The sequence below is a fragment of the Rhizobium sp. K102 genome (genome assembly GCF_022385315.1).
GTDB classification, from domain to species: domain Bacteria; phylum Pseudomonadota; class Alphaproteobacteria; order Rhizobiales; family Rhizobiaceae; genus Rhizobium; species Rhizobium croatiense.
Genome location: NZ_CP092432.1, coordinates 57,672 through 115,342, shown reverse-complemented (window position 1 = coordinate 115,342; position 57,671 = coordinate 57,672). Strand labels below are relative to the sequence as shown.

The window sequence follows — 57,671 nt, the reverse complement described above, 5'->3', positions numbered from 1 at the left end:
GAAACGCGCCGTCATTTTCAAGATAGTGCTGGAAATGAAGCGCGTCGGAAGCGATAACCAGCAAAGCGCCGCCTGTTGCCACCGTAACAACTTGCAAACCTTTCGAGTGACCGCCAACCAGATGCACCCTGCATCCAGGAACAATTTCCCCATCCCCATCATGGAACCGTACCCGTGACTGAAAAACGAGCCGGACCGCGTCGACGACACCTTCTGTAGCAAAAGGCCGACGCATTCGCTCATGGCACATACACCGCCCCGTTCCATACGCCATCTCCCGATCCTGAATGTGAAAAGTGGCGTTAGGAAAGGCCGGGAGGTTTCCGGCGTGATCGTAGTGCAGGTGTGTCACAACGACATCAGTAATTTCGCTGGATTTGATGCCAAGGCTGCTCAGTGCTGCCACCGGATGGATCAAGAGGGTCCGCCCTCTGGCCGCGCCCTCTCCGGCTTCGAAACCAGTGTCAACAAGAATTAATCGGTCCTCGAGACGGATCAGCCACACGAAGTAGTCGATTTGTGATGGACGATCATGAATGTCATTCGTCTCTAGTATCAGGTCACTTACTGGTCTTTGCGCGGTGCCGTAATGGATGGCGAGCACTGTCCACTCGTTCAAGAGAATTCTCCCCGCCATCAGTCCATCAAGACTAGGTGTCGATTGATCTCGGCCCTGTCAAGACGGTCGAAAACCTCATTGATCTCATCAAGGGGGCCAGTGCTCGACAGCAATTTGTCCACTGGCAGCTTACCTTTGAGGTAAAGGTCGATATAGCGGGGTATGTCGCGCGATGGCACGCAGGAACCCATATAGCTGCCCTTGATCGTTCTCTCCTCTCCGACCAACGGCAAGGGCGAAACCTCGAAACGGGAATTTGCGCTGGCCAGTCCGGCCGTAGCGGTCATCCCTCCGCGCCGGGTAATCTCATATGCAAGCTCGAATGCCTTTTTGGATCCAGCCATCTCTATCGCGTAGTCTACCCCGCCGCTTGTCGCGCCTTTTACTTGGGCAACAATATTCGGCGAGGTGGCCAAAAAAGTCTTCGTCGCTCCCAGCTCCTTGGCAAGATCCAGCTTCGCTTGGATTAGGTCGATCGCCACGATATCGCTTGCACCGCTCGCAACAGCGCCAAGTATCGCCGAAAGGCCTACGCCGCCGAGCCCGATTACCGCCACACTACGGCCTGGGCGGACCCCACACGTGTTCATCACAGCTCCAACGCCGGTCATAACGGCACAGCCGAAGAGAGCAGCTGTCGCCAAATCGATATCTTTGGTCACTTTGACTACCGAGCTCGCCGACACGACAGCATATTCGGAAAACGCAGAAACGCCGCTATGGTGGTTAATTTCGTATCCTCTCAAACGGATGTGCTTGCCGCCGGATAGAAGCGTTCCTGCAGCATTGGCCTGGTAGCCCGGTTCGCAGAGGCTGGCGCGGCCTTCAGCGCAATATGAGCAATGGCCACAAACCGGCAGAAATGACATGACTACATGGTCACCAACCTCAACCTTCTCGACACTCGGTCCGATTGCTGCGACGACGCCAGATGCCTCATGGCCTAGAGCGACTGGAAGCGGACGCGGTCTGTCCCCATTGATTGCGGACAGGTCAGAGTGGCAGACACCGGCAGCCTTGATCTTGACCAACACCTCCATGGGGCCAGGCGGCGTCAGTTCCACAAGCTCAATCTTAAGAGGTTTCGAATTTGAATAGGGCTTCGGCAGACCCGACTCCCTGAGGATTACCGAACGCATCTGCATCTTTGAAATTCCTTATCGATGTGCAAGCAACTGCATTGGAGAGGGGATATAGCGGAATCCGTCTCCGTTTCGCACCACATGCCCGGCACCTGGCCATGCGAAGTGATAGGACATTACCGCAATGCGATCTGTCGCCAGCATATCAAGCACGCGCGTGCGGGATCTAGCTGACAGCTTCGGGTCCGTGTCGTATCGGAATTCCATCATCGGCCTCTCCATCAACAGGATATGATGGTGCGTAAGGTCGCCGAGAAAACAGAGGCGATCGTTTCCCGACTGCAGCATAAAACAATGATGACCGAGCGTGTGGCCGGGGGCCGAAATCGCGTGAACGCCCGGCAAGAACTCCTCGCCGTCTTTGAAAAAGAAGGTCCGATCCTTGTGGGGAAGCAGGTTTCGCCGAGCGTTATCGATTTGAAATTGAAATGAAGAATCGATCGACGACCCGTCCGTCCAGTCCGTGAAGTCTCGCTCACTGATGAAGATGTCGGCGTTCGGGAAATTTAACCTTCCATTGGCATCGCACAGACCGCCGATATGATCGATATGGGCGTGCGACAGAACCACCGCATCGATCTCCGTCGGATCTCGACCTGCCTCTCTCAGGCTGGCTAGGAGTCGACCTGTGGTGGGCCCGAAAGCTTTGGAAGACCCCATCCCGGTATCAAATAGAATTGTTCTTCCATTTATCTCAACAAGCGGCACGTTTTGCTCGAGTACAACTTTGTTCGTTGGCAGGAAATTGTCCTCTAGCATCAGGCTGACCGTGCGTGGCTCTACCCCCAAGAAGTTCAGGCGAGGATCTCCTAGCTCTAACGGCCCGTCGGACAGTACCGTGATTTTTCCATCGCCAAATTCGAACGGATAAAAATACGGAAGCTTGGCCAGGTGATGCATACTAAGAGACACTGATTTTCCTCCCATCAGGTGCTTGGCGACATTTTTGGCAGATTGTATGATAATCTGTCAAATATTTTTGAAGAAAGCCATATCGAGAGCGACTGCCTTGCTTTAGGAGCCGGTGTACCGCGTTTTCCCCGGCCTACCGAATGCCGCGCAGTAGGAGCAGAGCATTCGAGAATGCGGCTCGCGGGGCCGCACAACGCATGGTCGTTGACCCAGCGTTGCCCCCTGTTCCGCGAAAAACCGCAGACATTCAGAGATTGACGAGGCTCAAGTTGAGTTGTCTCACAGCGCGCACCGCATCACCGTCCATCAGACAGGTGACATTTTCCCTTATTCGCGCTCATCATCGCGAAGCGGCGTAACGATCTGAAACGAAGCCGGTGGCGGACGCGCGCACCCAAAGAGCGATCAATTCCATCTTCGGCAGGGCCTTGCTGTAAAAGAAGCCTTGCGCCGAACCGCATCCGTTCGCTGCGAGAAATGCTGCCTGCTCGGCGGTCTCAACACCTTCCGCCACCACGTCCTGCCCAAGACATTGTGCAATGGACAGAATCGCTTTGACCAATTCTTCGTTCCTTTTGTCCGAGCTATTTATGAATGACCGATCGATCTTCAGCGTGTCGATCGGGAAGCGGGCTAGATAGTTGAGCGCCGAGTAACCGGTGCCAAAATCATCGATAGCAATCGAAAATCCCATTTGACGCAGCTTAAGAAGCGTCTGCAGGGTCTCGCCCTTCCGATCGAGAAGCAGACTCTCCGTGATTTCGATTTCGATCCATTCCGCGCGGCAACCGGTTTCACCGAGGATTGCAGCGATCTCGTTTACCAACCGTGAGCATTGGAATTGCTTACCCGAAAGGTTGACTGCAATCTTGTGCAGGTGGTGGCAATCGGCGTTCAGCTCCTTCGCCGTCTTGCACGCTTCACGCAGCACCCATCGCCCGAGTTCAACGATCAGCCCGGTATCCTCAGCGACCGGAATGAATCGAACCGGCGGAATCATGCCCATCTCGGGATGAGGCCATCTCAACAACGCTTCCGATCCTATCATTACGCCGCTGTCCAGAAGCACCTTGGGCTGGTAGTGCAGCTCCAATTCTTCGCGCTCGATAGCGCGGCGCAATTCAGATTCCAACTGCATGCGCTCCTCCACGCCCACAGTCAAATCCTTCGAATAAAAGCGAAAACTGTTTCTCCCCGAGCGTTTGGCAAGATACATCGCAGAGTCGGCGTATTTCACCAGATCGTTGACATCTGTGCTGTCGTCGGGCGAGATCGCGATGCCTACACTGCATGACACGTAGACTTCCTTGCCATCCAATAGGAAAGATTCCTTGAATCTCTCGAGGATCGAGCACGCAACCCAATCGAGATCGTCGGTTGTCTGGATTTCCGGCAACAGAATCGCGAACTCGTCGCCGCCGAGACGCGCAACCGTGTCGAGATCGCGGACAGATTTCTTAAGCCGGGTAGCGACCTGGCAGAGTAGTTGATCACCCACAGGGTGACCCATCGTATCGTTCACGACTTTGAAATGGTCGATGTCAATCAGCATTACCCCTGTCCGCCGACGTTGAGACGACGCGTCACTGACGACCTTTTGCAATCGCTCGTTAAACAGCAAGCGGTTCGGCAAAGAAGTCACCGGATCGTAAAAGGCCATTTGCCTGATTTTTTCCCGCGAGGCGTTCAGTTCCGTGACATCGCGAGAGACCCCGAGGACTCCTGTAACCTCTCCCCGGCGCCGAGGACCGCAAGTTTACGTGTTTCGAGAAGAATGGACTGACCGTTCTCCGGGGAAACCACCCAATTCTCGTCGATAAGTATGCCACCGGCTTCGATCGTGGCCTCATCAGATTTTCCGGAAATGTGAGCTCTCTCAGCCCCGAACAATTCAAGGTCCGTTTTTCCAACGACCTCCGCCTCCGATTTCCCGGTCAGCCGCTCAAATGCATGATTGCACAACAGGTGTACGCCATCGACATTCTTTACCCAAACCATGTCAGGAATGGTTTGCAGCACACTTAGCAATTGCGTCCGCACGGAGTTGATGGCGTCTTCCGCCTGCCTTCGTTCCGTGACATCACGCGAAAATGCCAGGAGCGTGGTGGCGGCGTCAGGATCGGCGCTTGGTCGTCTAGCCACCGACAACTCGAACCATCGGGTCTCGCCGTTTGGCAAGGATACGCTAATGCATCGACCGTAGGCAACTCCTTCACTGCTTGCAGTTCGAAGCGCCTCCATTGCAATAGCCGCTTGATCAGGCGCAAGAACTTGGTCGACCGTCCTACCCAGTAGCATTTCCCGCTGCTGGGCTAGTAGTTCGGGATTTCTGGTCCAGACCTGAAGATATCGCCCATCCTCGTCGACCTCAAACAGAACGTCTGGAATAGCGGTGACGATCCCTTGGGCTAGTTCGAGAGCGTTTTTGAGTTCCTGCTCCGCCAACTTGTGTTCGGTTATGTCGATGATAACGCCAATCAGACCCGCGGGCTCGTCGTCGTGACCTCTGAAAACTGCCTTGTTGCAGACAACATCCAGGATGGCGCCGTTTGCGAGAGCGATCTTACGCTCGGAGACTTGGGCTCCACCCCTTTCAAGAAGGCCTTTCTCTTCAATAGAATAAATTTCCGCCAGTTGCGTTGAACTGAGATCAAAATCTGTATTCCCGATGATCTCGTCGCGCGAGCGACCGAGGAGATCTTCGAAAACCTTGTTGCAACCGACATAGCGACCGTGCAGATCTTTGAAGAAAATTGGGAGGGGCAACACGCCGATCAATGCTTCAAGCAGCGCTCCTCGGTCGGCTGAGGTATCATGATGCAGCGCTTCGTCTCTCCGGCGATTGCGCCTTTTCTGAAAAAAGGAGCGTTGCCAAAGCGGTTGTAAAGTCGAATTCATCGTGAAGCTCCTTACCGAGGGCCAAGACAGATGCATCATCCATCCGATCAGGAATTCCGGGAACGCCACCCAAATCATTCGAGCAACAAATTGATGCAGATATGTCAGTAAGGCGTCGAACCGCGCGTCGGCCTGAGCCGGATAGTGCGGTCGGAAATGAACTTTGCTTTCACATTCGAAGCAACAACCTTCGCGGCAGCACGTAGATTGAAAGGCGCAATGAGTATGTTGTCCCGTTTGGCGAGAGGAGGGCCGGAGGAAGAATGCTACCGCGGAGCAAATATGTTCGTTGGAACCGGATCGCTTGTCTCATGTCTCCTGAGGCGACCCGGGCATTTCCCAATTTGAACTGTCATTCCTTAGCGCAGCCTACCTTGCACGAGAGCCGATCATGAAGGCACCGCATTCCACACAGACCCCGCATGCGATCTTCAATCGGCCGGCTTCCAGGAGAGCGGATCCGCTGGGTTATCGAAATATTTAGCAGCAGCGCTGGCAGACCACCAAGCTGTATTCTTCGGCTCGATCCAATCCTCAGAGTTAGGATCGCAATCAGCTGGCAAATCCGCCATTACATCCTCTATGGTACTGGGAATTGCTGGCCGCAGGATTGTCTGAATTTTGGGGCCCTGTCCCTCAAGAGTTCGCATCATTACGTCCCATACGAAACCCGCCTCAGAGCGCGGCGGCCAGAAATGAAAACTCTTGCTTACGAAGTCGGGGTTCCGTCGCCAGTAACAGGCTGCCGAAGCTTCGCCCCCTAGAACGATTGGGATCATGTCGCGCCCGGACTGGCGCACCGCGTTGATAACACCATTCTCAGCTCCCGACTGAACGATAATACCATCAATTCGACCGGGATTCGCTGCAAGGAATTTTTGCACCTCGGCCTGCGCGACCTTGTCTGTCCACTTCCCGTCGACATGACCTACGATCTTTATCTCGGGATAATACTCCAGAGCCTTCTTTGCGCCGACGTCAAAGCTGTCCGAGGAGGCAAAGCCGGAGATCCCCGAAACGAGAAGCACATTGCCACTTCCTTCGATTTCTTCAGCGAGCCACTTCGCCGCCTCAAACCCGCCTTGCATGTTGTTCTCAGTTGCGTTGACGGCGAACGGCGATGTTACGTAACCAGAGTACGAGAACACAGGCACTCCTTTTGAATACGCATACTCTATCGTAGGATTAAGCGCCGTGAGGTTCGAACAGCAGATAATAATTGCATCAACGCCGTCGTCTACCATCTGCCGCATCTGCCTGATCTGGACAGCGTCTTCAAGATTTGACTGGGTGACGATGAACTCGGAGACCAGCCCCGCTTTCTTGAAAGCTGGAACAATCTTGTTTGTGAACTCATCAAGAATACTCGCACGCCAAGAATTGTCAGCATATGTCGATGCGTACCCAATTTTCCACGGCGGTGCTCGCTGTGCCTTAAACGTGCGGAAGACAGATTCACCTGTAGGCAACTTTGGATCGAGCAACTCGTAGGTTTTTCGTTCCTCCCGCGGCAATTCCGTAAGGCCACCGGCGGCCGCTACAGAAGGGATCACCAAGCCGGTGATTAGAATAATGGCTCTTGTAATTTCACGTATGCGCACGGATTTGATACCTCTCGTGTCTCTGAGCATTGCAAAGCAGTTGATCTCTTGAAGGTTGATCGGCTCTAGGTGGGTTTTTTACAGTCAGACGGGCGGCGAAAGGGAGACCAAGAGCCTAAGGCCGGATTTCGCTTCCGTAAGCGGATTTCCCTTCAGTAGAACGCCGCTATCACAGTGGCCATCCGACGCGTGGCAGTCCCGTTCGATGCGTAGCTTACGCCACTAACCTAACCCGACGCGTCGACTTATCTTCGGTCAATTTGAATGAAGCGAGCCGCTCGCTGAGTTCGTTAGTCTGATCCGAGAGAGTCTTTGCCGCGGCATTTGTCTGCTCGGCCATGGCAGCGTTTTGTTGTGTTCCCTGGTCAAGTACATTGACGTTATTGTTGATCTCGGCGAGGGACGCCGCTTGCTCGCGGCTCGAATTGACGATTTGATCAATCCGATCGGAAATCTTCAAGATCGACGCCGTTATGTTGTGTAACGCCTCACCTGCTTTCCCCACGTAATCTGAGCCGATCGCCACCTCCGAAGAGGATTCCGAAATCAGGTGGCGAATCTCGCGGGCTGCAGCTGATGATTTCTGGGCAAGTTCGCGCACTTCCTGGGCTACGACTGCAAAACCCTTTCCGGCATCTCCAGCACGAGCCGCCTCGACACCAGCATTTAGTGCCAAAAGATTTGTCTGGAACGCAATCGTATCGATCAAACCAATGATTTGGCCGATCTTGTGGGACGCGTCTTCTATTCTGCCCATTGCGTTGATCGCATCGGTCACAATGGTTGCCGCACCCTCGGCGTGTTCTTTAACAACGGACACGAAAGCCTGGGTTTCATAGGCATTCTCGGATGATTTTCTGACCGTGACCGTCACCTGTTCGACGGCGGCCGCAGCCTCCTCCAGTGAGGCGGCTTGCAATTCAGTTCGCCGCGACAGATCATCTGAGGCTTTGAAAAGCTCGCTGGTTCCCCATTGAATTTGATTGGTATTCTCGTCGATATGAGACACTGTCTCTCTCAGGATCGAAAGCGAGTGATTGAAATCGCGCCTCAGCGGCTCAAGATTGGGATGGAATTGGCGGTCAATTTCTTGAGAGATGTCGCCACGCGCCAATCGAGATAACGCCTCTCCTAGAATGGTGACGGCAGTTGCGACCTCCTCCTCCATCTGAGCGCGTTCGCGTTCACGATCCATCCGCTCCTGTTCAACGGTTTTCCTATCGGCTTCCGTTCGTGTCTCGATGTCCATCTTCGAGACAGCATTTTCACGGAAAACCTCGAGTGCGCGAGCCATTTCACCTATTTCGTCTCTCCGGTCACGTCCGACAATCTGCGATCGAAGATCGCCCTTTGCCAGCTCTTGCATGCGCTTCGCGATCCGTTCGATCGGGGCGCGAAGTGTCGCCATCAGGCCGGCGCCAGCCGCCAAGGCTACCAAGACGCCGGACACTGTGGCGATAGTTGACAGCAAGCGGGCAAGATTGCTTTCATTGCGAGCATCGTTTTCCTGAGTTGCTGCAAAAGTTACGAGGTTTTTCCAGATCTCCTGACCGGTTTTGTCCGCCTCAGAATATTGCGCTTGGCGGGCTTCCGCTATCTTGACCAGCTTCTCTGTGTTCTCTTGGATAGAATCCACCTGGGCGAATAGATCTTCCTGCATTTTATCGAAGCCAGATATCGAGCTGGCAACGCCTCCAACTGCCACGGTGTCACGCGCCAATTTTGTAAGTTGCTCAACGAGGCGCTGCTGATTCTCTGCGTTGGCTGTACGGAACAGGTTATTGATTTCGATTTCGATCGAATCGGCGTCCTGGCCGATCGTTGTCGCCGTCGCAACAAGCATTTCGGAATCCGTCAACGCTTTATCCAACGCCCGGATCGCATTTGTTCCTTCAATCATGTGCTGGATCGCATCCACTCGCAGGTTCGTCGCAAAGCTCTGTAGGTCAGAGCCGGCAAGCCGTGTGGAAGGGTCGACAAATTCGGGGTTGGCGATTAGCTTGGCGATAGTCCTCTCAATTTTAGTAACGGCCTGCTCGTCAGCAGTCGAGACTACCCGCTTAACTGTTTTTAGCGACTTTTTGATCACAAGCCCTTGCTGGGCGACAGTCGGAGGCTGCTTCGCTCCGTCCGGCAAGCTCACCAAGTCTTCCGCCATGTGTTGCATAACTGATGCCGTATCGAGTGAGCGGGTAGCCTCCCGGAGCATGGTTTTCCCGGAGTTCTCCTGATTGCGTACTTGTGAGCGCACATCAACCGCAGCCAATTTAAGGGCGCCTCCGACCTCCTTGATCTTCGACAAGTTGGAAACAATGTCGCTGCGAACGGATTCCTCGTCATTATGCAAAGACCACATGCGGCCGATGCTGCCCGAGATAACGGACATTGCCGATACACTGTTTTCGAGCGCACCAGTTTCGCTCCCGCTACCTGCCGCCGCTTCCTGGAGCGACTGCATGGTTGCGCTCTGCCCGTTTAAACTTGTCAGCGCCTCATCTCGGTACTCCGTTGAGCTTTGCGCCAAAAAGCGGTTCATGCTTTCCGCGACACTTCGAAACCCGCTCAAGGTCTGAAGAACCTCATTTGAAAGCCGAAGACGAGACTGAAGCAAGCCAGTTGCTTTTAAGCCGACCCCACCAACTGCCGCCAATATCAGGATCAAGGGTACAAGTACCAATAACACCTTTGCTCTTATGGTAAAGGTGGATAACAGGCGATCGACGAACATACTTACCTCCAAAGGGCTCAAACGGTGCTGGGGCCTCGCTTTTGGAATAGTAATGTTTGAGCCTGAACGAACATGGATAAGAGTTTCACTAAAACAATCGAAACTTTTTTACGTGTTGTTAGGATTTGACCTCTTACCCATTGCGTCTTTCGAGAAACTTAACGGAAGGTTAATACCTGCAGATTTGCCGGATCAGAACGTGGGAGTGGATCTATCTGCACCGAGGATCGATCTCCAGCACGTTCCCTGTCAGCTTTCCGGACAGTTCCGAATTCGCCAGGAATTGCACGGCGTGGATCACTGTTCGAAGCACGTCATTTTCGCTTGAAGACGTAGAGTTCACATCGCTGGCGTGTACAGCATTTATCCTCAGCCCGGAACCGAAATATTGCCTAGCAATTGCGGAGGTAGTAGTGCGCAACGCCGCTTGAAGGACGGCTTCTGCTTCCAGCGAGGTCGTCTCTTCGAACCATGCGACGTTCACTACGGCAAGCTCCGCGCCCTGAAGTCGAGAGCTAAAGGCACCTGTAACTCTGATTAGATTGGATACGGCATCAAGCCCCAGATTCGCGCTGGATAGCGATCCCGTTACAGTTTGGGTTGTTTCATTTCTGCGGAAAACTATGTTCACCAGAACGTCGACCCGTCTCCAGCGCAAATACACCTGGTCAGCCATTGAGTTGACGTAAACGTCTCTGTTCGGGTTGACTTTGACCGGTAAAAAATTGTTTCCCTGGCCTTCAGCCAGGGAGGCGAAGTCGGCGGGATTGGCGTCGCCTACGGCGACCCGATAGCCTTTTTCTATAAATGAGCGCGCCAAACAAAGACCAACAGGATTTGACGCGCCTATCAAGACACAGACTTTTTCCCCAGGAGAAATGTTGGCGTCACTGTCACGTTCAACCAGTACCTCGGTCGATGGAGTATGACACGCCTTGTGAGTCAGAGACGCTTGTATCACGCGCCGGTCGCCGCTTCCGGCAGATTAAGAAGGTCGACAATTTGTGCATTTTTGGCCAAGTTTAGCACTTATAACTCCCGGTCCGTCGCTGCGTCTCCCGCGAACAAGCAATGCGCGGGCGATATAGTAAAATTTTTGTCCGACAATCTGTCAATTCCTTTTTTGCGATTTTCGGCGGACACATGTCGAGACCGGCGTCATTTTGAGGCCTCATGCACGCAATGCCGTAAGCATCGGTATTCCGACACCCGGTTGAGTTTGATGTGGTCTTTCCTGTTAGTCTTCTCTCGCCGCCACGTTCCGATTTGATCGCGCTTTTCGCGTTCGCGCGGCACAGACAACAGCACGCCTATGGCAGCACAAGCTGTTTGACCATCATCAGGTTTCGTCCTTAAGCTCTTCTTTTGCCCAATCAGACGCCCGGAGTCCGTACCCGCTAAGAAGAGCGCAAAGTCAACTCAATGCGACGAGGCGCGGCTTACGCATTGATATTTGCCGCGACCGCCTCGCTTAGTAGGCCAAAAGAACTCGTCGACGTCTTTGCGTCTCCGAGTGTTGAGCCTGGAGCGTGCCTCTCTTATACGTCATAACCGAAGTATGCTGATGCGCAGGTTAAGAGGACCAGCGTGTGGCGAAATCGTGGGGCCATCCTACAGCACAATCATTTTTCTCCGTGTCGACTCAACGGCCTCCAAGGTCGGTTGGCGTAGGTTCTCTCCCACTCATAGCACTCCCACCCTTCCCGTGACGGGCTGCGATCGAAAGCAGCCCGTCACCCCTCGCCTTGGGAGGCATCTTTAGATTGATTTGCCGTGCGGGAACTCCACTAGAACCGTGGCAGATTTCCCTGATGCTGCCTTGCCTTTGATCAGGAATAGCATTAACGTATATCAGACAATCTGTCAATCTGTTCGAGGCTTGTGGAAGCCAGTCATCGCATCATTAGAGGCTTCCCAACTGCAGCGCTGAAAAACTAGGAGGCCATCTCGAGCGGGAGAACGTGGATGTCGGTGCTGGTGATGATCCGCCATGACGAAAGCCTAGGGAATGAGAGATTCAACCGGCCTCCACAAAGGTCCGAATCGGTCATGTACGCGATCAAAATCGCTCGCACGCCATCCGGTCTCGAGCTTTGAAGGTTTGGAAAACTAGTCCCGGCATGTGCGAGTTGGTGTTCATAGATAGGTTTATATTGGATGACCGAAAGTTTGTTCAGCAAGCCCGATGAAGGGACCTTAGTGAAAGACAACTTTATCGAGGGCTCCGATCCCGAACGTCTTTTGCCTTTGATATCATCGCCCCTGGCGTCCTCTGACCTTGCTCAACACGACAGTAGATCGCTTAACTCTCGCTGCAGTCGAATTTCCCTTGATGGTTTTGGCGTTGCGGATGCCCATCATGAAGGGGCGTTCTCGGTCATGATAGATTCCCCAGTTGACGTCGTAACGGTCTTCCTGCCGGCGTCCGGGAATGCAGTCTTTCATTGGTCTGGGCAACAGGTAGAGTCGCCGCATGTTGCAAATGCTCCGCTGAATGCCCGACAAGATGGCATAAGATCTCAACTGTCATTGACGATCGATACGCAATCCTTGCGTGACAAGCTTTCTCGCATGCTCGATCGGACGATCAGCGGAAATCTGCAAATTCAGCCGACCCTTGATCTTGCATCGAGCGCGGGAACGCTCATGCGAGAACTAGCCCTGTCTGCCCATCGCGGCCTCAGTGCCGGGGGGCTCTGCGACAATGCCCGTCGGCCTATAGCTCGCTCCTCGACGCGATAGAGTACCTTTTGATCGAAAGCTGTATGCATCGCTATACCGATGAACTTCGTCGTCCGTCTCCGTCTCCCACGCCTCGCCACGTGAAACGGGCAATGGAGTTTATGGAAGAGCATATGGCTCAACCCATTTCCCTTAACGATATCGCCGCTGCGGCCAAGGTCAGCGTGCGGACTTTGCAGCACGGCTTCCGACAATTTCGTAATACCAGCCCCACAATGCACCTCCGAGACTTGCGTATGTGCGCAGCTCGACAGGAACTGCTGCAAAACGGCGCTAAAATCAGCGTTTCGGAAATAGCGCTTAAGTGGGGCTTCACACACCTCGGCCGTTTTGCTGCAGAGTACAAGAGACGTTACGGCGAACTGCCATCTAAAACAGTGCATATGAGCGATGTTCTGCCGCATAGGCGATCTATGTGTGCTTCGCAGGCCTCTCCGCCCGAAAGCTGACCCGGAAATAGCCCTTCGCGATGGCGCTGTGGTTCGCAGCGCTCCACCGGGCTATACCATCGCTGCGCCCTTAATTTTTCGGTCTGTCGCCACAGACGGTCAGCAGCCGAGCGTACAGTGCTTCAAGGTGATTGGTGATTTGGATCATTTGCAGCCGCTCTTGCTCCAGGCGCTGCGACTGTGCATCTTCGTGGCTTTCTAAGTGGGTATCTGTCTTAGCCTGTTGCCCGAAATTGATTGCGATAACTTTGGACATCTTCGAACTCTCGTTGAATTTCGTTAATACTCCGCGTCTTGAAGGAAGACAGTCGCGGAAGGTGAAAAAGCAAAAGTCTGCTAGGCAGCTGCGATGCGTCCTGATTGGTGCCAAACCTTTGCTCAAAACTAAGGAAGCATTCCATCCCTTGTTCAAGCGGAGTGATTCCGTAGCTGAAGGTTGGGTCGAAGTCGCGCCTAAGTCCGAACCGGTTGGATCCGATCGCCGTTGATCGATAGAATGCCAGAGACCTGATCGACGACCGGGCCGATGATACCATCTGCTACCTCAACGACGACAATGGCGCTGTGGCTAGACCGATGGGATTGGTTATCTCGGCAGCAAGCTCTATCACCGGAATGACAGAACCGGCAGATCCCTGAACCGAGAACATGCGTTAGGGGCAGCGGCGTCGCCTCTGCTAACCCCCGGATTTCCGGGATCAACGTCGTCTTCATGCAGAACTGCTGGCTGCCAGATGGAAACCGATAATATCCTGCGGTGAATTATGACATGATTCATTAAAACTCTTCCCATTCCTTAGTCGCGACAGCGGCTGTAGTACGTCCGCCGAAGGCGCCGGCAAGCTTCTGGGAGAGGGCACGCGCTGGCGAGGCGGCCGGCTTACCGTTCTGGTGGGCAACACGCCGTACAACAGTCGAACCGTCGAGCCTGAAGCGCGCAATAAGCCGCGCCAGATTGGAAGCCTCATCCGCCAACCGGTTGGTGGCCGCCGTCGATTCTTCCACCATCGCCGCATTCTGCTGGGTCGTCTGATCCATCTGGTTGACCGCAGTGCTGACTTCCGCCAGCCCGGTCGATTGCTCTCGTGCCGCCGTCGAGATCGTATGAACGTGCTCGTTCACCTTGATCACGTGGCCTCGGATTAGACCAAGGGCATCGCCTGTGGCCGTTACCAGCCTGACCCCAGTTTTGACCTCGTCGCCGGACCGGTTGATCAGCGCCTTGATATCCTTGGCGGCAGTGGCGGAGCGCTGTGCCAGTTCACGCACCTCCTGAGCCACAACGGCGAAACCCTTTCCAGCGTCACCCGCACGCGCCGCCTCGACGCCGGCGTTAAGGGCCAAAAGATTGGTCTGGAAGGCGATCTCGTCAATGACGTTAATGATCTGGCCGATTTCATCCGAGGCCTGCTCGATGCGGCCCATGGCGGCGACCGCGTCTTTGACAACCGCGCTCGACTGCTCGGTGCTTCTGCGTGCCTCATCGACCATATGGCTGGCTTCCGTGGCTCTTTCTGTCGAGCTTTTTACCGCCACCGTGATTTCCTCAAGCGCCGAAGAGGTCTCCTCCAGGGCCGCGGCTTGCTGTTCCGTGCGCTTTGAAAGGTCGCCTGAGGCGATGCGCATCTCGCCGGCTCCGCCGTTGATCGTGTCGACGGCGGAGCGAACCTCGCCTAATACGGATCGAAGGGCTGCCATGGTGGCGTTGACATTACTCTTCAGTTCACCAAAGGCTCCCTGAAACTCGCCGCACATGTTTTCCGTCAGATCCCCATCGGCAAGCGCTGAGATAACTCGGCGAGTTTCGGCGATGCCCCGGTCAACAGAGGTGACCAGCTCGTTGACGCTTCCTGCAAAACGGTCGAGAGCCGCATCGCCGTATTTCTTGGTGATGCGATGGGTGAAGTCACCGGCTACGGCGGCTGACACCACCTCGGCAATGCTCGACTGCAAGTCGGCGCTCTTGGCCTGCAACGCGGCCTCCTGCGCGTTCAGATCGCGGGCCTTGATGCTGTTTTGCTTGAATACCTCAACGGCTCTCGACATCTTGCCGATTTCGTCGGCGCGCATTGCGAAAGGAACCTCAGTGTCGAGATTACCATCTGCCAGTACGCCCATCGTGGTAGTCAACCGCGAGATCGGATCGGTAATCTTCCGGATGCAGTAAAGCAGGGCTATAATGCCCGTCGTAGTTGCCAGCGCCATGGCAAGAATGGTGACCAAAACCGTCGATGAAACGGCGCCCATCGTGTTTCCGACGGCCGCGACTCCACCACGCTTGTTAACTGCGACATCCTGGTCAAGGAGCGCTCCGCTATCATTATACAGTTTCGTCGTGGCGTCACTCGTTAGAAGAGCAAATGCTTCATCCTTCTTGCCTGCCTGCATTAGTTTAACAATCCGCTCGCCATCCTCCTGATATTGCGTCCACAAAGCGGAGAACGCGTCATAGGCCTGACGCTCCTCGCCGGATGTCACCATCGGCTCATATTCACCACGGGCATTCGCGAGATCCTCCATCTTCTGGCGGAAGGTGGTGATATTATGCGCAAGGCTCGTCGAATCTGATGAGTTTGTCACCAGCCTGAACTGCAGGATGCGGTAGTCCCCGGTGATCGTATTGATCCGATTTATCACATCGATCGATGGCAGCCAGTTGCTGGCAACTTCGGATATATTGCTCCTAATGGACAGCAGCTTGACGATACTCACGATGCCCTGGCCCGCCGCGAGAAGAGAGAGCAGAACAAATATCAAAGATAAAGCGAGTCTAATGGACTTGGGCATAAAGGCAAACCTTTTAGGTGAGGTGGACGATCGACTTGTCTACTCAAATCTTCCAATTGCCGTTTCATTCATTCGAACGGCAGATCAATCTTGTGGGTCTGTGACATAGCTGAGAATACCTATTGGTTGCGTTGGTTAATGAAGCCTTTCCTGCCCGTCTCGAATGCAAAAAGACGACGTTTTAAGGATAGTCAGGCGTCCAATGGATCGTCCGCGCTTACAAGGAGGATGCAGCCGGCAAAATTTTATTTGGCGCCGTTCGAAGAGCATCATCGTTTTCAGCAACCGAGTTTCGCCCCGCCACGAGCGACCTAGAGCAAGTCCTGCGATCGATGAATCGATTGTGATGTGACGGCGTCCATCGAAGCTGATTCAACTCCACAGAGAAGAGGTGGATGATGGGACAGGCCCTGAGCGATGATCTTCGAATACGGGTTTTGAAAGCGTCTGCGGCGGGCATGTCGGCTCGACAGGCTGCGGCTCGTTTCGGAGTTGGGATTTCGACGGCGATCCGCTGGATTGCAAGAGCGAAAGAGGGTGAGCTGACTGCTCGGCCACAGGGCTGGAGACGACCTTCGGCAGTGGATGCACACGAGGAATTCGTTGTCGCGTTGATCAACGAGCGTAGGGATGTGACGCTCGATGAGATGGTTGAGCGCTTGTCCGTCGAGCGGCAGGTGAAGATCAGCCGCAGCGCACTTGGCGCTTGGCTTCGAAGCCGTGGGTGGAACCTTTAAAAAAGACCGCACACGCACTGGAGCAGGACCGACCGGACGTCCTGAAGCGCCGGCGCGCCTGGTTCGATGGTCAATTGGACCTCGATCCGGAGAAACTGATCTTCATCGACGAAAGTGTGCTGCAGAGGCACGGAAGGAGTTCAGTGTGAGCTAACCCCGTAACGTGAAGCTGCGTGAATGATGGAGGATGGCCCTCCGGGATCGGCTTTCAGGAGCGGGTCTCAAACCAGTCCGAGCTGCTGCGGTAAAGAGCCGTGGTGGTGAGCGCCGGATGAAAAGTTCGGACGAGATCCGAGCAGGTGCGTGTCCGAAGACGAACGAAAGTGAACCCTCCGAAGACGCGCCGTTATGAATATAAGCGTCGTCGAAACCAGGACTGTTTCGTCATCCTGGGACAAGTCCGCCGGGTGCCTGATGATTGGGCGGGCGGCGACCGGCGTAGAGGGGGCGTGAGTTGGACACAGGCTTTCACCCGGAACTGCAGGAACCAGGCTCCTGATGCCAAGGGAGAAGCCCAAGCGGAGAAACCGTAAGGCGAGAGTACCGATGCAGGAGACTGGGGCGGACCGATCCGTATGAGCGTTGAGGGCCCTGTAATGGGGCCGGAGCAAAGGGATCGGATCAGGTGGTCGTATTGTTTGGAACAACTGGAAACAGGATGACTTCGATAGGTACGACAGACAAGCCGTTTCGGATTGAGAAGCGGCAAGTGTACGAAGCTTACAAAGCGGTCAAAGCCAACCGTGGTGCAGCCGGGTGGACGGTGAGACCCTGGAGATGTTTGACAAAGACCTTGCGAGAAATCTCTACAAGATCTGGAACCGGCGGTCAGTGATCGGATCGCGCAGATGGTGGTCAAGCAGATGATTGATCCGGAATCCGACATCAAAGCTGTTCGACAATCTTCCGCATGATCTCTTGCTGAAGACGGTCAGAAAAGACGTTAAATGCAACTGGGCTCTGCTCTACATCGAAAGATGGTTGACCGCGCCTATGGAAAAGAACGGAGAAGTCATTGAGCGGATGCGTGGTACCCCGCAAGGGGGCGTGGTCAGCCCGATCCTATCGAATCTCTTCCTGCATTACGCGTTTGACGTCTGGATGACCCGGACGCATCCGGATCTACCATAAAGGCCTGGCGCCGGCGAAGATCGGCGGCTACGTCAAACCGACACTGAGGGTGCGGCCGCCGACAACTACACCTTGACGCGTCGCTGGTTGACGCGAATGGCTTTCGCTTGACCCTCCACGCTGGCACGTGCAGCATCGTCGGCCTGATCGATTTCAGGACGAACGCGTGCATCGATCGGGTGGTGATCATGCTCCTGCTCAGGACTCCGATACGTTGAAACGACAACGCCACGGTGCAACAGCTCGTTCATGTCGTGTTACCTCTTCGAAGGCTACAAGCTATCTGGGAAAGACTTACCTTGTAGGGCATTGGCGGAAGGATCGACAATCGAAAAGACAGGCAGAAATCTCGTCTGCAAGGCCGGCCCCAGAAGGGGTCGGAAGGGAAGATCCGTAGGACAGCTCCCGCGAAACCTCTAGAAAAGTCCAGCCTTTTGAGACCTCGCAACCGGCGGAGAGGATGTTGCTGTCCTGCCTCTATTCAACAGACCTCTCCCCCTTTAAGTTCAGTCGGCGAGCGACCCTTGGGCGATCGCTATGCGCCGATCCCGCCCATGCAGACGTATTTCATGGATAAGAAGTCATCCATTCCGTACTTTGAGCCCTCTCGGCCGAAGCCGGATTGCTTGACGCCGCCGAATGGCGCTAATTCGGTGGAAATCAGACCCGTGTTCACGCCAACCATGCCGTATTCCAGCGCCTCTGTGACCTTCCAAACGTTCCTGAGGTCGTTGGCGAAAAAGTAGGCTGCCAAGCCGAATTCCGTATCGTTCGCGAGTTCGATGACTTCCTCGACAGTATCGAACTTGAACACCGGAGCCAGAGGCGCGAAGGTTTCCTCACGCGCAACCTTCATATCCTTTGTGGCACCCGAGAGAAGCGTTGGTTGGACGAACGTGCCTCCGCGAGCATCGCGGTCACCACCAACCACGACAGTCGCACCCTTGGTCACAGCGTCATCGATATGACCATAGAGCTTTGCTACCGCTTCATCGTTGATCAACGGGCCGATCGTCGCCCCGCTCTCAAACCCGTCAAGAACCTGCAAGGCACTCACGCGCATTGCCAGCTTCTCGACGAACCTGTCATGGATCCCGCTCTGTACGTAAATACGGTTCGCGCACACGCAGGTTTGACCCGCGTTACGAAACTTAGAAAGCATAGCCCCCTCGACCGCCTGGTCGAGATCTGCATCGTCGAAAACGATAAACGGCGCATTGCCGCCGAGTTCCAGGCTCAGCTTCATGATCTTCTGGGCGCCTTGCGCCATCAAGATACGGCCAACTTCGGTCGAACCGGTGAAGGTCAGTTTCTTGACGACCGGGTTGGAGCAGACCTCCTCGCCAAACATTCTTGCATTATCCGTCGGGAGGACGCTGAACAAGCCATCGGGTATTCCGGCACGCTCCGCGAGGATCGCCAATGCAAGCGCCGATAACGGAGTCTCGGCAGCAGGCTTGAATACGATCGCGCAGCCGGACGCGAGCGCCGGCGCGATCTTGCGGCACACCATCGCCGACGGAAAGTTCCAAGGAGCGATGGCGGCCACAACGCCAACCGGCTGCTTGATGACAAGCAGTCGCTTGTCGGCCTGGTGACCTGGAATGGTGTCACCATAGACACGCTTGGCTTCCTCACCGAACCATTCGATGTAGGAAGCGCCGTAAGCAATCTCGCCACGCGCTTCCGCCAGTGGCTTGCCCATTTCCGATGTCAGAATTACGGCCAGGTCTTCAGCGTTAGCTACCACCTCTTCGTAGAACTTCCGCATGATCAGCGAGCGTTCCTTCGCCGAAACCTTAGCCCACTTCTTCTGTGCAGCCTTTGCAGCATCGATAGAGGCTCGCACTTCAGCAAGGCCAGCGCTAGGCAAAGAGGCAAGGACGTCCATCGTGGAGGGGTTTAGCACGTTGATGCGTGTGCCGTTTACCCCTTCGCTCGACCACTTTCCTCCAACCAGCATCTGCTCGCGAACGAGAGTCTGGTCCTTTAAACGGCCTAGCAGGGTGCTGGAGATTGCCATGGATCTTCCTTTCTATGCATTGATCATATCTGATTTCGAATGTGTGGTGACCGTGCGTATATCGCGACCATCGGAACGATGAGCAGACCGACGACAGCCTGCTGCGCCGGAAAGTTCAGTCCGAGGCCAACTAGAAGCGAGGTCAGTACAGTCAGGACAAGAACACCGAGCACTGTCGCGCCATAGCCGCCCGCCCCACCAAGAAGCGACGTCCCTCCAATCACCACCGCTGCTACGGTGGTGAAAAGATAAGGGTCGCCCACGCCGACGAAGCCACCACCGGAAAACCCTAGTAGCAGCATGCCCGTGATTGCAGACATGGCACCGCTGACGCTATGGATGACGGTCCAGACCTTGAATTCGGAGATTCCGAGGCGGGCGGCCGCCGTCCGGCTTCCGCCGACGGCGTAAATGCTGCGGCCAAACCAGGTGTTGTACATGAACCATCCAAGCGCGATGGCGACGATAGCCCAGATCACGATGACCGGAGGCAGCGACAGGCCGAAAAACTTTCCGTTGAACGCCGAAATGTTCCTCAGCCATTCGGGTACCGGAGCAAACACTGTACCACCAAACGCCGAGCCGAGTGAGGTGTAGATCTGGACCGCACCGACGGCCGCGAAGCCAACTCCGAGCGACATGATCAGCGCTTGCCCTTGGAGACGGAAGCTCAGGGCGCCATTGGCGGCCCCGACAAGCGCACCGAGGAGCATGACAACCAGCATCGCGAGGGGAGCGGGAATACCTGCGACCATAAGGCTGGGAAGGAGGATGTTCGCGCCTCCAATAATATATGGTATCGAAAGATCGAGCGCACCGACCAGAGCGCACAGGGTCTGGCCAATGGAGGCAAGCCCCAGAAACGCTGCGAGAAGAAGGATTGAACGCGCGTTTTGGGATGATACGAAGCCGGGGACCAGCAATGCACCGAGTGCTAAGAGAGAGGCCAGAAGAACAAAGCCAATGACGATGCTCCGATGAGCCTTGAGCGGGTTAGACTTCTGAGCCGATTTGATTTCGGAATTCATAACTGTCGCGACCATTATCTTGCTCCTTACACAACCGCGCGGCGACTGATGACAAAGACGTTCACGAGAAGTGATCCGACGAGGATTAAGCCGAATGCCATCTGGGTAACGAACCCCGAAACCGTGCCGAAGTTGAAGGTGGAGAGGAGATAGGAGATGAGGAACATGTTGATCGCGCCAAGCGTAGATCCAAGTGCTCCACCACGACCACCGGAGAGGCTCGCACCTCCGAGAACCAGGGCCGTAACAGCCTGAAGGGTGTAGGTGCTGCCCTGCGTCGGATCACCAGAGGAGATCAGCGCCGTGTAGCTGAGGGCGGCAAGTCCAGCGAATGCTCCACCAACAACGTGGGCGATGATGCGGACTGCGTCCACTCGAACGCCGCTCGTATACGCCATGCGCTCATCCGCACCCGTCATGCGAAGGTTGCGGTAAAACATAGTCCCCCTGAGAAGGAGCCATAATGCATACGCTGCAACCAGCAACAGCAAAACAGGTGACATGATGTCGGTCCCCGCCCCCCAGCTAAGCATCCAGTCGGGCGCGACTCCACCCGGTCGGGACATCACCATCAGGTTCAACCCGGAGAGGACAAGAAAACCCGACAGCGTAACGATTATCGGAGCGACACGCACATAAATGATAACCAGCGCCTGGAGTAGCTGGAATGCCGCTCCCAGGCCGACTGCCCATACTATCACTGCGATAGGGTTGGTAATTCCGTTACCCACAAGCCAGGTAATAAGGGTAACGTTGATGAACCCCATCAAGGGGCCAACTGAAAGGTCCACTGCTCCACGACCCGCCATGACAATGGGGGTGAGGGCAAGCGCCGTTAGAATCAAGGGCGTGGCGACAAGGATTGCACCTGCGAGGCCGTTGTTCGTGAATAGCCCGTGTCCGCGTAGGGCAACGGCGACCAAAAGGACAATGAATAGGCCGGCCGGCACGAAGAGGGAACGGTCCTGGGTGATTTGACGGAATGCGATTCCAGACATCATGCAGTCCTTTCCAGATCGAACTCGATGGAGGCGTTTGGCGATTTTCCAAACATTGCGGCCAAGATTGGCTCTTCCGCTATGTCCTCGCCTGCTAGCGACCGGAAAAGCCTTCCAGCAAAGAAGACGTCGACGCGGTCCGCAAAGCCGATGAACTCTTCAATTTCGCTTGATAGATAAATCACGCTGCCACCCTTCTCCGTGAACAGGCGCAGTTCGCGGTAGAGATCGCGCTTCGTTCCGAGGTCGACACCGCGAGCGGGATCGTTAAGGACGATGACGGACGGTTCGTTTGCAAAGGCACGGCCGATCAAAACTTTTTGCTGATTTCCGCCCGACAGTGAGGTGATCTTGTTCGCCGGACTTCCAATCTTAATCCGGAGCCGATCCACCTCGCGTTTGAACATGGGTTTGAGGCCGGCCTTATTGATTATACCAAGAGGACCGAGGTTCTTGCGATAGACGCCGATGGCAAGATTTTCGAAGATGCTCTGCTGAGGGAAGATACCTTCACGCTTGCGGTCGCCGGAAATATACGAGATTCCTGCTTTGGTAGCGTCTTCGAGCGATGCGACCTTTTTCATTCTCTCGGTGCTGGATGACCAGACTTGGACATTACCACCAAAAGGCTGGATGATACCCGCAACGGCGCGTACGAAAGCGTCCTGCCCCTGCCCGTCGAGTCCTGCAACACCGATGATCGCTCCTTTCGGTAGATCGAAATCGAAGGGCGCTGCCGCGCTGTGAGTAACGAGGTCTCTTACCGCTACCACGGCCGGCGCGGCGGCGCCTACTTGCTTTGATTCGTACGCCTTCGCGTCGCTTGCGTTTCGGTCCGCGGGCGTCATCATTGAAAGCAGGTTCTCTTCAGTTATTTCATGCTTCTCGAGCGTACCAATGGTGACGCCGTCGCGAAGGATCGTGGCTCGATCGGCGATGCGGACAAGTTCAGCGATCCGATGCGTTACGATCAGCACGGTCGCACCTTCCCTACGGAGACGATCAATTTCCTCGTGGAGGCGGATCGTGGAATCGAGGTCTAATGCCGCAGACGATTCATCGAGGATGAGGACCTTCGGCCTGCGCAAGACCGCTCGCGCAATAACTATCCATTGCTTGACGCTCAGAGGCAATGCCCCAACGTTCTGATCGAGATCCACGGGCTTGCCGACGAGGCGTTTCAGGATCTCCTCAGCCTCGGTACGCCGACCACTGCCGCCCTGCGAGCGGAAGATGCCGTCGCGCCCGACATACAGGTTTTCCAATACACTGGCCTCGTCGGCCACCAGCACTTCCTGGAAGATCGTTGTCAGCCCGATGCGCTTGGCGTCAGTCGGAGTCGAAATCTCTTCTCCAAGGACCGAAACGCTCCCGGAATCTGGGTGCAACACTCCAGACATGATCTTCGCCATCGTGCTTTTGCCACTTCCATTCTCTCCGACGATGGCGTGCACTTCTCCGGCCCGGGCTTCAAAATCACACTTCTTTAAGGCCTTAGTCTCGCCGAAAGACTTGGCAACATTGATCAACTTGATCGTAGTTTGGTTTTGCATCGGAGATCCTCTAATCCCAACGGCCGCGCGAGGCGGTCCTCCCACAAGAGAAACTTCTGTCCGGTGGCAAGACCCACCGGGCAGAACAGTTTCACTTCGACACAGGCTTCCAGGGATCAGCCGGGCGTTCGAAGTAGTCTGCAGCAATCGCAGCAGGAAACCACCCGTCCGCCTTGGGCTCCACGAAGTCTGTCGAGTTCAAGTCGCAATCTTCTGGTATCGCCGCGCGGACTTCATCGATGGTGTAAGGCAAGACGGGTCGAAGGAAGGACTGAACCTTAGGGCCTTGTCCCTCCAATGTGCGGAGCATGATCTCCCACATCTGTTGCATCTCGCGACGCGGCGGCCAAATATGGAAACTCCTGTCCACAAACTCGGGGTTCTTGCGCCAGTAGCACGCGGCGGAAGCTTCCCCCCGAGAGTAATCGGGATCATGTCTCGACCTGACTGCAGCATTGCGTTGAGAACGCCGTTCTCTTGGGCCCCCTGCGTGAGGATCCCATCAATCTTCGTCGGGTTCGTCGCAAGAAACTTCTGAACTTCGACCTGGGCCACCTGGTCGGTCCACTTCCCTGCAACTTCACCGACGATCTTTATGTCGGGGTACTTAGCAAGTGCTTCCTTAGCCGCTTTGTCAAAGCTGTCCGAAGAAGCGAAACCGGGAATACCAGAAACGAGAAGGATATTGCCCTTCTTTCCTATTTTTTCCGCCAGCCACGTCGCCATCTCGGCACCGCCCTGCGCGTGATTGGCCGCGCCATTGATGGCGTATGGCGACGTCACGTAGCCCGAAAATGAGAACACCGGCACACCGGCTTTGTAGGCATATTCGATCGTCTGATTAAGAGCCGTGACGTTCGAGCAGCAGATGATGATTGCATCGACGCCTTCGTCCACCATTTGACGCATCTGCTGGATCTGAACGGCGTCTTTAAGATCCGACTGGGTGACCACGACATCAGACACCAGGCCCGCAGCCTTTGATCGCGGTAAAAGATCGCTCATGACCGCATCGAGAGCTGCGGCTCGCCAGGTGTTGCCAGCGTAGCTGCTTGCATAGCCGATCTTCCACGGAGGACCCTTTTTGGGCTTGAAGTCTTTGTAGGCGCTCGCCCCCAATGGAATCTGCGGATCTACAGTTTCATAGATCTTCTTTTCTGTAGCCGGTAGCTGATCGACACCATCCGCGTAAGCGGTTGTCGCCAGGGCGCTAACCGAGATCAGCGCCCCAAGTGTGACATTCAGAATGCACCTCATTGAAGTTCTCCTCCCGAGAAAAGGATCAGGCAACCTTAGACCGGGCTGCTGATGACTGTTGGATCTCCTCAAGAATCGGCAACAGATACTTCCGGAACTCGCTATAGTCCTCAGTAACGGGAAAATGTCCGAGCTTTTCCATTGTCCAAAACTTGGAGCCTTTGACCAGGTCTGCAGCAATCTTGGTATCGGCCGGGGACGTGTTTGGATCGTATTCGCCCGTGAGGAAGTATAGCATACATTTCGACGTATCGATTTTGCTGGCTTCTTCTGGCGACACATCGTGGTCGTAGTAGTAGTAATAAAGATCACCCGCGAAGATTCCCGGTCCACCGCAGCTGTATTCCCACTGGATTTCACGGACATTCGCTTCTGGCGAGTACGGTGAGATATTCAGCATCATCGCCGCACCGATGGAGGTGCGATTGACGTTTGGATTGTCGAACTCCCTGCGGATGCCAGCCATACCGACGTCGACGTACTCCGCCGCCGAGCGCAACGCACCTTCGACCGAGATCGTGGCGCGGAAGTTGTCCGGATAGTTCGATGCCAGGTCGATCGCGAGATGGCCGCCCATGGAGCTGCCCAAATAAACGGGGCGGTCTAGGTCGAGCGCTTTTGAGAGTTCGAGCTGGAAGTCCATCATGAACTTCTTGGTCATGTTGTATTCCTTCTCCCACCAGCGAACGCCGTAGGGGGGAAGGGACTTGCCGTGATACGGCAGATCGAACGCGATGACGCGAAAATTTTTCGTCACGTCGGAATCGCAAAGCATATGACGGTATTGGCGACCGTCGGACCCTGCCGTATGACCGACGAGAAGCGGAATCCCCTGGCCCGCTTCTTCGTAATAGACGCGGTACTCGATACCTTCTACGGTGAGATAGAGATAACGGCCGATAATGGGGTCAAACTTGGTCATGCTGCTGCTCCTTCAGAACGGGCATTGCGCATCAGGGTGGTCATGCGGTTGAGAGCAGGCAGATACGCGAAGGTTTCGTTGTTACTGCTAAGGTAGAGGCCATGCTTGATGTTTGATGACTGCAAGCACTGATAAAACGGCAAGGGTTTGTGCTGAAGCAGCGCCTCCCACTGTGAACCGGTCCCGCGTATGACGATAGTGCACTTGTCGTCGTCGTATTCGGCCTCTTCCACCTTTAGCAACGTACCGTCCTCGAAATGAAGCGCTACACTGCGGGTAGGGAAATCGCATTTTAATATACCGTTAAGATAACGAGTTTCGCGCTTGAACTCGAAATCCTCCCGCACGAATTCTATGAATTTCTTGAGATCTATCGCCATTTTAGGCTCCTCCCTTGTTGATAAGCGCTGAGAACTCCGCGCATGTTGTACATGCCCCCTCACGGGACAGCACATTCTCAAATGCCCATTTCGGTGAATACTTCCTGGGCATGCCTGAAACTGTCGATGCCTGCTGGCACACCAACGTAGATAGCCACCTGAAGGAAGATCTCCTGGATCTCCTGTTTCGTAACACCGTTGTTGATGGCGCCGCGGATGTGGCCTCTGAGCTCGTGCGGTCGGTTTAAAACCGCTATCATTCCAAGGTTGAGGATCGATCGAGCGCGACGGTCGAGGCCAGGTCGGTTCCAGATATTGTCCCAACAATACTCGGTGACGAGTTCCTGCATCGGCCAGGTGAAGTCGGTCGCCTTTCCGAGGGCCGCATCAACGTAAGCGTCCCCCATCACCTGCCGACGAGTAGCAAGTCCGCGCTTGAACTGCTCCGATGGAGCTGTTCGCTCGCCGGCCTTAGACCCCTTATCTTTCCTGTCCAAAGTGGCCATTGGGTTTCGCTCCCTTCATCATATTTGACAGATTATCAGACAATTTTCAACTGTCAGTTTGGCGTAGTTTTTCGCGGTCAGGCCTGATCTTTCACGAACTGCGCAATTTTCGTATGGTCGACATCGGGGCCTAAAGCATGCCGAGCAGCATCCCAGGCATCAGCGGTACCGGCCAATGTCGGCAGCTGGAGATTGAGCGCCTTCGACAAGTCCGCTGCAATCCTAATGTCTTTCGCCATAAGCCCCAAAGCAAAACCAGAGCCAAAAGTCTCCGAGAGGATGAACTGCTTCATCTTCACTTCTGTTGCGTTGTTCTTGCCAGACGACGAGTTGAGAATATCGACGATCGTTCTAGGATCGAGACCAAACGTTCGGCCAAGAAGAACGCCTTCGATAGCTGCCAGAACCCCGGCTCCCGATACGAAATTGTTGATGGCTTTCATGGCGTGCCCTGAGCCGATCGGGCCTGTCCTAAAAATCTGGCCGCCCATGGCGCACAGGATGGGATCAGCTTGATCGATATCGTCAGAAGCACCGCCTGCCATGATAGTAAGAGAGCCTTCGACGGCTCGCTTCACTCCGCCTGACACGGGAGCATCGACCAGCCGCAAGCCCTTCTGATGCAAGCGCTCTGCGAGCTCACGAGTATCATTGGGCGCCGATGAGCTCATGTCGATGACAAGCGCGTCAGCACTCAGGGATTGCCAGGCCCCATCCTTGAAGAGCGCGTCTTGAACAACCTTGCCGTTGGGAAGCATGGTAACCGCAACATCGGCCCCATTGAATGCTTCCGCTACCGTCTCTGCCGGAACGCCGCCGACGGCCGCGAACCTTTCCCTAGCCTCGGCCGATAGATCAAAGCCAGTGACTTCGAATTGAGCCGACAACAGATGTTGTGCCATCGGCCCGCCCATTGCGCCGAGACCAATAAAGGCGACGCGCAGATTTTTTCGTGGTGACAACGTCCCGCTCCCGAATGTGAGGCAAGCACAATCAGCTACCTCCGTTAGTGAGGAGTAGTTAACGACCTATCAGACAATCTGTCAATCGGAAAATTCATGCTTGGGCCGGCGCGCCCTCGCTACGACGCCAATTTTGCCGTCGCTTCTTCAATCACCTCACTTAAAATGACGTGCAAGCAGCACCCATCTTATCGTCCGATGGACACCAGAGAGGTTGTTGCGTTGTCAAAAGCACCGTGCCTGAAGGATTTAATTACACCCGGCCACCTCCAGCATCAGACAATCTGTCAATTTTCGGAAAATCTTATGGCATCAGCCTGAGGTGTTGTTGCGCAGGTACTCGAGTGCGACTTTCGCAGCCATATCAATGTGGTGCTTACAAGCGGCCGCAGCCCTGGGTCCGTTGCGATTTTGGATCGCTTCGGCAATCTCTTTGATTTCTGCAATGCTATGTTTGAGGCGCCCCGGTTGTGTCATCGAAGTCATGCGCAGAAGATTGATCCGGTTGTGCAGCGATGTTAGCATTTGCCTGACGAAGACGTTTTTGCTGCCATCCATCAAGCAGTCATAGAAGGCGTTTTTGGCAGCGATGAGCCTGTGTCCCACGCCGCTTTCCGCCGACGCTTCGAATTCTCTAACGGCATCTTGCAAAGTGGCAATATCTTCCGCCGTTCCATTTTCGGCGAACTGCTGACCAGCAAACCCCTCGAGCAGCGCGCGGACGGTGTAGAGCTGAGCGGCCTCCTCATAGGTTATGATACTGACAACTGGACCCTTGTGGGGGAAGCTTGTGATCAATCCCTCTGCCTCAAGCTGCCGAAGCGCTTCACGGACGGACGTGCGACCCACGCCGATCATTTCGCAAAGCTCGCGCTCGACGAGCCTTTGCCCCGGCTTGAACTTGCCCGTCGCAATAGCCTGTCTGAGCCTTTCTTCGACTTGCACTCGAAGAGAGGCATTTTGCCGAGCGACCTGCAGCTCCACATCTACCATGATCAATGTCCTACGTAGCACTAATGAATTTGAGCTAAATATATGGCTGCTTCGCGGGGAACTTTCAATCAGATTGTCTGATGAGCGGTCATTAGCAACTATTCTCGAGGATTGAGCCCGCTGTGTAGAGGTCGGCTTCCCGATCCATGAGGAACCGATCGGTTGGCGCGCCATAAGTGGAAATTCTAGTCCAAATGGCCTAGTTCAATTGGTGTCCTGATGGCCGACAATGTCCGCCCGCCGATTTCTCAAAACCAGCCACGTTGCGACCCTGATCGACGAGGTGTCCACGGTCACCGACACCACCGCATCTTCCAGGAGCACCCGTTCGACTAACGGCCGGGTGCAGCTTGGCAATCGGCAAAAGCCGCATCAGCAGACGATAGTGGTTCCGATCGCGCCTCCGGTCCGGAGGCGGCATCGATCTTGAGCGCCTCAAGATCCGCCATCTTTCTTCGCCTGCCAGCCTGGCTCGTACTTGCGCTATCCGCAATTCCCATTCTAACCACTTTTCTCTCTGACCATCTCTCTTGAAAAATTGTAACCTTCGTGCTACATATCTAGTGCAATCTGTAGTGCGAAGGTGACAAATTCCGACACCTCACAACCCTCCGGGTGCGGCGCGCGTTGCGCAAACTGGGCGCAGACATCCACGTCGACGTCGCCGCCTGCCTATGGCGGTAGTAGCCGAACGTGCCTTCACCTCACGCTCAACGCTTCAAAAGATCGAGGCCGGCGACACCAATGTCAGCATCGGCATCTATGCAGGCGTCCTCCAGGCACTCGGCCTGCTAGATGGGCTGAGCCAAGTCGCCGACATCGGTGACGACAGCGTCGGCCAGTCTCTGGCCAATGCAGAGTTGCCCAAGCACGCTCACCCAAGGCGATCACCGGGATCGTCACGCGATGGCTGATTTCGAAGTTCATCTCGACCTTCACGGCCGCACACGTCCCATCTGGCCCGGAGCAATCGCGCCCGTGGTGCCGAAACAATCGTGTTTGAGTATGATCGTGCCTGGCTCGAGGACCCGGGCCGCTTCTCGCTGCAGCCCGCTCTAGCTCTGAGCTGGGGAGAAAAATCACGGCTTTCTGTGGCTCAATAAAGCCAGCTGGTCGTTGTCCCCTGCCTATGACCTCAATCCAGTGCCTACGGATGTCAAGGCGCGCGCGCTGACGACAAACATTGATCTTGATGAAGGCACCTGCTCCCTTGACCTGCTGGAAGAACCTGCAGGGCTCTACGCCCTAACGCTCGCCGAGGCTCGCGCGATCATTAAGGAAGTCGCGACACCGCAAGGTGGCGCGAGACCGCCAAGGCGGTCGGTGCGCGGTCAGCCGAGATCAACCGTATGGCCAGTGCGTTCGATCACGATGATTTGCAGCGAGCGCCAGCCCTATGACGAGAGCCTTCCTCCACAGTTTCAATCCGCCCTCTGCCGGCCCGATCACTGAACCGGATTACGGCATCGTTGCGTTGTAAAGGACGGATGTCCAATGGCAATTTTCCGATCTGCGGTCCTGGCTGGATTTGCGATGGAATTGTTTCAAGCGCCTCCGTGACCAACGAGCGAAAACCAATAATTATGTGATTCGGTGAGATCGAGACGCTACTCTACGAACAAACTATGTCACTGCCAGCGGATCCTCAATCACATCGACGATCGATGGCTGGCCAAGCACGTCCGCGAAGCGCTGTAGCATGGCAACAGTACTCGATGACATCTCCGCCCTGGAGCCCGGGATATAGCAAGCGGCTGCATAAGCGAGTTGCCGTTGCCTCGGTTCCGTTAGCAACAGCGGCAGCGTCTCGATTGCTTGCTCCGGCTCAAAGGTGACGATAGCCGTCTGCACGCGAGTGATTTCGGCCAAATGATCAGCGCTTAGTGAGCGGAAGGGCTCGTCCTCGGTCAGCACCCGTGACCAGCGCGCCAGGCGGTCGCGTCGGATCCCGCCACGATCGCTCACCAGGAGTACGACCATACGGATGATGGCATCGGCGAGTCCGCCGATCGCGATCCTCCTGAGCGCATTGGCGATGTCCGGCTGCCATCTCATATCGTCAAGTGTCGTCCCTTTGCGGTATGCTTCGTGGGGATTGTCAAAATATCGCTGCCAGGGGTTGTTCCAGATCATGTGAAACGCGAGCTCATAACCCATGTCGCGCCAGTCGCGCATGACCACGATCGCCTGTTCGACAGCCTTGAAATAGAGCGCTTCCGCAGCCAGGAAAGGATTTTCCGCTGCTGCGTTCGCCCGGGAGTTCCGTACCTGCTCTGAAATTGACTTATAGCCAACCATGATCGGATTCTGAGAAGACAGCAGCGATCGCTCCAGCCGCTTTGGATGGAACATTCGGCTGGCGTCTGCTGAGATGTCTGTGACCGCGGCCTGCACAAAGGGGCGGGCAACTGTGTGATAGATCTGCGCTTGCAGTTCAGAGACGCGGGCGACGGCAGCGAAGGGACCTCCATCGTCATGGCCGTCGTTAAACTCACGGATATTCTCGAAGGTGCGCTCGATCAGTTCAACACTATAGCTCTTGTGTCCAGCATCTTCTTGAATGTCCGTGATGCGCATCTCGTAAAGGCCAGGCAACAACGCCTCAATTGCCTCGAGCGTGCTTGCAACCTCATTGTATTCTTTGTTGATTACTCTCGAGGAAACGAATGTACCGAGGTGACCGACGTCGTTGTGTACCATATAAATAATGTGCTGGCCGAGAAGGCGGATTTCCTCCTCGTTGTCATAGATTTCGGGGATCCAATTCAGCGCCTGCTGCGGCGGCGTTACATTGTCGCCATGACTGGCAAATATGATAATAGGCGCCCTGATCTTCTTAAGGTCGAAATGCCGCCGGTCCGGCTCCCCATACGCCTTGTTGTGCGCCAGTCGATTACCAACAAAGAGGTGCTCAACTATCCAGCGGATCTCGTCTCCCCGCATCAGGCAGAAGCCGCCCCACCACTTCTCAGCCTTAAGGAAGGCTTCGCTCGCCGCATCCACATCTCGGAACAGTTCGACATACTTCATGAATAACTGGCGCTCGGGATTGAGCGTTTCGAAATTCTGTACGAGATGGGCGCCGTCGAAGATGCCTCCGCCCAGATCTGACAAAAACATGGTTATCCAAGCTCCCCCGAAGAGGCCCGCCATGTAGCGGAGGGTATTTTCGCCGATATTTCCCGAGGTAGGTGTCACCGGCGATCCGTTGAGGATGATCGGGCCAGCTAAGTCGAGATTTGTCGCAACCATCAGAAGGGTAGCCCAGCCAGCTTGGCAGTTGCCGACTACGACTGGAAGGCGGGCAAGCGGATGCAGGCGCATGACCTCACGAACAAAGGCCGCTTCCGCATACGTGACATTAGAGAGATACTGCCCCCCCCTCTGGCTCTCGGCGGAAGGACACCAAATAAACCGGGTGACCTTCCCGGAACGCCACGCCGACCTGGCTGTCTTCTTTGTGGCCACCGACGCCGGGACTATGTCCGGCGCGCGGGCAAATGATTATGAAGGGGCGCTTCGTGTCATCGACGTTAACACCTTGGGGCGGGATCATTCGAAGTAACACGTAATTGGATTTCAAGGGCAGATCGTTTCCATCCATAACTGTCTCGTAGTCGCAGAAGAAAACCGGCGGACAGCCTGCCGCTTCATGTTCGAGGAAGATGTCGCCGCGCTGTCGGAGAAGATCCATGCACAATATGGCGCGCTCACTAGCGTCGCGCAGGTATTCCGCCCAAGCGTGGCCCAAATTCCCATTGCCGTGCACCTCGCGTAGACTCTCGGCAAGACGTTCGGCCTCAGTAAAGAGCTTTCCCTGGCGGGTAGAGTGGGTGTCGCACATGACTTGCACGCGGCGCAATAAGGCAACCTGCAGAATTTTAGCGGTTTCAGCGCCCGCTGCCGCCAAGCGTTGGAACATCGGGAATAGACTTTGGGTCACTTGGCTGTCCAGTTCCGTGGATGGCGCTTCAATCCACCGGAGCGGGTTTAGAGATGTAAGAATATCCGCCATCGTTTCAACTCCTCTATGGTTATGATCCCGTACGCATACATACGTGCCAGATCGATCGTGCTTCCGTCTGGCGAGGTGCTCGGTAGGCAATGCCGACGCCTAGGAAAGCAGTTTGACGACTTCCGACCCCAACGAGTTACCGCCGCATTCATCCCCTGCAATGTCTATGCCAAGCACTGGGTCAGCCAGCTACGCCGGGAGAGGGGGCAGCAAGCTCGTCGCCAGGGAAAGCCACACAAAGTCTTCATTCAGCCTGGATCAGCAGTTTCTCCCAGCTCGTTGGAGACTATCGGAGGACAGGAGGTGATGGATTCGCCTGCGGTGTGGGATCCCACCAACTAGGATGTTTCAGCGGCCGTCCGCGTGGCTTTGGTTGGGGCTAAGGCTGGTGGTGGCACGGTTATAGACGATGCCTTCTGTCTGACGCTCACCGATGACGGCAGTCTTCATCCGGTCGCAAAGCACTCCCGCGGAGCGCCGCCGAGAGCCTCGAAGGCCGCGATGTGGAAACGCAGGCCGGTCATCTGATGCATGACGAAGCGTGCCCAGATGGGACGGCTATGACCCGGCACTATCGTGAACAGCCAGATGATCCTCGGCGCCAGTTAAAGTGCCGACCGCGTGACACCGCCATTTTCGCTGGCGTTAGTGTTGGTCAGGTTTACAGCAGATCACCGATAACAGTGGACAGGTTAAACGGAACGATTCCGATCTCACCACGCGGCATCCTGTCGAGCAAGTCGACCGTGCGGGCAAAGGTTTCGACTTGCTGAAAGGCGTAATCAGGGTCGAGCCGGTCCAAGCCTCCGCCCGGCAAGACCTGGCAAAGATAGTCCGGTATCGGACAGCTTGATATCGTCGGAATTCCTGATGCGTATAATGGCTGTCCTTCGCCCAACATCACCTGCGCCGCCGCTGGGGCGACTATCAGCGCGCGTACCTTTTTGCGCCCGCGTGCGGCAGCGATGTACACGTCACTCATCGACTTATTACTGGTATAGATCAAATCGAGTTCCGGCTTCCCGGTGGGCGCGGGGTGCCCTTTTGCAAAGTCATCTCGCCACTCGGTACATCCAAGATGCTCAATCGTAGCTCCTGCAACGGCTTTAGCATGGCCGGGTTTGCCGTCCCACAATTCTGGATGCATTTCGAGCCAGGTCGCCGTCGCCTGATTCCCGTGGCGGCCGAACTGGGGAAGCTGGAAATGACCCGTGACGAGTACGAAGACGAGGCTCCGGTTGCGGGCAGATTTCGGTAGCGAGGAGAAATAATGCGCCAGAGCGAGTACCCCAGCACCGCCGTTCTCTTCGCACGCATTAGGTCCATCGGTGTGGGTGTTGATGATGATTGTCTCAAGCAGGTTGCAGCCCGGCAAAACCGCATAAATCGTATCGGTCGCAACGTCTTCCAACGTGCCATCCAAGGTCAGGCGACCGCTCAAACCGTGCTTGCTCGCGGCTTTGATCCGCTCTCCTTCAGATTGCGCCACCCATATTGCAGGTAAGCCCCAATACGGTGTGGTGAATGGCAGCACCTGCCCCTTCAACTGCACTTCCGAGACGCCTTCGAAAATGCAAACGACGGCTAAAACCCCTGCTTCACGCGCCTTGTCGATCGGTACGCCAAGCAAACCGGTGATAAGCGGCGTGGTTACGGCTTTGGGAAAGTCTATGCCTTCCGGCAGGCTGCCGCGTCGATTGGTCACCAGTTCGAGGAATGCCGCCAGATCCCGACGCTTTACCGTCACCACCGCAATTTTGCTGCGGGCTTTCTCAAACGCCTGAACCCGACCGTTGAAAAGAACCATCTTACCCGAGATACCGCCGGGAGGTGTAAGCCCGGAATACGGGAACGGCGCCGCTACCTCAATTACTTCACCATTTGACAGTTTGAACGCGGTGGTTCGTGGCATCCACCGGCGCATCGTGAGTTGATCGCGCTTCACCTCAAGGCCCATCCCTCTCAACTCACCAGCAAGATAATCGATTGCCCGTGCTTGCGCCGGGCTGCCGGTCAATCGGGGGCCGAAACTGTTGAGCCTTTTGATCCAACTCCAAAGTTTCCGCTGATCAGGGAGTGCGGGGATGGACGGCTTTCGCTGCTCACTGAATCCGGTGCTGGGAAAAGCCGGGAATACGATCCCGGCGAGAAGAGCAGTGAGCCCAACAGTCGAAAAATCTCTTCGTTTCAAGACTAACCTCCGCGCCTCTCTATCACGAATGGAAGCGATACCTATGGCCGCACGCCGCCCGTGTCCTTGCAAATCCAGTGCCATTAAAAGCACACGTCTAATCTTCAGTTTTGAATTGAACGCGCAGTCTGAATCGGTTTTGGACCGCGTGCGAAGTCAATGCAGCTTTCGGACAGACTCCGCGCAAGCATCTGAAGTGGTTGAAGAGTCACTTTACTGATCTAGGAACGCGTCGTTGGTTCAATGCCTTTAAGAGCGACTTTATCTTGAGCCTAGTCTCGGGTCGGCCAAAAACCTTTGCCTGCTTGCAGACGACCATCAGTCGCCGAATGCAGCGGCAAGACTGTAAACTGTTGACCACGATAGGCGCTGCGCGTTGGACCTTTGTCACAACAACCTATCAAAACCCTCTATTTTATCCGGCGGACTTTCATTGCCGCCAAGGTTCTGGAGCTAGCGGCAAATCAGCCCCGACTGCCAATCTATTCAATGCTAGCGTCGCTGATAGTGATGCTGGCGCCCGAACCGCCGCCTGTTTGAGGCTCCAGCCGGATAATGACGGTCTGTGGCTGACGGCAAGACGGGTCATCGGGCAAGGGAAACCCAAATCGTTGAGGCTTTGCCCCGTCCAATACCGAAAACGCCTTGTTCGGAAAAATACCAAACCTACCAATTTCGCGAACGTTACTGCCGCAGTCAAGCGAAACGACCGTCGTCACTGGTCCTGAAGTCGACGGTTCATAACCAGTGACAGTAAGGACGACCCGCGCACTGGTATCAACCGATGAGTGGACTGCTCTGCTCGATATGGTTATCGTCGCGGGCTTACTGGTCGTTGCCCGCATGTCGCTCTCGTTAGCTTGAACCGGGCTGACGATGCGCAGCATCGATAATGCCGCCGCACGAATAGCGATAAGCACCCAACGATGATAGCGCATCGATGTCTCCACAACCCAGCCAGTCCGGATGTTAGGCGGACACTATGGCTATTTCTAGCTTTGCGGGCTCTACGGCGCCGGGTTTGCCCGCTCCCGATCCGACAGGAATGAGCTGCAGGTCGATGGCCTCGCCATCCGTCTGCCCCCTTCCGCCGTAAACCCGCTGGATCGCGTCCGTCAGATCGAGGACGAAGGATGGTTTGCGATGATGGTCGCCGTCATGACCGAGAACGGCGAAAGAACCGACGTAATGGGGATCGGTGACGGGCGTATCGGCCTTAAGGTCGTTCTTGCCGAGAAACACCCGAACGCTGGTCGTGCTGGCACTGGTGATCTCGACATCGCGCAGGAATGCCAGCACACGAGGAGCGGAGGCCGCCTGCTCCTGTGCCGCGCCGAAATCCATTGTATCCATGCCGGATGGCAGAGGCGGTTGGCGGACGATCTCCTGCAATGCGCCCGCCGGGATCTTGATCGGCAGCGAAAGCGGCACGTTTTCCGTTGCCGCCTTGCTGTTGTCCGTGGAGGTGGTCGTCACGCCGGCGATTGCAGCATCGGTCGCCGTCGCCGCGATCACGGACGTGAGTTTATCGTTCAGGGCCAGCGTTTTGGCGCTCGCCGCCGCGACCTTGAAGTAGGTCCGGAAACCATAATTGTATCCGAGTTCCTCTGGAACATAAAGGTCAGAGACCTTCGGGGACCAGAAGTTGCCGTCGACATCGTAGAAATTGTCGGTGAACGGCATGTCGGCCCAGAGTCGATCCGTGCTGTTGGCGTTGCGCAAATTCCAGGTCGCCCAGATGCGGTCGATGTTGCAATGATGCATGAAGAAGATCGGATCGCGGGGCGACGACATTTCCGGCATCCAGCCACCGATATTGTTGTGCACCTGATTGTGCGGTGTGTATTCCAGCGCCCCCTGCGTGCCGCTGCTGGTGGTGACCCAGGAAGGATCGAGTGAGTTCTGTCCCTCGGGGCGGGTGGTGCCGAAGACCTCGTATGGCTTCGCCGTTAGGATGGTGTTGAGAACCTGTGGCCCAACTATATTGTCCGGCATCGGCTGCGTGATTGGCCAGGTGCGCGACGAAACATAAAGTGGATTGTCCTTGCCGTCGGGCGTCTTTTGCATTGTGAACACTTCGGGCAGGTACGGATTGTCGGTCCAGTCCCAGAACGGCATAGCGAAATCGTTGTTCTTGGTCACGTGCCGAACGATGCGCTCGTACATAGCCGTATAGGCCCTGTGCCACGGCAGGAAATACCAGTTGCCATGCGGGCAGTATTTGACGACGTCACCGCTGCCGTGAATTTTCGAGAGGTTGACCCAGTTGAATTTGTCGCTGGCGGGAAGGGCGTTGAGAAGGCGCACTGCGTCGCGATAGGTCTCGATGATCGGGTCGTTCCAGGCCAAGCCCTGCAGTGAGCGCCGCCAAGGGATTGACGGTATCTGCGCGAAGGCTTTTGTCCCCGGTAGGCCGCTGGCGAGCAGGCCTGCTGCAATGACGCCACCCTGAACGATGACATGTCTGCGTGTGATGCTCATCTTACTCTCCCTTGGATTTGAATTGTCCTTCGCCAAGATTAATGCCGCTTTTAGGCCGGTTCCGCGCCGTCTGGGCGCGGGAGCAGTGGGCAATTCGCACCACCATAGAGCTTGCGTTGGCTCTTTCTGAGTTTCGGTGAATCGGCGGCACGAGAAATGAAGCAAGCGACGTGCCACTCGAAAATGCAGCGTAAAATGCGAGCTAAAAACGCTACTACCGATCGTATTCCTGCATTCCAGTTGGAATCCAGATTCCGGAAAACTTAGTATCGCATTCCATGATCGTTCGAGCGACGGCTTGCCGACCAGCCACGGCAAGCACGTTCGGTTGCGAAAACCTCAAATGATCAAGCTGAAACAGTTGTTCAGACCGGTGAGAGGGCCCAAGATGCTGAAAACGCCCTGTGCGACGATAGAGAAGCACGCATCTCGAACAGGCTTTCCCTATCGGACCCCCAGCAATGACGGAGCCGTAGCCCGCTCGCTCTCAAATTCAAAGCTGCGAAGCAGGCACCACTCCGTGGCTTGACGGGTGCGTAGAGCAGAGCGGGACAAACCGATTGTCGTGATCTCGACAAATGCGACAAAGGGCGGCGGCTGTCCGACATTTGCGAGAATAGCGGCGGGAACTCCGCGCGGGAACAACGGGCTCACCAAGTGATCCCACTTTCAGTCCCATTGTGCCCACTCATTCGGGCTTACTGTCGGACCCTATCGAGACCTCGCCGCAGCTGCGAAGCCCCACTCATATCCGTTTGAATTTGGCATCAAGGCTTGACGCTTGCCGTCCACACGGGGCAATTCGGGCAGTGTATTAGCCTGCTGTCCCGCTCGTTTCCTGACCCGACATCACAGCGGGGCAGGCTGATTTGGGGATCATCGCTCATTTGGGCCATGGTCTCAAGCGTCATATACCTGGCGCGTTGAACGGCCCATTCATCATTCTGTTCGAGCAGCAATGCACCGACGAGACGGACGATGGCTTCGTCGTTCGGAAAGATGCCGACGACCTCGGTGCGTCGCTTGATTTCGCCGTTGAGACGCTCAATTGGATTCGTCGAGTGCAGCTTTGCCCGGTGCTCTTTGGGGAAGGTCATGTAGGCGAGCACGTCCTCTTCAGCGTCGTCCATGATGGTGGCAAGCTTCGGCACTTTCGGCCTGATTTGATCGGCGACACTGCGCCATTGTGCGCTTGCTGCCTCCGGGGTCTCCTGGGCAAAGGCCGTCGCGATGAAGGCGGATACGACCCGCCTGCCGCTCTTTCCAGCATGCGCGAGCACGTTCCTCATGAAGTGAACCCGGCACCTTTGCCAAGTGGCATTGAGAACCTTGGAAACGGCGGCCTTGATGCCCTCATGTGCATCAGAGACAACCAACTTCACCCCGCGTAGACCGCGGCGCGTTAGCCTGCGCAGGAATTCCGTCCAGATCGGTTCGGCCTCCGAGGTGCCAACTTCCATACCCAGGACCTCGCGCCGACCGTCGTTATTGACGCCGACCGCGATAATGACGGCGACTGAGACGATGCGGCCGCCACGCCGGACCTTGAGATAGGTCGCATCCACCACAGGTCGTCGACAGAACGAGTCGAGATTCCCTGGATATACGCTTCCTGGATAACGGCCGTCAGAGCTTTCTCTGCCATGCGGCGCGGTTCAAGGAAGCTCGGAAAGTAGCTGCCTTTGCGCAGCTTCGGAATGCGAAGCTCGACGGTGCCAGCCCGCGTCTCCCAATCGCGGTCACGGTAGCCATTGCGTTGAGTGAGCCGCATGGGGTTCTTCACACCGAAGTCAGCACCCGTGGCCGAGCCGACCTCCAACTCCATCAGCCGCTCGGCGGCAAAGCCAATCATCTCACGCAACAAATCTGCATCGGCACTCTTCTCAACAAGCGAACGCACGTTCATCATGTCATTGGTCATCGGTGATCTTTCCGTCAGGTTGGTCTTGAACAACCCGACCCTAGCGGAAAACACTGATGGCCGCCCGCAAAGCCGATCACCCGCTACAGCGCAACGAGAAGCGCGCGGGCGCTCGGCTTTACTCCCTACCGTCAGCTACACCAGGTGCTGGGACACGATCCGCGTTGCCGGTTGCTCACACCGCGCCACTTGGCGTATTCAAAACCGCCGAGGCTCTAATCGCCGCTGGATGAAAGTTCAGTGGCAGGTCACGCAGGCTCAAGACCCTCAAGGGCCTCACACTACGAGTTCGTCTGCAAGACATAGACTTCGCAGCCTGAACGTTTCACCCTCGATCCGCTCCATGAAAATGCCGGGACTGAACAACGACGGCTGAGTGCAGGCATCAAGACTTAAGTCTGTCGTAAAGCAGACAAAGCGAATACAAACGTGGTGCGAACTGTCGGCTATTGGCTGACACGAAGATGCAGAACCCTCGACGTGCTGGAGGTGCCCCAGGCACCTGCTATCATCGCAGGTTGGGGCCAAGGCTGGCCTGCTCTGATCCCCGGTAGTGGGCGGGGTACACCCTGCCGATTTCAATGAAGCTACGCCTTTTTTCCCGGCTGATCTCGTCCACCGTTCAAAGGCCCAACCGCCACGTCAGCAGCGTTTAGGCGAATATACGCTCCAGCATCTCTCTTAACTGCAGCGCTTCGCCGCCATCTGAGGTTTCGCGACCGCACGCGCTTGCCATGGCAGGTCCCGCAATCCGTCGCCCAAAGCCGTTATGGATGCAATACGAAATTTCCCGGCAATCTGGACATCTGCCGCGTGAGACCTGGAATGCAATATTCGAGTTCTGGTGCCTATTCAGCTCCCATTCGTGCTGCATGTCCGAGTGGCACGTCCCTTGCTTCACTTCATGCTACTGATTCACCGCAGAGAGCGAGGATGAACTGACGTAAACTCTATTTCTATCGCCCCAGTCGCTTTGTCGGAGATGGGTCACGAGCCGCATCGACGGGGCAGGAAGGCCTCAGATCGGGATTTAGCCCCAACGAAGCTGAAACCAGGGAGGCGCTCGGCCGTGCTGGCCTTCGCGCCAAGGGCCGGCGAATTCTCCTGCGATATCGTGGCGCGGATGCACTCTGAGCCTCGAGAGGTAAGTGCTACCCTGCTCGTCAACGAGACGCCATGAGCGTGCGGCGTCACGGAAACATATGGCACGGATTTTTTCCACGGTAAACGTCCGTACTTTCGAAAGCTGGCAATGGTGAATCCTTCAACATACTCTGCGCAACTCGCCGACGGCACTATCTCGGTTCACGTGGATCGAAGCCTTGTACCCCCCATCGAGATGTTCGGCTTCGGGCAGCGAATCAACCCGAACCGCTCGTTTCTGTTTGTTTCCAAGGTTCTTGGTCGATTCCTGCCGATCCGCCCTTCGGTCATGGGAAATGCATTCGACCTCCTTGCACGTCAGATTCCTGCCGATATTCCTGGTCCGGTTTTGTTCATCGGAATAGCCGAAGCGGGCATTGGCCTTGGTGCGGGTGTCCATCGGCGGTTCCGCGAACTCACTGGTCGCGGCGATGCAATATATATCTGCTCCACTCGCCATGATCTTAAACTGCCGCTGCTGTGCGAATTTGAGGAAGAGCATAGCCATGCCCCGCGGCACCTCCTGCACGAACCATGCGAGGCAAGGCTCCGCGACTTGGTTCATGGTGCGACCGGCTTGGTACTCGTTGACGATGAGGCTTCGACAGGTAAGACATTTGCCAACATCTTCGCTGCCCTTCCTGCAAAAATTCGTTTGAAGCTGAAGCACACAGTCCTACTTACGCTTACCGACTGGTCAGAAGGCGCTGCCCGCGCGGAGATCACGGGAACAGTCAGTGAGGCTACTATCGTTTCCGGACGGTACAGTTGGACTCCGCGTGGGGATTTCACGGCAGCTACTCCGCAGGTCCCTTCCTGTGACCGTCCTAAGCGGCCCGAGGTCTGTCCCGACGTCGCTCGAGACTGGGCGCGTCTCGGCGTCGTCGATCACTTGCAGGGTCTCAATGCAAACGCTGCCGATGACGGGATTACCCTCGTACTCGGAACGGGCGAACACGTGTGGCAGCCCTTCCTGCTTGCGGAGCGCTTGGAAAAGGAGGGCGCTGAGGTTTTCTATTCATCCGTGACGCGTTCTCCCCTGTCGAAAGGCCACGCGATCGGTTCAGTACTTTCGTTCTCCGACAACTACGGCGGAACGGTTCCACATTACCTCTACAACGTCGATCCAGCGCTGTACTCGAAAATTATACTCTGCTCGGAGACAGGCCCGGAAAATGTCTGTGCCAGCCTGATGTCCGCACTGGGCGATCCCATTGTCCTTTCAGACGTAGAAGGTGAATGAAGCCGCCTTAGGCCATGCGGTCTGCCGCTTCGAAATCGGCTCACTCGATCGGACATTTCCGCCAGTCCACAGCGACACAACACTGCTGTCGCGTTACCTAAGGACATCACTCCCATGGGGGATACCTATGACAGCATCGCCTCCCCTGCCACACTAGGCTCCTACGCCGAATACGACGTGACGCTCCTTCTCAAGAGAGTGGATATTCAGCCTACTGACACGGCCACGAGGGAAGAGGCCATCCAATCCGGGCGGCGGCATTACTCGGAAATGATTTCCGCCGAGATGGCCCCGACCCGCGAATACATGGAGCTGTTTGCTAAGGCCATGGCCACTGGTGGCCCGCGCATGGGCGCCGAGACGGCACGCCTCGCCCTCGCGATCGTGCAGTCGGTCGAGGGTCCTATTACCCTTGTCAGTTTGGTCCGCGCCGGCGTGCCCTTCGGCATCCTTCTCAAGAGGGCCATCGCCTTACTCGGCCGGGACGTCGGACACTACGGGTTGTCGATCATTCGCGACAAGGGCGTTGACGACGAGGCTATGCGCCACATTCTTGCCAGGCGTCCTGTCGAGAGCATCGTCTTCGTAGATAGCTGGACGGGCAAAGGAGCAATTGCGAACCAACTCGAAAAGAGCTTCAAGGACTACTCAGACCGGCCTGCGCGGCTAGTTGTATTGGCCGACCCCTGCGGCTGCGCATGGCTCGCCGCATCGGGCGACGACTGGCTTATTCCCTCCGGAATGCTAGGATGCACCGTATCCGGGCTTATCAGCCGCTCGATCCTCAACGCTGCCCTCGTCGGTCCCGGTGACTTCCACGCCTGCGTCCAGTGGGATAATCTCGCGGAACACGATATTTCCCGATCATTCGTGGATGGTATGTGGAATGATGTCTCCACTGTGATTGCAACCGAAATCCCGAGCGTCTGGAGTATCGAGACCCGCCGGGCGCATCGCGATGCCGCCGCCGCTGCCGTCGCCTGGGTGATGGGGGAGGACGCCGTAACGAACATCAACCGAGTAAAGCCGGGCATTGCGGAGGCGACCAGAGCCATCCTGCGACGTGTGCCGGAAAAGGTGTACGTCTCGTCGCCAACCGATCCAGAACTCGCGGCCCTCATGTACCTGATCGACAACAAAGGCGTCCCGTATGTCGTCTCCCCTAGAAAGATCGCCCCCTACCGCGCCGTCACGCTGATCCGGCACGTCTCCTAATCTCCACGTATGTCTACTTACGAGCTCGGCGCGCAGGTCAAGGAAACTGAGATGTGACAAATTCCGTATCGTAAAATTCATTGCCAATGGAGAATCCGCGAAAGCTCACATCTGGCAATCGATCAGATATTTAACCAGTCGCATTTTGGAGTACGCATATGAAGCCCATTGCTCTGGTGGACCTCGACGACACCTTGTTTCAAACCAAGAAAAAGATACCGGAGATTGCGGAAGCCGATCTGGTATTGGCGTCCAAATCCATTAATGGAAGCAACTCCTATATGACGAAGATTCAAGCTGCCTTTGTCGAGTGGCTGCTCGTCTCCACGGAGGCCATCCCGGTTACGGCGCGCGGCTCTGAGGCTCTTTCGCGCGTTACGATCGCGTTTGAAAGCTACTCAATCGTATCGAACGGTGCCGTCATCCTCAAAAAGGACGGCAAGCCTGACGCCGAATGGCATGAGGTCGTCGCAAGGGAGCTCCGGCCGCTTGCCGGCTTTTTCGATAAGCTCCTCGATGAGGGCAGGACCAAGGCGAGGGAACTTGGCGTCCACATCCGGTGCTGGTCGGTGATGGAAGCTGATCTCGCGACATATGTTGTCTTCAAAGAGATTGACGGAGACGGCTCACGCCTTGAAGAGATTGTGCCGATCATTCGAGAAAAACGGGGTTGGGTTCGACACCACAACGGCAATAACCTTGCGCTAGTTCCGCCTGCGATCTCAAAACGGGTGGCCTCACAATTTCTGCTCAAAAAGCTTCGGACGGAGCATCCAGGTCGCCCAGTGATCGGCTACGGTGACAGTGTGAGCGACTTCTCCTACCTGTCCCTCTGCGACTGGTGGGGCGCTCCGGGTAACTCTCAAATGACAGACCTTGTCGTTTCCGCTGTTGCGCGTGAGAGATAGGTGACACGCGTACTGCGAACGTGGTGATATGTGAGGAGGGTGCAGGAATGATCCTGCACCTCCAGTCTTTCAGTAGAAACTTCCTATGGGTAAAACGCCGCGCCATATCGCGGTAAGAACCATGGCAAGCGCGGCGAGGATCGCGAGATTCCCGTCGGCTTTTACCACGAGTACGTAGAGCTTGTATTTCAGCATGATATGACCTTTCGATGAGCTCATTAGGAACTGCCGTCTCGACGGTTCGTGCCTTACTTGCGCAGAGCGAAATTTCGCGCCCATGATCCTCTCGGCGTCGATCCGCCGGAAATGGTCGACGATGGGTTGATCGTCATAGACCATGGCCGCGCTCTTGACGCAGCCGAACATCATGGCCTTCAAAGACGCGACCGGGCCCTCGCCCGCAGCCGGCGCTGGAGATAGGAAAACTTGGTTGCTTGCCACACGCGTCCTGTCGATCTTATAAAAACGCAACGTTAGCCGAAGCGGGATCCATTTGGGATCCACGGCAACCAGCCGCCGGTCTCCCGCTCGAAACAGCAGCACATCGGCGCGCATGTCCGGCGTGAACCGTTTGCCGAACCAGCCAAGATCTTCGAGCACACCATCGAACGATGCCCCGTCGATTGGCGACTGTCTATCCATTCAAGCGGCCAGTGCGGCTGCTCGGCGTCACGCTTTCAACGCTGACGACCTCCGATCGGCAATGCACGACCCCAGTCCCAACTTGATCTCGGGCTCTGACGGCCCATCGCCCCGAAATAGAAAAGCCTGCCGCGGGAGGAGGTGCGGCAGGCTTTCCTAAAAGAACCGAACGGCGACCTGGGAGGAGGAGTGCCGCTGTTCCCACAGACGTCCCTTTGGGAGGAGGAGTGGGCCGTCTAAACTTCGAAGCGTTGCGGGAGGAAGCATCGCTTCGATGAAAATAGCAATACTCGGGCCAGCGCCATGAAGCCAGCGTCTATGTTGCACTGCAGCTATGCACCCGCCGCAACAATCGGCAGGACATCGAGCATTCCTACCCCTGATTTTGTCGGCGGCTCTGCCGCTGTTACAGAGTGGAACCGCTACAACGTCAATTTCGATATCGAAAGCCCCAAGAAGGCCGTGACAGTTCGCGGCGGCCCTGCCGTCATGGAAAGTAGCGCCGCTGGAGACGGTGGCCGGCAGCTAAGCTGGATCGGTGCGGTTCGCGACAGTCATTAGGGGACACCCGGTGACAGACAGTATGAAGTGGCAGTCGCTCCCAGAAGCGCAAGATGTTCTGCGGGTATGTTTTCACCGTTAAGACCCGGCTGTACAATCCCGATCCGGTACTCGATGAACTTGCGTCGGGCAGCCTTTCGAAGCGTGGCCAAGTCATTCAGGCTGCCTCGAATGAAACGGGCCCGGCCCTTAAGATGTGATGTTTCTCTCACGGTCAGGTGGTTGATGAGGTTCTTCAAGCTCCATGTCCCCTTCACCCCCTTCTGTGCTTGACCGCAAACGAGGTAAAGATCGTCCGCCCGGCGCCCCATTACTGCCTGCGAGTATTTCAGATGCCAGAGAAGTACGGTGACGGTATCGTCCGTCTCCTCGATCGCCACGACGTCCGCGCTCTCCCAGGTGTCATCGTCATCTCTTCCGGGAGAGTGGGCAGACAATCCTCGCAATGGGCGTTCCGCTGATCGCACCTCCTTTGGTTTTCTGACCACTTTACCGCCCGAAGCGTGACCTCTCGCTTTTGAGGCAAGTGTCCGAGCGTAAAGCGAAGCTATTGAATCTTGTAAAGAATTCGGTTGCGCAGCGGGCGGATTCCCGCTATCTTTTTCGATAGGGCAGTACGCGCTGCCCTGGGGTGTGGAAACCCCTACACGTGGTTGATGCCGGCCGTAACGGCATCACACTCCTTGACCTTCGGTCGAGGAGCCTGTGGCGTATGTCCAGGTTCCTCGGAACTAAAGGCCACAGGACCGTCGTGTACGGTTTCCAACTCCCCGATCAGTGGGTTTAGCGAGTTTTCAGCGGGGGCGCACCGCGTGAAACTCTCCATCGGGGTGTCCACCATGAAGCGCTATGCAGCAGCACAGGTCCGGACTTCGAGGCCTGCGCAAGCCGAACAGTCGAATGTAGCGCGCGAGTTGGTGCATCCAGTTGATCGGCATGTCGGACAGCAAATCCGTATCCGCCGAATGCAGTCGAATGTATCCCTAGGGGATCTCGGCGCCGGCATCGGGGTCAGTTTGCAGCAGGTACAAAAATATGAAAGCGGTAAGAACCGCGTCAGCGCTTCGATGCTCTACGAGCTTGCCAATTGCCTCAAGATCCCTGTTTCGAGGTTTTTCGAAGGTCTTCCAGATCCCGAAACCACTCAGGGCCAGCAAATCATAACAGAGATCGATGAGAAGATTGCCTACATTTCCACGGCGGAGGGACGGCGTCTGATAGACGACGTTTTGCTCCTTTCTCCGCGTGTGCGCAGCCGGGTCGTTGCCCTCGTCAGCTCGATTGTCGATGAAGAGATGGAAGAACAGAAGCCGGTTGGTTCATCTGCTGGTTCTTAGCTCCCTACCGGTCGATTTTCTCCGCTGCTTCAAGCGAAAATTCGACGCGCAATACCGCCTTCTGTGCTCGCGAAAAATCGGCGGCGACGTGTTCTGCCCGCTCTTGCGCGGCGCGCCGGGCGGCTTTGTGTTGCGCAAGCGATAGGCCGGCATCGGCTTCATGGCTGCGCAATACGGATTGTCGCATCAGCGCGTCCTGAAGCTCGGCGGCGGCGATGACACCACTCTTGCGCAATACGTCGACGACAGGATTGCCGGCGGCCCGGCTTGCCGCGATGTCGAGCGCTTCGGAGGCTTTCGTTTCCCGCTCCCGCGCGCTTTCGGCATCCGCCCGCGCCTCGGAGAGGCTGCGGGAAGATTGTCCGCCCGCAGGCTGCGGATCTGCAGCAACTGCCTGAGAGATTTCAACGCCTTCATATCAGCCGCTCAGGCACCGTTGTTCGTCGTCAGGATTTCCAGCTGGCCGCCCTTGATGACCTTGATGCTGTCGGCTTGCTGCCGGCTCAGCACGTCTTCGACGGCCTTGGTGAAGACGGCGGGCCCGCGCACCAGCACCAAGCCGCTGGCGGGATCTTCACGCAGCGCATCGTCCGGCAGCAGCGGGAACAGCGCGCGAATGGCGTTTTGCTCGGTCTTCCAGCTGCGGCCGCCGCGATCGAGGACAACGGTGGAGACCTCCTGCTTCGGCGCGATGATGATGCGGCTGCCGTCATAGGCGACGAAGAGATTGCTGGCATCGCCAAGCTTGACAAAGGCCTTGGCTCCGCTTTCCCGGACGGACCAGTGCTCGACCTTGCCGCTCAGCGTCCCGACTGTCGTGACCGGGATGCCGGACATGAAGGACAGCGTCTGGACGACATCGCCAAGCGGCAGGGAGACGACATCCAGGCGCACCTCCCGCTCGCTGGCGCCGGCCGGTGGAGGAAAGGAGGCCAGCAGTCCGATAGCGGCCATGTAAACAAAACGCGCAAACATCTGAGTTTACCTCACGATCCGGATATCGCCCGACAACTAATGAACGAATGAAGGCAGGGCTGCGAAATCCAATCTATTAATAATTATCTGATCTACTGTTGCAGATCATCGGTCCGCTGGGAACAGGACGGATATCCATTTCGCGCATTTGTTGTACATATCGCGAATTAATAACTTTTTAACATAAGCTATTGAATTCGATCTTGAATTCTGCAAGGCTCTGGCCGCCAAAACCATGCAAGGAGTTCAAGACATGGCTAGTACTTCGACACTTGATGCGGGCATCGGCTCGGCGATTTCCGCCTTCAAGTCGGCCCAGAACGAAGCGACCGAGCAGAGCCTGAAGGTTGCAACCGAAATCACCAAGATCAACGGCGTCGCAAACGCCATCAAGAAGATCGGCCCAGGCTGATTGAAACAATGGCGAGACGGGTTCGCCCGTCTCGCTTCCCCGCTCTCGAAGACAATAAAAGCCGCTCGACGGACGGTTCGGGAACAAGATGGTTATGGATCTAGATTCCTCTTCGCCGACATTCAGAGGTAACGCCGGCAACGCTGCGTCAGGCAGCGGCGGACCGGTCTTGCGCATCACGCGTGCCGGGCGCAGCTCCAATCTGCCGCTGACGGCGGAGCGGCAGGTGGTCGGCGGCAGCGCCGATTGCGACCTGATCATCCTCGGCGCCAAACCAGAACCCGCCTTTACCATCAGTTTGCAGCGCTCCCGCGGCTCCGACACGGTGTCGTTGACCGCGCTGCGGGATGACGTCGTGATCAACGGTCGTTCCATCCCACGCGATCGGACGATGACCCTTACGAAGAGGCAGACCATCTCCTTCGACGGCACGGCCTGCGAACTCGAAGGTCTCGGCGCCGGGCGCGTGCGGTTCGCGCCACGCCGGATTGCGGCTGCCGGCCTTCTCGGGCTGGCGGCGTTGCTTTTGCTGGCCGGGCTTTACAACAGCGATGCGCCGGCTCACGAAGCCCCGCTCGTCAGGGTTTCCGCCGCGCCGGAACCGGCGCCGTCATCGGCGGCAATTGCTGCCGAAATCCGCCAGGTCATTCGTATGGCTCAGCTTCCCCAAGATCTGAGCATCGTCGCCACCGCCGACGAGATTCGCATCGGCGAAGGATCGCGCCCTCTCTGCCTGCCCGACAAGGCCAAGCTGCGCAGCATCATCGCCTCGATGAGCCGGCGCGGTTCCGTTTCCATCGTCGATCTCACCGCCCTCTCTTCCGGTCTCGACGGCTTCGTCGCCGCCGCCGGCTATACGCCCGTCAGATTCATCATCGGCTCCGACGGCCGCCGCTACGAGGAAGGCGATGTCGTTTCGAGCGGCTGGCGGATCAAGGAGATCGGCAAAGACCAGATGACCGTTTCCCGCGACAGTGAGGACGATACGGTCAATTTCGCCCCGCCGGCAGTGCCGAGCCGAAGCTCGCCGAAATTTCCAGCAGCGAACAAGAATAGGCGATGGCGTCGGAAGCCGGATCATGAAGGTAAGGTCATCCGCCATCGCCATGCTTGCGCAACGCACCGATATGCTGCTTGCGGTGTTTTTCGCCTCCGTCGTGACGATGCTGGTGCTGCCGCTTCCGACAATCGTTCTGGACGTGCTGATCGCTTTCAATCTCTCCTTCGCTTTCGTGGTGCTGATCACCACGACCTATCTGAAGAGCGTGCTTGAAATCTCGACCTTTCCCGCGGTCATTCTGATCGGCACGCTGTTCCGCCTGGCCTTGACGATTTCCTCGACCCGGCTCGTGCTGGCGGACGCCGATGCCGGCGAGATCATCATGGCCTTCGGCGATTTCGTCGTTGCGGGAAATGTCGTCGTCGGGCTGATCATTTTCCTGATCGTGGCGCTGGTGCAGTTCATCGTGGTGACGAAGGGCGCCGAGCGCATCGCCGAGGTCGGCGCGCGTTTCACGCTCGACGCCATGCCCGGCAAGCAGCTCGCCATCGACAGCGACCTGCGTAACGGCCATATCACCACGGAAGCCGCGCAGAAGCGCCGGTCGCGCCTCGAACAGGAGAGCCAGTTCTTCGGGGCGATGGACGGCGCGATGCGCTTCGTCAAGGGCGATGCGGTCGCAGGATTGGTGATCGTCGCCGTCAATCTCATCGGCGGCCTGGCGATCGGTATCTTCCAGAAGGGCCTGAGCTTCGCCGAGGCCGCCCATCTCTATACGCTGCTGTCGATCGGCGACGGTCTGGTGTCGCAGATTCCGTCCATTCTGATGGCAGTCTCGGCCGGTATCGTCGTGACCCGCGTGTCCGATGACGGCAACGGCAGTCTCGGCAGCGATATCGGCCGCGAACTCTTCCGGGAGCCCCGTGCATTGGCGATTGCGGCGGCGCTGACGATCTGCGCGGGCTTCGTGCCGGGATTTCCCACAGGCGTGCTCGGCGCGATCGGCCTGTGTCTGGCGGGCCTTGCCTTCATGGTGCATCGCCGGCGCGCCGGCCCAGCCGCGGCCGGATCGGCAAATGCCGTGGAAAGCGCCAATTCCTATCCGCTCGACAGGACGAAATATGGCGATCCCGTCATCGCCACCGTCGCGGTGGAAACGCTGGCGCGGCTTGAGGCGATGCGACTCGGCGAAATGCTGGACGGGCGGATCCGCATGGCGGCGCGCGCCGTCGGCGTCTCCGTGACGGTGCCGACGTTCAACGCCGATCCCCGCATGGCCGAGGATCTGATCCACCTTCAGGTCGAAAACGTGCCCGCCGGTCTCGTCAGCTGCGGTCCCGAACGGACGGCCGAACAGATTGCCGACGACATCGTGCGCATCGTCCGCCGCCATATCGGCGCCCTGTTCAGCGTCGACGACGCGGCACAATGGCTGGGCAGCCTCGAACCGCGTCTCGGCAAACTGGCGATCGACGTCGCCACCCAGGTGCCGCTGATGCTGACGGTCGCGGTCGTCAGACGCCTGCTGGATTCCGGCGTGACGCTTTCCCAGCCGCGCGGACTGCTGGAAGTGATGCTGCACGCCGGCACCGATCACGCGCCGGATGCCCTGGCCGAAATGGCGCGCGCCGCGCTGGTCAAGCAGATCGCCTTCGGGCTTCTCGACCGGCGCGGATTGCTGCCGGCGCTGGTGCTTCCCGCCGAATGGGACCACTTCATCCGCTCCTATGACGCCGCTGGAGCGACCGAGAAGATCGAGATAGCCGAAAGGCTGCGCCTGCTGGCCGAGAAAGCCAGGCAGGCTCTCGAGGACGCCAACGAGCGGGGATACGATCCCATCATCATCGTGCCGGGCGAGTGGCGCCTGCTCACCCAGACGCTGATGATCCACCACAACTGCCGCATTCCGGTGCTGGCGGCGGAGGAGATCGACAGGGATATAACGATCGAAACCATCGGAGAGATCGGGCAAATCCGGAACGCTGCCGGCTCCAAACAAAGGCCGGGCTGATAGAGCAAGTGAAGTAGACGAGACCAACTGGGGATGAATGCAATGTGTGGCGTAGATGGACAAAGGCCCATAGACTTCGACAGAACCTCCCGTTTCGACCTTGAGTCCGATTGCCTTGGCGGCAGCAATAGGGCCGACACGGATTTCACCGCCATCCGAACCCGCAAGGTCTCGCCCTTCGAAGATTTCTCCGGCAACCCGCCGACGCTGACCTCCTATGTGCCGAAGTCGCGGGAAACGTCGGAAAACGGCATGGATTCCGACCCCAAGGATCTGCTGCGCAAGCACATCAACTGGCAATCCCACTCCAAGAAGGTGGATCCATCCGACGAGAAACAGGCCACGACTTTGCAGACCACGACGGAAAAACCCGACCTCTCGAAAGAGGGCAGCGTCATCGTCGTCAACGAGCCGATCGTCGTGGATGGCGGCGTGTTCGACGGCAAGGGCGCGACCTATACGGCCTCGTCCAAGCTCGGCGATGGCGGCCAGTCCGAAACCCAATCGCCGCTGTTCATTCTCAAGAACGGCGCGACGCTCAAGAATGTCAATCTCGGCGAGAATGGCGCCGACGGAATCCACGTCTATGGCGGCGCGACGCTCGAAAACGTCAATTGGCAGAATGTCGGCGAGGATGCGCTGACGGTAAAAAGCGCCGGCGACGTCACTATTGTCGGTGGCTCCGCCAAGGGCGCGACCGACAAGATCTTCCAGATCAATGCCGACACGAGGTTCTATCTGAAGGATTTCGTCGCTGACGGCTTTACCACGCTCGTGCGCACCAACGGCGGCAAGCAGATCGACGCCGACGTCACCATCGACGGCGGGGCGTTCTCCCACGGCAGCAACGTCTTCCGCACCGACAGCTCACTTGCCAGCGTGACGTTCCTCTCCGATATCACGCTGGACGATGTGAAGAACTGGACGCGTGTAGGTGACAACCAATCGGGCGTCTGAGACGCCCGACCACCGGAACCGCAAAGCGAAGATCAAGCGGGCGGCTTAGGCTCCCGCTTTTCATTGCCGGCCTGGTCCTTGCCTGCGCGGCGGGCTGCTGCGCATTTCCGCGCCGATTTGCCGGCGCGCCGATTTCAGCTTCGGGTCGCCCTGGGTATCCTTGTATTCGCGCCGCGCCTCGGTCTTGGTCATGCGGTGTTCGTGCCTGAACAACGCGCGCGAAATGCGGATATCGAAAAACGCCGCGGCCACCATGATGCCGGCGGCAATGACGAGGATCGAGCCGAGGAGATGGGCTGTCGCGGAGAGCGTGCATGCTTCTCCGCAAAGAGGCGACCAGAAGATGCTGTTGAGGAAATAGAGGATCGCACCGCCGCCGGCGGTGGCGAGCAGGACAAACTTGACGAGCCCCTTGACGAACTCGGCGATGCTCGCGAGCGAAAAAAGCCTCTTGATGCCCTCGAACGGATTGAGCCGGGTGAAATCGAAGCTCATATGTTTGAACGATACGGGAAACCCCTGCCCGTCGAGGATCGACACCAGGATGGTCGCGGCAAGACCCGTGGCAAGCGGCAGCCAGATGAGATCGAGCAGCGCCACGCCGGTTTCGCTCAAGCCGACAGTGACGGCGTCGGAGAGGTCGGCCCGTCCGGCGGACTGCAGGCCGCTATCGAAACTGCGGGTGAAATCCTCGAGGATAGCAGGCAAGCCCCAGGTGACGTAGACGGCGATGGCAAGGACGGAGATCGCAACCGGGATTTCCTTCGAGCGGGGAACCTGGCCCTCGCGCCGGAGCCGATCGAGCTTCACCCGGCTCGGCGGCAGGGGTTTTTCCTCGGTATCGTCATTTTTGGCCATGGGTCACCTCCAGCATGGCTTTCACCTCGTTGAATCCGTCGATCCAGAGATCGTGGAAATAGCTGGAGATAAAGGCCGTGTAGATGACGAGAATGACCACGACCGCGAAGTTCTTGATGGCCGGCAGGCTATCGTTCAGCGGGAATTGTTTCGACGAGCGGCCAACGAAGGCCAGCGACAATTCGAGCGCGCAGGTGACGATCATGAACGGGGCGGCAAGCAATCCGGCCGCTTTGAACAGCCGGCCGAATACACCGAGGATCATGTCGAGCGGATCGTCGGGCATGGCGGGCATGAGCTTGAAGAGCGGCCAGAACTCGAACGACTTGTAGAAAATCGCGACCAGATCGATGATGCCGCCGGCGCTGACGAAAAGCACCAGGGCGATCGACATCATCAGCGAACCGAGCGGCGCGGTTTCCAGCGCGTTGATCTGGTCGAAGAGATTGGCGGCATTGGCGCCGCGATAGACATCGGTCATATCACCCGCCGCCTGGGCCGCCCAAAAGGGAATGCCGAGCCCCATGCCGATAAGCGCCCCGAAGCAAAGTTCCTTCATCGAAAGGGCGGCCAGATCGAACCAGGACGTATCTCCGAGAGCCAGCACCGAATAGGCGAAGGCGACGGAGGGCGCCGAAAGGCCGATTGCCAGGCCGAAACGCAGAATGCCGACGATGCTGAACAGCGAGAAGATCGGGAAGATCAGCAGGATCCCGAGCGCGCGGGCGGCGCCGAGCATCGCCGCGGCCGGTGCCGCGACCTCGATGCCGACGATCGGAAGATGATCCGGCCCCATCCGCCCCGCCTCACTGAACCATGGTCGGGAAGTCGTTCAGGATATGAACGGAATGTTCGATCAGCGGCGTTGCCAGCACCCGGCCGAACAGCAGCAGGGTGATGGAGATCACGAAAATCTTGACGATCTGCGCGATGGTCTGCTCCTGGATTTGCGTTGCCGCCTGGAAAATGGCGATGATCAGCCCGAGAAGCGCGGCCAGGCCTAGAATGGGGCCGGCCAAGGCGAAGGTCGCCATGACGGACATGCCGATTTCGGCTGCGACCTGGTCTTCACCCATGACGGCAGGCCTTTCGCGTGGGCGCGGCAGGCGCTCGAACCGGGGCTTTCGTCAAGGCGCGATGCTCACTGCGCATAGGACAGCACCAGACCTTCCAGCAATCGCCGCCAGCCGTCGATCGAGACGAACAGCAGCAGCTTCAGCGGTGTCGACACCACGGTCGGGGACATCATCTGCATGCCGAGCGCCACCAGAATGGCGGAGACGGCGAAGTCGATCATCAGGAAGGGCAGATAGATCAGAAATCCGATTTCAAAGGCCCGCGTCAGTTCCGAAACGAGGAAGCTCGGCGTCAGCACGGTGATATCGTCGGAGGCAATGGGGGTTGCCGGCGCGTTTGCCCAGATCTTCTGCGACGCCTGCACGAAAAAGTCGCGCACCTCGGCGTCGGAAAATTTCAGCATGAAATCCTTCAGCGGCGCTGCCACTTTGATCATGCCGTCCGCCATGCCACTGACCGTGCCGAAATCGCCGCTATGGGCGAGCAGCAATTGCCAGCTGTTTTGCAGCACCGGGTTCATCACGAAGGCCGAGAGCACGATGGCAATCGCAAAGACCAGGAGATTCGGCGGCGTCTGCTGGATGCCGATCGCATTGCGCACGATCAGCAGGACGACTGAAATCTTGGTGAAGGAGGTTGCGATCACGGCAATGACCGGCAGCATCGAGATCGCCGCCATTGCCGCGAGGCTCTGGGCAAGAGGAAAGCTCTGTTCCATCAGTCGTGCAGCGCCGTGACGCGAACGGCGCTCAACCCATCCACGGAAATGATTTCGCCCCGTCCGATAATGCGGCCCTGGGCGATGATATCGACGGCGTCCGACAATGGCCTGTCGAGGTTGAACACATAGCCCTCGCCGATCGTCTCGAGTGTGCGCAGCGGCAACTCCAGCCGTCCGGCATCGAAGACCAGCTTGATCGGGATGCTGTCGACAGGCGACGGACGCGGCTCGCCCTGCAATTCCTGATCGACGGTGTCATTCGTCATGAAATGCCTCATTGGTCCGGTTGGCGTCGACAGGAGCGGCTCGGTGAGGACCGCGCCTTTGTCCGAGCGCATGCAGGTTGCAAGGTAACGTTCACCCGTGATCGCGACCACGGTCTCCGGTGCCCCCCATCGATGACGATGCCGTCCCCCAATCGCAGGGATTTGATCTGACCGACCGACAGCACGGCATAACCGCGCCGGATGTTGACCGCCGTCGTCAGGGCATTGAGCGTGCGGCGCGGTAGGCGGCTTGCCCAGCCGACGAGGCCGGCAAGGAAGGTTTCATCGAAACGGCCGCTCAAGGGCAGGCTCATGCCGCTCCAGCCGATTTCGAAGCCGAAATTGCCGCTAAAATCCGGCTCCGGCTGCGCGCCGATCTCCAGCAGCGAAAGGCCGATGCCGATCTTGTTCTCGATTGCCTCGAAGGCCTCGGCGAACTGATGTTCCACCACCGCCGCCTTTTCATGCGGTGACAGTTTTTCCCAGAGGAGCAGCGGTTCAAGCCTTTCGGCCAGCAACCACAATGCGCCGGCCGACGCAATCAGCGTCTGCTCCCGTTCGCCGACGCGGCAGAGAATGCCGACTGGATCGGCAATCCGCGCGGCTGCGATATCGGGGGACAGCGGGCGAACGGAAAGCGTCTGCTCCCGGACCGGAATTTGCCAGGCGGCGCGCATCGTCGTGCCGGAACGGGAAAAGAAGCTCCCGGCCATCGATGAGCGGGGCCATGCGGGCGCGGCGATATTCATCGGACAAGCTCCTCGAGCGCTTCGACGATCGCGCCGAACGGCTGCGGCTTGCCCTGGCCGTCAAACAGGAAGCGCTGGATGAGCCCGTGTTTGGCGACGGCCTCGTCGACGGCTGCGTCGCGCCCCTGGCGATATTCGCCGACGCGGATCAGCAGTTCCACCTCGTCATAGAGGGCAAGCAGGGCGCGCAGCCTGTCGGCTGCCTGGCGATGGCTCTCGCTCACCACTGCGCTCATCGTCCGGCTTCGGCTGGCCAGCACATCGATCGCCGGAAAATTGCCTGCCTTGGCAATCTTGTCGGAGAGCACGATATGGCCGTCCAGCAGCGATCTGGTTTCTTCGGCAATCGGATCGTCTTGCTCTTCGCCTTCGACGAGCACCGTATAGAAAGCCGTCATCATGCCGTTTGCGCTGTTGCCGGCACGCTCGAAGATTTGCGGCAGGACGGCGAATACGGAAGGCGGAAAGCCGCGCCGCACCGGCGGTTCGCCGGCGGCAAGCCCCACTTCGCGCAAGGCGCGGGCCATGCGGGTGACGCTGTCGATGACGAGCAGCACGTGTTTTCCCTGCTCGCGAAAATATTCGGCGATCGCCGTTGCCGTCATCACCGCCTTGAACCGCTCCAGCGCCGGGCGGTCGGATGTGGCGACAACCAGCGTCACATTCGAGGGGACGCCTTCCGGCATGTTGCCGGCAACGAATTCGCCGACCTCGCGTCCGCGTTCGCCCACCAGGGCGCAGACGATCACATCGGCCTTGTTGTTGGCGACGATCTGGGACACCAGCGTCGACTTGCCGGCGCCAGGCGCGCCGAAAATACCGATGCGCTGGCCCTGCCCGCAGGTCAGCAATCCGTCCAGGGCGGCAATTCCCGAGGTGAACGGCTGGCGGATGGGACGGCGCGACAAGGGGTTGACCGGCTGGCCGTAGAGCGGCTGCAGGAAACGCGCGTCCTCGCCGGCCGGATTGGCGGAGGGACGCAGGACGTTGCCGTGCGCATCGACGATCGCGCCGAGCAGGAAGTTGCCGACAGAGATCGCCGGCTCCCGGCCGGTCGGGACGATTTCCGTGCGCTGGGAGATGCCGCGGGTTTCGCCGTGAAGCGAGAGAAGTGCCGTCTCGCCGTCGATACCGACGACATCGGCGAGGCCGATGCGGCCCCTGCCCGGCTCATGCAGTTCGCAGAGCTCGCCGATCCGAACCGAGGGGATGAGCGCCCGCACCAGCAGGCCCGAAACACTCGTCACGCGGCCGCTCTGCCGTCGCACGTCCGTCTGTTCGAGCGTCCGCTCCATGCGAAGCAATGCGTCAGCCATGGACGAGGGCCTCGATCACGGTGGCGAGCTGGTCTTTCAAGCCGATCTGGCTTCGTCCCGCCGATGTCTCCAGGACGATCTCGCCGGCAGACATCAGCGGATCCGTTTCGATAGTGATGCGATGATCGATATCCGCAATTGCCTGGGCGATCATGGCGGCATCCTCGGGGGCGACATGGAGGGCGATCTCCTGGGCCTCTGCGGTCTGGGATATGGCGTGGCGGACCAATCGCCTGGTGCGTTCGTCGGCCTCCATCGATCCGAGGATCAATCCGACCGATTTCAGAACCACCGCCTCGACCCAGCTGTCGAGATTGGCAATCTCCTGTTCGGCTTTTCCGAGCGAGGCGGCAAGCCGTGCGGCGGCATCACGAACGCCCTGTTCGAACCCGTCGCGATAGCCGTTTTGGGCGGCCTGCTCGCTGGCGGCTGCAAGTGTGGCCTGGGATTGGGCGGCGTCCTGGCGGGCAGCCGCCAGAATTTGCGCCGCCTCCCTGATCTGGCCGAAGTTTTCCGCCGGAATGATGCGGTCGTGGCGTGCAAATCCCGAGCTCATCGTCCGGCGCCTTCCTGTGTGGAGGCGACCTCGTCGACGGCGGCCGTCGCCAGAACGAGCGCCGGGCTCTTCAACAGGGAAGCCGAGCCGTTTTCGGCCATGTCGCGCCAGCCCGCCCACCGCCATGCCGCAGAGATCCGATATTCGTCTGCCAGAAGCGTCAGCATCGACCAGCCATCGGCCTCGACGACATGCCTTGCCTGCTCGCTCAACAGATCAAGCGGCGGCGTTGCCGTGGAAAGATTGATGTGGCCGAGGGCGAATGCGACCGCTTCCTCGCCGTAGGCGGCCCTGAGCCTCGCAAGGGTCGGGCGATCGACCGCGGGGCAGAAGGCTGCGAGATGATAGGCGAAGCCCGCCCGGAACGCGGCCTTTGCGAGTCCGTCCGCGTCCATGGAAATCAGGCGGCGGGCGCCGTCGGCAAATGTGGCGGGGTCGCCATGGGCTTCTGCGATCTCCGTGAAAAGCCGCCGGTGCAGCCGCCGCGACAGGGTAGACCCATCGGCAAGGAGCGGCGCGGTCCCATCCCATCGGGCGGCCGTCAGCATATCCGCGGAAAGCAGCGCTGCCCTGCGGATCCTCGCCGCATCCGAGATCGCCTCGCCGTCCGAACGCGGCGTGCGCATGCTCAGCGCTCCTTCCGCTGCGGCAACAGCAGCAGCAGGCATGCCCCGATGGCGAGGATAATTGCGCCGATCACGGCCAGATTGGGGGCCTTGAAAGCCGAGAGAGCGCTTTGCACCATCGA

Annotated in this window: 46 protein-coding genes and 11 pseudogenes (2 of these 57 cut by a window edge); 16 read left to right on the top strand and 41 right to left on the bottom strand. The window is 57.3% G+C overall.

From position 1 onward, the window contains the following. The 7 genes and pseudogenes from MHI61_RS00560 to MHI61_RS00530 all read right to left on the bottom strand — a co-directional run. Nucleotides 1–637, bottom strand: the 5' portion of a protein-coding gene (locus MHI61_RS00560) for an N-acyl homoserine lactonase family protein (RefSeq protein ID WP_018247149.1). 158 nt of this gene lie to the left of the window's left edge; the window shows 637 of its 795 coding nt (coding positions 1–637); the start codon lies at nucleotides 635–637; the stop codon falls past the left edge of the window. Next, nucleotides 637–1,764 carry a zinc-dependent alcohol dehydrogenase family protein gene (locus MHI61_RS00555; RefSeq protein WP_004673287.1) on the bottom strand — a complete coding sequence of 376 codons (1,128 nt, stop codon included), beginning with the start codon at nucleotides 1,762–1,764 and terminating at the stop codon, nucleotides 637–639. Before MHI61_RS00555 ends, MHI61_RS00560 begins: the two co-directional genes overlap by 1 nt. A 12-nt stretch (nucleotides 1,765–1,776) precedes the next feature. Then, a complete protein-coding gene (locus MHI61_RS00550) occupies nucleotides 1,777–2,673 on the bottom strand; it encodes an MBL fold metallo-hydrolase (protein WP_237350508.1) in 897 nt (298 codons plus the stop codon). Between the two features lie 340 nt (nucleotides 2,674–3,013). Further along, nucleotides 3,014–5,571: pseudogene (locus MHI61_RS00545) on the bottom strand (EAL domain-containing protein). Nucleotides 5,572–6,002: 431 nt separating this feature from the next. Continuing rightward, nucleotides 6,003–7,202 (bottom strand): ABC transporter substrate-binding protein, encoded by a 1,200-nt coding sequence (locus MHI61_RS00540; RefSeq protein WP_008534366.1) that lies wholly within the window; start codon nucleotides 7,200–7,202, stop codon nucleotides 6,003–6,005. Nucleotides 7,203–7,386: 184 nt separating this feature from the next. Then, on the bottom strand, nucleotides 7,387–9,900 hold the full coding sequence (locus tag MHI61_RS00535) for a HAMP domain-containing methyl-accepting chemotaxis protein (protein WP_008534365.1): 2,514 nt from the start codon (nucleotides 9,898–9,900) through the stop codon (nucleotides 7,387–7,389). Between the two features lie 211 nt (nucleotides 9,901–10,111). After that, nucleotides 10,112–10,753, bottom strand: a complete 642-nt coding sequence (locus tag MHI61_RS00530) for an SDR family oxidoreductase (protein ID WP_239789245.1) — start codon at nucleotides 10,751–10,753, stop codon at nucleotides 10,112–10,114. Between the two features lie 1,304 nt (nucleotides 10,754–12,057). Between MHI61_RS00530 and MHI61_RS00525 the strand changes: the two genes are divergently transcribed. Further along, nucleotides 12,058–12,642, top strand: coding sequence for a hypothetical protein (locus MHI61_RS00525; protein ID WP_239789244.1), 585 nt, complete (start codon nucleotides 12,058–12,060; stop codon nucleotides 12,640–12,642). Nucleotides 12,643–12,755: 113 nt separating this feature from the next. Next, on the top strand, nucleotides 12,756–13,091 hold the full coding sequence (locus tag MHI61_RS00520; RefSeq protein ID WP_239789243.1) for a helix-turn-helix transcriptional regulator: 336 nt from the start codon (nucleotides 12,756–12,758) through the stop codon (nucleotides 13,089–13,091). 70 nt (nucleotides 13,092–13,161) lie between these two features. Here the strand turns inward: MHI61_RS00520 and MHI61_RS00515 are convergent, their stop codons facing one another. Both MHI61_RS00515 and MHI61_RS00510 read right to left on the bottom strand, forming a co-directional pair. Then, complete coding sequence (locus MHI61_RS00515; protein ID WP_004673279.1) at nucleotides 13,162–13,347, bottom strand: hypothetical protein; 186 nt, start codon at nucleotides 13,345–13,347, stop codon at nucleotides 13,162–13,164. Nucleotides 13,348–13,868: 521 nt separating this feature from the next. Further along, nucleotides 13,869–15,878, bottom strand: a complete 2,010-nt coding sequence (locus MHI61_RS00510; RefSeq protein ID WP_012489469.1) for a methyl-accepting chemotaxis protein — start codon at nucleotides 15,876–15,878, stop codon at nucleotides 13,869–13,871. 398 nt (nucleotides 15,879–16,276) lie between these two features. On the opposite strand from MHI61_RS00510, the pseudogene MHI61_RS00505 reads away from it, so the two are divergent. Both MHI61_RS00505 and MHI61_RS32700 read left to right on the top strand, forming a co-directional pair. Further along, nucleotides 16,277–16,728 (top strand): annotated as a pseudogene (locus tag MHI61_RS00505) (transposase); the annotation flags it as partial. 545 nt (nucleotides 16,729–17,273) lie between these two features. Beyond that, nucleotides 17,274–17,743, top strand: a pseudogene (locus MHI61_RS32700) (reverse transcriptase domain-containing protein); the annotation flags it as partial. A 68-nt stretch (nucleotides 17,744–17,811) separates the two neighbouring features. On the opposite strand, the gene MHI61_RS00495 reads toward MHI61_RS32700, so the two are convergent. The 11 genes and pseudogenes from MHI61_RS00495 to MHI61_RS00445 form a co-directional block, all read right to left on the bottom strand. Further along, entirely contained in the window at nucleotides 17,812–17,997 is a 186-nt protein-coding gene (locus MHI61_RS00495; protein WP_004668636.1) for a hypothetical protein, read from the bottom strand. A gap of 284 nt (nucleotides 17,998–18,281) precedes the next feature. Next, nucleotides 18,282–19,769 (bottom strand): NAD-dependent succinate-semialdehyde dehydrogenase, encoded by a 1,488-nt coding sequence (locus MHI61_RS00490; RefSeq protein ID WP_008534338.1) that lies wholly within the window; start codon nucleotides 19,767–19,769, stop codon nucleotides 18,282–18,284. Nucleotides 19,770–19,792: 23 nt separating this feature from the next. Next, complete coding sequence (locus MHI61_RS00485) at nucleotides 19,793–20,812, bottom strand: ABC transporter permease (protein ID WP_004668632.1); 1,020 nt, start codon at nucleotides 20,810–20,812, stop codon at nucleotides 19,793–19,795. Between the two features lie 11 nt (nucleotides 20,813–20,823). Next, nucleotides 20,824–21,798, bottom strand: a complete 975-nt coding sequence (locus MHI61_RS00480; protein ID WP_008534336.1) for an ABC transporter permease — start codon at nucleotides 21,796–21,798, stop codon at nucleotides 20,824–20,826. Beyond that, the gene (locus tag MHI61_RS00475; RefSeq protein WP_004668627.1) at nucleotides 21,795–23,348 is read right to left on the bottom strand and encodes a sugar ABC transporter ATP-binding protein; all 1,554 of its coding nucleotides are present in this window, start codon (nucleotides 23,346–23,348) and stop codon (nucleotides 21,795–21,797) included. Before MHI61_RS00475 ends, MHI61_RS00480 begins: the two co-directional genes overlap by 4 nt. 91 nt (nucleotides 23,349–23,439) lie before the next feature. Continuing rightward, nucleotides 23,440–24,605, bottom strand: a pseudogene (locus tag MHI61_RS00470) (ABC transporter substrate-binding protein). Nucleotides 24,606–24,630: 25 nt separating this feature from the next. After that, complete coding sequence (locus MHI61_RS00465) at nucleotides 24,631–25,527, bottom strand: alpha/beta hydrolase (protein ID WP_004668623.1); 897 nt, start codon at nucleotides 25,525–25,527, stop codon at nucleotides 24,631–24,633. Then, nucleotides 25,524–25,907, bottom strand: a complete 384-nt coding sequence (locus tag MHI61_RS00460) for a hypothetical protein (protein WP_004668622.1) — start codon at nucleotides 25,905–25,907, stop codon at nucleotides 25,524–25,526. The genes MHI61_RS00465 and MHI61_RS00460 overlap by 4 nt, the downstream gene beginning before the upstream one ends. A gap of 77 nt (nucleotides 25,908–25,984) precedes the next feature. Next, a complete protein-coding gene (locus MHI61_RS00455) occupies nucleotides 25,985–26,413 on the bottom strand; it encodes a carboxymuconolactone decarboxylase family protein (RefSeq protein ID WP_004668619.1) in 429 nt (142 codons plus the stop codon). Nucleotides 26,414–26,490: 77 nt separating this feature from the next. Next, entirely contained in the window at nucleotides 26,491–27,375 is an 885-nt protein-coding gene (locus tag MHI61_RS00450) for an NAD(P)-dependent oxidoreductase (RefSeq protein ID WP_004668614.1), read from the bottom strand. A gap of 312 nt (nucleotides 27,376–27,687) precedes the next feature. Continuing rightward, entirely contained in the window at nucleotides 27,688–28,368 is a 681-nt protein-coding gene (locus tag MHI61_RS00445) for a GntR family transcriptional regulator (RefSeq protein ID WP_004668612.1), read from the bottom strand. 590 nt (nucleotides 28,369–28,958) lie between these two features. On the opposite strand from MHI61_RS00445, the pseudogene MHI61_RS00440 reads away from it, so the two are divergent. Both MHI61_RS00440 and MHI61_RS00435 read left to right on the top strand, forming a co-directional pair. Beyond that, a pseudogene (locus tag MHI61_RS00440) lies at nucleotides 28,959–29,282 on the top strand (helix-turn-helix transcriptional regulator). Between the two features lie 160 nt (nucleotides 29,283–29,442). Then, nucleotides 29,443–29,768, top strand: a pseudogene (locus tag MHI61_RS00435) (HipA domain-containing protein); the annotation flags it as partial. Nucleotides 29,769–29,991: 223 nt separating this feature from the next. On the opposite strand, the gene MHI61_RS00430 reads toward MHI61_RS00435, so the two are convergent. From MHI61_RS00430 to MHI61_RS00405, 7 genes and pseudogenes are all read right to left on the bottom strand, one after another. After that, nucleotides 29,992–31,836: a DUF3141 domain-containing protein gene (locus tag MHI61_RS00430; RefSeq protein ID WP_245279715.1), complete on the bottom strand. Its 1,845-nt coding sequence runs from the start codon at nucleotides 31,834–31,836 to the stop codon at nucleotides 29,992–29,994. Next, on the bottom strand, nucleotides 31,730–32,383 hold the full coding sequence (locus MHI61_RS32555) for a DUF3141 domain-containing protein (RefSeq protein WP_245279716.1): 654 nt from the start codon (nucleotides 32,381–32,383) through the stop codon (nucleotides 31,730–31,732). The genes MHI61_RS00430 and MHI61_RS32555 overlap by 107 nt, the downstream gene beginning before the upstream one ends. Before the next feature lie 399 nt (nucleotides 32,384–32,782). After that, a pseudogene (locus tag MHI61_RS00425) lies at nucleotides 32,783–32,979 on the bottom strand (IS21 family transposase); the annotation flags it as partial. A 65-nt stretch (nucleotides 32,980–33,044) separates the two neighbouring features. Next, nucleotides 33,045–34,574, bottom strand: coding sequence for a hypothetical protein (locus MHI61_RS00420; RefSeq protein WP_032984914.1), 1,530 nt, complete (start codon nucleotides 34,572–34,574; stop codon nucleotides 33,045–33,047). Nucleotides 34,575–35,056: 482 nt separating this feature from the next. Beyond that, nucleotides 35,057–35,512, bottom strand: a complete 456-nt coding sequence (locus tag MHI61_RS00415) for a hypothetical protein (protein WP_011053334.1) — start codon at nucleotides 35,510–35,512, stop codon at nucleotides 35,057–35,059. A 31-nt stretch (nucleotides 35,513–35,543) separates the two neighbouring features. Continuing rightward, the gene (locus MHI61_RS00410) at nucleotides 35,544–37,373 is read right to left on the bottom strand and encodes a tyrosinase family protein (RefSeq protein ID WP_011053333.1); all 1,830 of its coding nucleotides are present in this window, start codon (nucleotides 37,371–37,373) and stop codon (nucleotides 35,544–35,546) included. 449 nt (nucleotides 37,374–37,822) lie between these two features. After that, nucleotides 37,823–38,976, bottom strand: a pseudogene (locus MHI61_RS00405) (IS256 family transposase). Nucleotides 38,977–39,227: 251 nt separating this feature from the next. On the opposite strand from MHI61_RS00405, the pseudogene MHI61_RS00400 reads away from it, so the two are divergent. From MHI61_RS00400 to MHI61_RS00385, 4 genes and pseudogenes are all read left to right on the top strand, one after another. Continuing rightward, nucleotides 39,228–39,352: pseudogene (locus tag MHI61_RS00400) on the top strand (IS481 family transposase); the annotation flags it as partial. 876 nt (nucleotides 39,353–40,228) lie between these two features. Then, the gene (locus MHI61_RS00395) at nucleotides 40,229–41,362 is read left to right on the top strand and encodes a phosphoribosyltransferase domain-containing protein (RefSeq protein WP_011053330.1); all 1,134 of its coding nucleotides are present in this window, start codon (nucleotides 40,229–40,231) and stop codon (nucleotides 41,360–41,362) included. 114 nt (nucleotides 41,363–41,476) lie between these two features. Then, nucleotides 41,477–42,577, top strand: coding sequence for a cysteine protease StiP domain-containing protein (locus tag MHI61_RS00390; protein ID WP_004675992.1), 1,101 nt, complete (start codon nucleotides 41,477–41,479; stop codon nucleotides 42,575–42,577). 158 nt (nucleotides 42,578–42,735) lie between these two features. Then, nucleotides 42,736–43,485: a hypothetical protein gene (locus tag MHI61_RS00385; protein ID WP_004675991.1), complete on the top strand. Its 750-nt coding sequence runs from the start codon at nucleotides 42,736–42,738 to the stop codon at nucleotides 43,483–43,485. A gap of 270 nt (nucleotides 43,486–43,755) precedes the next feature. Here MHI61_RS00385 and MHI61_RS32695 read toward each other — a convergent pair. Then, nucleotides 43,756–44,094: pseudogene (locus MHI61_RS32695) on the bottom strand (DUF4334 domain-containing protein); the annotation flags it as partial. 14 nt (nucleotides 44,095–44,108) lie between these two features. Between MHI61_RS32695 and MHI61_RS00375 the strand changes: the two are divergent. Further along, nucleotides 44,109–44,226: pseudogene (locus MHI61_RS00375) on the top strand (DNA polymerase IV); the annotation flags it as partial. Between the two features lie 458 nt (nucleotides 44,227–44,684). On the opposite strand, the gene MHI61_RS00370 reads toward MHI61_RS00375, so the two are convergent. Then, entirely contained in the window at nucleotides 44,685–45,068 is a 384-nt protein-coding gene (locus MHI61_RS00370) for a hypothetical protein (RefSeq protein WP_008534295.1), read from the bottom strand. Between the two features lie 459 nt (nucleotides 45,069–45,527). On the opposite strand from MHI61_RS00370, the gene MHI61_RS00365 reads away from it, so the two are divergent. After that, a complete protein-coding gene (locus MHI61_RS00365) occupies nucleotides 45,528–46,025 on the top strand; it encodes a helix-turn-helix transcriptional regulator (RefSeq protein ID WP_029875506.1) in 498 nt (165 codons plus the stop codon). A 4-nt stretch (nucleotides 46,026–46,029) separates the two neighbouring features. Here MHI61_RS00365 and MHI61_RS00360 read toward each other — a convergent pair whose 3' ends face one another. Together MHI61_RS00360 and MHI61_RS00355 are read right to left on the bottom strand one after the other, a co-directional pair. Beyond that, the gene (locus tag MHI61_RS00360; RefSeq protein ID WP_239789242.1) at nucleotides 46,030–46,260 is read right to left on the bottom strand and encodes a hypothetical protein; all 231 of its coding nucleotides are present in this window, start codon (nucleotides 46,258–46,260) and stop codon (nucleotides 46,030–46,032) included. Between the two features lie 191 nt (nucleotides 46,261–46,451). Then, nucleotides 46,452–47,000 (bottom strand): hypothetical protein, encoded by a 549-nt coding sequence (locus MHI61_RS00355; protein ID WP_008534289.1) that lies wholly within the window; start codon nucleotides 46,998–47,000, stop codon nucleotides 46,452–46,454. Nucleotides 47,001–47,253: 253 nt separating this feature from the next. Here MHI61_RS00355 and MHI61_RS00350 point away from each other — a divergent pair, with 253 nt between their 5' ends. The 4 genes from MHI61_RS00350 to MHI61_RS00335 all read left to right on the top strand — a co-directional run bounded on the left by MHI61_RS00350 (nucleotide 47,254) and on the right by MHI61_RS00335 (nucleotide 51,380). Continuing rightward, nucleotides 47,254–47,412, top strand: a complete 159-nt coding sequence (locus tag MHI61_RS00350) for a hypothetical protein (protein WP_004672595.1) — start codon at nucleotides 47,254–47,256, stop codon at nucleotides 47,410–47,412. Between the two features lie 169 nt (nucleotides 47,413–47,581). Next, on the top strand, nucleotides 47,582–48,685 hold the full coding sequence (locus tag MHI61_RS00345) for a hypothetical protein (RefSeq protein ID WP_239789241.1): 1,104 nt from the start codon (nucleotides 47,582–47,584) through the stop codon (nucleotides 48,683–48,685). Then, nucleotides 48,576–50,423: a flagellar biosynthesis protein FlhA gene (locus tag MHI61_RS00340; protein ID WP_239789258.1), complete on the top strand. Its 1,848-nt coding sequence runs from the start codon at nucleotides 48,576–48,578 to the stop codon at nucleotides 50,421–50,423. Before MHI61_RS00345 ends, MHI61_RS00340 begins: the two co-directional genes overlap by 110 nt. 42 nt (nucleotides 50,424–50,465) lie before the next feature. Beyond that, entirely contained in the window at nucleotides 50,466–51,380 is a 915-nt protein-coding gene (locus MHI61_RS00335; protein ID WP_008534276.1) for a pectate lyase, read from the top strand. Nucleotides 51,381–51,440: 60 nt separating this feature from the next. Here the strand turns inward: MHI61_RS00335 and MHI61_RS00330 are convergent, their stop codons facing one another. From MHI61_RS00330 to sctJ, 10 genes are all read right to left on the bottom strand, one after another. After that, nucleotides 51,441–52,238, bottom strand: a complete 798-nt coding sequence (locus MHI61_RS00330; RefSeq protein ID WP_029875508.1) for an EscU/YscU/HrcU family type III secretion system export apparatus switch protein — start codon at nucleotides 52,236–52,238, stop codon at nucleotides 51,441–51,443. Then, entirely contained in the window at nucleotides 52,225–53,034 is an 810-nt protein-coding gene (locus tag MHI61_RS00325) for a flagellar biosynthetic protein FliR (RefSeq protein WP_029875509.1), read from the bottom strand. Before MHI61_RS00325 ends, MHI61_RS00330 begins: the two co-directional genes overlap by 14 nt. 10 nt (nucleotides 53,035–53,044) lie before the next feature. Then, nucleotides 53,045–53,314, bottom strand: a complete 270-nt coding sequence (locus MHI61_RS00320; protein WP_004672590.1) for a flagellar biosynthetic protein FliQ — start codon at nucleotides 53,312–53,314, stop codon at nucleotides 53,045–53,047. 65 nt (nucleotides 53,315–53,379) lie between these two features. Then, nucleotides 53,380–54,033, bottom strand: a complete 654-nt coding sequence (gene sctR, locus MHI61_RS00315) for a type III secretion system export apparatus subunit SctR (protein ID WP_008534263.1) — start codon at nucleotides 54,031–54,033, stop codon at nucleotides 53,380–53,382. Next, the gene (locus MHI61_RS00310; RefSeq protein WP_239789240.1) at nucleotides 54,033–54,302 is read right to left on the bottom strand and encodes a FliM/FliN family flagellar motor switch protein; all 270 of its coding nucleotides are present in this window, start codon (nucleotides 54,300–54,302) and stop codon (nucleotides 54,033–54,035) included. The genes sctR and MHI61_RS00310 overlap by 1 nt, the downstream gene beginning before the upstream one ends. Before the next feature lie 8 nt (nucleotides 54,303–54,310). Further along, nucleotides 54,311–55,051, bottom strand: a complete 741-nt coding sequence (locus tag MHI61_RS00305) for a hypothetical protein (protein ID WP_239789239.1) — start codon at nucleotides 55,049–55,051, stop codon at nucleotides 54,311–54,313. Then, nucleotides 55,048–56,367 carry a FliI/YscN family ATPase gene (locus MHI61_RS00300; RefSeq protein WP_029875511.1) on the bottom strand — a complete coding sequence of 440 codons (1,320 nt, stop codon included), beginning with the start codon at nucleotides 56,365–56,367 and terminating at the stop codon, nucleotides 55,048–55,050. The genes MHI61_RS00305 and MHI61_RS00300 overlap by 4 nt, the downstream gene beginning before the upstream one ends. Beyond that, the gene (gene sctL, locus MHI61_RS00295; RefSeq protein WP_004672586.1) at nucleotides 56,360–56,923 is read right to left on the bottom strand and encodes a type III secretion system stator protein SctL; all 564 of its coding nucleotides are present in this window, start codon (nucleotides 56,921–56,923) and stop codon (nucleotides 56,360–56,362) included. Before sctL ends, MHI61_RS00300 begins: the two co-directional genes overlap by 8 nt. Further along, on the bottom strand, nucleotides 56,920–57,549 hold the full coding sequence (locus MHI61_RS00290; RefSeq protein ID WP_008534242.1) for a hypothetical protein: 630 nt from the start codon (nucleotides 57,547–57,549) through the stop codon (nucleotides 56,920–56,922). Before MHI61_RS00290 ends, sctL begins: the two co-directional genes overlap by 4 nt. Before the next feature lie 2 nt (nucleotides 57,550–57,551). Continuing rightward, on the bottom strand, nucleotides 57,552–57,671 hold the end of the coding sequence (gene sctJ, locus MHI61_RS00285; protein WP_032984874.1) for a type III secretion inner membrane ring lipoprotein SctJ. 711 nt of this gene lie beyond the right edge of the window; the window shows 120 of its 831 coding nt (coding positions 712–831); its start codon lies beyond the right edge, outside the window; its stop codon occupies nucleotides 57,552–57,554.

Excerpts from the sequence above, each read along its gene's own strand:
- MHI61_RS00320 (WP_004672590.1), bottom strand. The coding sequence starts at position 53,314 with ATGGGTGAAGACCAGGTCGCAGCCGAAATCGGCATGTCCGTCATGGCG.
- MHI61_RS00460 (WP_004668622.1), bottom strand. The coding sequence starts at position 25,907 with ATGGCGATAGATCTCAAGAAATTCATAGAATTCGTGCGGGAGGATTTC.
- MHI61_RS00465 (WP_004668623.1), bottom strand. The coding sequence starts at position 25,527 with ATGACCAAGTTTGACCCCATTATCGGCCGTTATCTCTATCTCACCGTA.
- MHI61_RS00330 (WP_029875508.1), bottom strand. The coding sequence starts at position 52,238 with ATGGCCAAAAATGACGATACCGAGGAAAAACCCCTGCCGCCGAGCCGG.
- sctR (WP_008534263.1), bottom strand. The coding sequence starts at position 54,033 with ATGGAACAGAGCTTTCCTCTTGCCCAGAGCCTCGCGGCAATGGCGGCG.
- MHI61_RS00390 (WP_004675992.1), top strand. The coding sequence starts at position 41,477 with ATGGGGGATACCTATGACAGCATCGCCTCCCCTGCCACACTAGGCTCC.
- MHI61_RS00305 (WP_239789239.1), bottom strand. The coding sequence starts at position 55,051 with ATGAATATCGCCGCGCCCGCATGGCCCCGCTCATCGATGGCCGGGAGC.
- MHI61_RS00520 (WP_239789243.1), top strand. The coding sequence starts at position 12,756 with ATGGCTCAACCCATTTCCCTTAACGATATCGCCGCTGCGGCCAAGGTC.
- MHI61_RS00515 (WP_004673279.1), bottom strand. The coding sequence starts at position 13,347 with ATGTCCAAAGTTATCGCAATCAATTTCGGGCAACAGGCTAAGACAGAT.
- MHI61_RS00355 (WP_008534289.1), bottom strand. The coding sequence starts at position 47,000 with ATGTTTGCGCGTTTTGTTTACATGGCCGCTATCGGACTGCTGGCCTCC.
- MHI61_RS00475 (WP_004668627.1), bottom strand. The coding sequence starts at position 23,348 with ATGCAAAACCAAACTACGATCAAGTTGATCAATGTTGCCAAGTCTTTC.
- MHI61_RS00310 (WP_239789240.1), bottom strand. The coding sequence starts at position 54,302 with ATGACGAATGACACCGTCGATCAGGAATTGCAGGGCGAGCCGCGTCCG.
- MHI61_RS00365 (WP_029875506.1), top strand. The coding sequence starts at position 45,528 with ATGAAGCGCTATGCAGCAGCACAGGTCCGGACTTCGAGGCCTGCGCAA.
- MHI61_RS00490 (WP_008534338.1), bottom strand. The coding sequence starts at position 19,769 with ATGGCAATCTCCAGCACCCTGCTAGGCCGTTTAAAGGACCAGACTCTC.
- MHI61_RS00325 (WP_029875509.1), bottom strand. The coding sequence starts at position 53,034 with ATGGGGCCGGATCATCTTCCGATCGTCGGCATCGAGGTCGCGGCACCG.
- sctL (WP_004672586.1), bottom strand. The coding sequence starts at position 56,923 with ATGAGCTCGGGATTTGCACGCCACGACCGCATCATTCCGGCGGAAAAC.
- MHI61_RS00455 (WP_004668619.1), bottom strand. The coding sequence starts at position 26,413 with ATGGCCACTTTGGACAGGAAAGATAAGGGGTCTAAGGCCGGCGAGCGA.
- MHI61_RS00535 (WP_008534365.1), bottom strand. The coding sequence starts at position 9,900 with ATGTTCGTCGATCGCCTGTTATCCACCTTTACCATAAGAGCAAAGGTG.
- MHI61_RS00495 (WP_004668636.1), bottom strand. The coding sequence starts at position 17,997 with ATGAACGAGCTGTTGCACCGTGGCGTTGTCGTTTCAACGTATCGGAGT.
- MHI61_RS00395 (WP_011053330.1), top strand. The coding sequence starts at position 40,229 with ATGGTGAATCCTTCAACATACTCTGCGCAACTCGCCGACGGCACTATC.
- MHI61_RS32555 (WP_245279716.1), bottom strand. The coding sequence starts at position 32,383 with ATGGCGGATATTCTTACATCTCTAAACCCGCTCCGGTGGATTGAAGCG.
- MHI61_RS00300 (WP_029875511.1), bottom strand. The coding sequence starts at position 56,367 with ATGGCTGACGCATTGCTTCGCATGGAGCGGACGCTCGAACAGACGGAC.
- MHI61_RS00480 (WP_008534336.1), bottom strand. The coding sequence starts at position 21,798 with ATGATGTCTGGAATCGCATTCCGTCAAATCACCCAGGACCGTTCCCTC.
- MHI61_RS00510 (WP_012489469.1), bottom strand. The coding sequence starts at position 15,878 with ATGCCCAAGTCCATTAGACTCGCTTTATCTTTGATATTTGTTCTGCTC.
- MHI61_RS00525 (WP_239789244.1), top strand. The coding sequence starts at position 12,058 with ATGACCGAAAGTTTGTTCAGCAAGCCCGATGAAGGGACCTTAGTGAAA.
- MHI61_RS00485 (WP_004668632.1), bottom strand. The coding sequence starts at position 20,812 with ATGGTCGCGACAGTTATGAATTCCGAAATCAAATCGGCTCAGAAGTCT.
- MHI61_RS00445 (WP_004668612.1), bottom strand. The coding sequence starts at position 28,368 with ATGGTAGATGTGGAGCTGCAGGTCGCTCGGCAAAATGCCTCTCTTCGA.
- MHI61_RS00290 (WP_008534242.1), bottom strand. The coding sequence starts at position 57,549 with ATGCGCACGCCGCGTTCGGACGGCGAGGCGATCTCGGATGCGGCGAGG.
- MHI61_RS00540 (WP_008534366.1), bottom strand. The coding sequence starts at position 7,202 with ATGCTCAGAGACACGAGAGGTATCAAATCCGTGCGCATACGTGAAATT.
- MHI61_RS00335 (WP_008534276.1), top strand. The coding sequence starts at position 50,466 with ATGTGTGGCGTAGATGGACAAAGGCCCATAGACTTCGACAGAACCTCC.
- MHI61_RS00555 (WP_004673287.1), bottom strand. The coding sequence starts at position 1,764 with ATGCAGATGCGTTCGGTAATCCTCAGGGAGTCGGGTCTGCCGAAGCCC.
- MHI61_RS00350 (WP_004672595.1), top strand. The coding sequence starts at position 47,254 with ATGGCTAGTACTTCGACACTTGATGCGGGCATCGGCTCGGCGATTTCC.
- MHI61_RS00340 (WP_239789258.1), top strand. The coding sequence starts at position 48,576 with ATGCTGGTGCTGCCGCTTCCGACAATCGTTCTGGACGTGCTGATCGCT.
- MHI61_RS00415 (WP_011053334.1), bottom strand. The coding sequence starts at position 35,512 with ATGCGCTATCATCGTTGGGTGCTTATCGCTATTCGTGCGGCGGCATTA.
- MHI61_RS00385 (WP_004675991.1), top strand. The coding sequence starts at position 42,736 with ATGAAGCCCATTGCTCTGGTGGACCTCGACGACACCTTGTTTCAAACC.